59 protein-coding genes (2 of these 59 cut by a window edge) are annotated in these 56,588 nt (G+C 59.6%); 34 read left to right on the top strand and 25 right to left on the bottom strand.

The annotated features are described in order from the left end of the window. Both DUT91_RS15840 and DUT91_RS15835 read left to right on the top strand, forming a co-directional pair. Positions 1-212 carry the 3' end of a carboxymuconolactone decarboxylase family protein gene (locus DUT91_RS15840; RefSeq protein WP_114441492.1) on the top strand. It extends 247 nt beyond the left edge of the window, so only the last 212 of its 459 coding nucleotides appear in the window; its start codon lies off the left edge, out of view; it ends in the stop codon at positions 210-212. Next, positions 212-1,069, top strand: a complete 858-nt coding sequence (locus DUT91_RS15835; RefSeq protein WP_114441491.1) for a sigma-70 family RNA polymerase sigma factor — start codon at positions 212-214, stop codon at positions 1,067-1,069. The genes DUT91_RS15840 and DUT91_RS15835 overlap by 1 nt, the downstream gene beginning before the upstream one ends. A gap of 38 nt (positions 1,070-1,107) precedes the next feature. On the opposite strand, the gene DUT91_RS15830 is transcribed toward DUT91_RS15835, so the two are convergent. The 6 genes from DUT91_RS15830 to DUT91_RS15805 all read right to left on the bottom strand — a co-directional run bounded on the left by DUT91_RS15830 (position 1,108) and on the right by DUT91_RS15805 (position 7,251). Next, on the bottom strand, positions 1,108-2,187 hold the full coding sequence (locus DUT91_RS15830; RefSeq protein ID WP_114441490.1) for an ABC transporter ATP-binding protein: 1,080 nt from the start codon (positions 2,185-2,187) through the stop codon (positions 1,108-1,110). Positions 2,188-2,192: 5 nt separating this feature from the next. Beyond that, positions 2,193-3,005: a carbohydrate ABC transporter permease gene (locus DUT91_RS15825; RefSeq protein WP_245419750.1), complete on the bottom strand. Its 813-nt coding sequence runs from the start codon at positions 3,003-3,005 to the stop codon at positions 2,193-2,195. Positions 3,006-3,016: 11 nt separating this feature from the next. After that, positions 3,017-3,919: a carbohydrate ABC transporter permease gene (locus DUT91_RS15820; RefSeq protein ID WP_114441489.1), complete on the bottom strand. Its 903-nt coding sequence runs from the start codon at positions 3,917-3,919 to the stop codon at positions 3,017-3,019. 70 nt (positions 3,920-3,989) lie between these two features. Next, on the bottom strand, positions 3,990-5,201 hold the full coding sequence (locus DUT91_RS15815) for an ABC transporter substrate-binding protein (protein ID WP_114441488.1): 1,212 nt from the start codon (positions 5,199-5,201) through the stop codon (positions 3,990-3,992). 119 nt (positions 5,202-5,320) lie between these two features. Further along, positions 5,321-6,217 carry a sugar phosphate isomerase/epimerase family protein gene (locus DUT91_RS15810; RefSeq protein ID WP_114441487.1) on the bottom strand — a complete coding sequence of 299 codons (897 nt, stop codon included), beginning with the start codon at positions 6,215-6,217 and terminating at the stop codon, positions 5,321-5,323. A gap of 11 nt (positions 6,218-6,228) precedes the next feature. After that, on the bottom strand, positions 6,229-7,251 hold the full coding sequence (locus tag DUT91_RS15805) for a Gfo/Idh/MocA family protein (protein ID WP_114441486.1): 1,023 nt from the start codon (positions 7,249-7,251) through the stop codon (positions 6,229-6,231). A 164-nt stretch (positions 7,252-7,415) separates the two neighbouring features. On the opposite strand from DUT91_RS15805, the gene DUT91_RS15800 reads away from it, so the two are divergent. Continuing rightward, positions 7,416-8,486 (top strand): LacI family DNA-binding transcriptional regulator, encoded by a 1,071-nt coding sequence (locus DUT91_RS15800; protein ID WP_114441485.1) that lies wholly within the window; start codon positions 7,416-7,418, stop codon positions 8,484-8,486. A gap of 8 nt (positions 8,487-8,494) precedes the next feature. Here DUT91_RS15800 and DUT91_RS15795 read toward each other — a convergent pair whose 3' ends face one another. Then, positions 8,495-9,763, bottom strand: a complete 1,269-nt coding sequence (locus DUT91_RS15795; protein WP_114441484.1) for an MFS transporter — start codon at positions 9,761-9,763, stop codon at positions 8,495-8,497. 110 nt (positions 9,764-9,873) lie between these two features. Here DUT91_RS15795 and DUT91_RS15790 point away from each other — a divergent pair, with 110 nt between their 5' ends. From DUT91_RS15790 to DUT91_RS15775, 4 genes are all read left to right on the top strand, one after another. Beyond that, the gene (locus DUT91_RS15790) at positions 9,874-10,329 is read left to right on the top strand and encodes a winged helix-turn-helix transcriptional regulator (RefSeq protein ID WP_114441483.1); all 456 of its coding nucleotides are present in this window, start codon (positions 9,874-9,876) and stop codon (positions 10,327-10,329) included. 54 nt (positions 10,330-10,383) lie between these two features. Further along, a complete protein-coding gene (locus tag DUT91_RS15785) occupies positions 10,384-10,683 on the top strand; it encodes a putative quinol monooxygenase (protein ID WP_114441482.1) in 300 nt (99 codons plus the stop codon). Further along, positions 10,631-11,563 (top strand): TylF/MycF/NovP-related O-methyltransferase, encoded by a 933-nt coding sequence (locus tag DUT91_RS15780; RefSeq protein ID WP_147272193.1) that lies wholly within the window; start codon positions 10,631-10,633, stop codon positions 11,561-11,563. Before DUT91_RS15785 ends, DUT91_RS15780 begins: the two co-directional genes overlap by 53 nt. 65 nt (positions 11,564-11,628) lie before the next feature. After that, positions 11,629-12,531: a dihydrodipicolinate synthase family protein gene (locus tag DUT91_RS15775; protein WP_245419749.1), complete on the top strand. Its 903-nt coding sequence runs from the start codon at positions 11,629-11,631 to the stop codon at positions 12,529-12,531. 113 nt (positions 12,532-12,644) lie between these two features. Here the strand turns inward: DUT91_RS15775 and phnF are convergent, their stop codons facing one another. Beyond that, positions 12,645-13,418, bottom strand: coding sequence for a phosphonate metabolism transcriptional regulator PhnF (gene phnF, locus DUT91_RS15770; protein WP_245419748.1), 774 nt, complete (start codon positions 13,416-13,418; stop codon positions 12,645-12,647). A 104-nt stretch (positions 13,419-13,522) separates the two neighbouring features. Here phnF and phnG point away from each other — a divergent pair, with 104 nt between their 5' ends. From phnG to arsK, 13 genes are all read left to right on the top strand, one after another. Then, positions 13,523-13,978 carry a phosphonate C-P lyase system protein PhnG gene (gene phnG / locus DUT91_RS15765; RefSeq protein ID WP_114441478.1) on the top strand — a complete coding sequence of 152 codons (456 nt, stop codon included), beginning with the start codon at positions 13,523-13,525 and terminating at the stop codon, positions 13,976-13,978. Next, entirely contained in the window at positions 13,978-14,589 is a 612-nt protein-coding gene (phnH, locus tag DUT91_RS15760; RefSeq protein ID WP_114441477.1) for a phosphonate C-P lyase system protein PhnH, read from the top strand. The genes phnG and phnH overlap by 1 nt, the downstream gene beginning before the upstream one ends. Before the next feature lie 3 nt (positions 14,590-14,592). Continuing rightward, entirely contained in the window at positions 14,593-15,720 is a 1,128-nt protein-coding gene (locus tag DUT91_RS15755) for a carbon-phosphorus lyase complex subunit (RefSeq protein ID WP_114441476.1), read from the top strand. Continuing rightward, entirely contained in the window at positions 15,720-16,601 is an 882-nt protein-coding gene (locus DUT91_RS15750) for an alpha-D-ribose 1-methylphosphonate 5-phosphate C-P-lyase PhnJ (protein ID WP_114441475.1), read from the top strand. The genes DUT91_RS15755 and DUT91_RS15750 overlap by 1 nt, the downstream gene beginning before the upstream one ends. Beyond that, a complete protein-coding gene (gene phnK / locus DUT91_RS15745) occupies positions 16,598-17,416 on the top strand; it encodes a phosphonate C-P lyase system protein PhnK (protein WP_114441474.1) in 819 nt (272 codons plus the stop codon). Before DUT91_RS15750 ends, phnK begins: the two co-directional genes overlap by 4 nt. Before the next feature lie 12 nt (positions 17,417-17,428). Further along, positions 17,429-18,136 carry a phosphonate C-P lyase system protein PhnL gene (gene phnL / locus DUT91_RS15740; protein WP_114441473.1) on the top strand — a complete coding sequence of 236 codons (708 nt, stop codon included), beginning with the start codon at positions 17,429-17,431 and terminating at the stop codon, positions 18,134-18,136. A gap of 2 nt (positions 18,137-18,138) precedes the next feature. Beyond that, positions 18,139-18,837: a DapH/DapD/GlmU-related protein gene (locus DUT91_RS15735; RefSeq protein WP_114441472.1), complete on the top strand. Its 699-nt coding sequence runs from the start codon at positions 18,139-18,141 to the stop codon at positions 18,835-18,837. Between the two features lie 100 nt (positions 18,838-18,937). Next, on the top strand, positions 18,938-19,777 hold the full coding sequence (gene phnC / locus DUT91_RS15730) for a phosphonate ABC transporter ATP-binding protein (RefSeq protein ID WP_114441471.1): 840 nt from the start codon (positions 18,938-18,940) through the stop codon (positions 19,775-19,777). Positions 19,778-19,864: 87 nt separating this feature from the next. After that, positions 19,865-20,854 carry a phosphonate ABC transporter substrate-binding protein gene (phnD, locus tag DUT91_RS15725; protein ID WP_114441470.1) on the top strand — a complete coding sequence of 330 codons (990 nt, stop codon included), beginning with the start codon at positions 19,865-19,867 and terminating at the stop codon, positions 20,852-20,854. 106 nt (positions 20,855-20,960) lie between these two features. Next, positions 20,961-21,779, top strand: a complete 819-nt coding sequence (phnE, locus tag DUT91_RS15720) for a phosphonate ABC transporter, permease protein PhnE (RefSeq protein ID WP_245419747.1) — start codon at positions 20,961-20,963, stop codon at positions 21,777-21,779. Between the two features lie 46 nt (positions 21,780-21,825). Further along, positions 21,826-22,962, top strand: coding sequence for an alpha-D-ribose 1-methylphosphonate 5-triphosphate diphosphatase (locus DUT91_RS15715; protein ID WP_114441468.1), 1,137 nt, complete (start codon positions 21,826-21,828; stop codon positions 22,960-22,962). Continuing rightward, complete coding sequence (gene phnN, locus DUT91_RS15710) at positions 22,955-23,590, top strand: phosphonate metabolism protein/1,5-bisphosphokinase (PRPP-forming) PhnN (protein WP_114441618.1); 636 nt, start codon at positions 22,955-22,957, stop codon at positions 23,588-23,590. The genes DUT91_RS15715 and phnN overlap by 8 nt, the downstream gene beginning before the upstream one ends. Further along, positions 23,587-24,822 carry an arsenite efflux MFS transporter ArsK gene (arsK, locus tag DUT91_RS15705; protein ID WP_114441467.1) on the top strand — a complete coding sequence of 412 codons (1,236 nt, stop codon included), beginning with the start codon at positions 23,587-23,589 and terminating at the stop codon, positions 24,820-24,822. Before phnN ends, arsK begins: the two co-directional genes overlap by 4 nt. A 15-nt stretch (positions 24,823-24,837) precedes the next feature. On the opposite strand, the gene DUT91_RS15700 is transcribed toward arsK, so the two are convergent. The 5 genes from DUT91_RS15700 to DUT91_RS15680 all read right to left on the bottom strand — a co-directional run bounded on the left by DUT91_RS15700 (position 24,838) and on the right by DUT91_RS15680 (position 30,258). Continuing rightward, the gene (locus DUT91_RS15700; protein WP_114441466.1) at positions 24,838-25,686 is read right to left on the bottom strand and encodes a sugar phosphate isomerase/epimerase family protein; all 849 of its coding nucleotides are present in this window, start codon (positions 25,684-25,686) and stop codon (positions 24,838-24,840) included. A gap of 4 nt (positions 25,687-25,690) precedes the next feature. After that, the gene (locus DUT91_RS15695; protein ID WP_114441465.1) at positions 25,691-26,686 is read right to left on the bottom strand and encodes an ABC transporter permease; all 996 of its coding nucleotides are present in this window, start codon (positions 26,684-26,686) and stop codon (positions 25,691-25,693) included. Beyond that, positions 26,683-27,684, bottom strand: a complete 1,002-nt coding sequence (locus DUT91_RS15690; protein ID WP_114441464.1) for an ABC transporter permease — start codon at positions 27,682-27,684, stop codon at positions 26,683-26,685. Before DUT91_RS15690 ends, DUT91_RS15695 begins: the two co-directional genes overlap by 4 nt. Continuing rightward, positions 27,677-29,191: a sugar ABC transporter ATP-binding protein gene (locus DUT91_RS15685; RefSeq protein WP_114441463.1), complete on the bottom strand. Its 1,515-nt coding sequence runs from the start codon at positions 29,189-29,191 to the stop codon at positions 27,677-27,679. The genes DUT91_RS15690 and DUT91_RS15685 overlap by 8 nt, the downstream gene beginning before the upstream one ends. 77 nt (positions 29,192-29,268) lie before the next feature. Then, on the bottom strand, positions 29,269-30,258 hold the full coding sequence (locus DUT91_RS15680) for an autoinducer 2 ABC transporter substrate-binding protein (protein WP_114441462.1): 990 nt from the start codon (positions 30,256-30,258) through the stop codon (positions 29,269-29,271). A gap of 239 nt (positions 30,259-30,497) precedes the next feature. Between DUT91_RS15680 and DUT91_RS15675 the strand changes: the two genes are divergently transcribed. Continuing rightward, complete coding sequence (locus DUT91_RS15675) at positions 30,498-31,568, top strand: LacI family DNA-binding transcriptional regulator (protein WP_114441461.1); 1,071 nt, start codon at positions 30,498-30,500, stop codon at positions 31,566-31,568. A 7-nt stretch (positions 31,569-31,575) separates the two neighbouring features. Here the strand turns inward: DUT91_RS15675 and DUT91_RS15670 are convergent, their stop codons facing one another. The 6 genes from DUT91_RS15670 to DUT91_RS15645 form a co-directional block, all read right to left on the bottom strand. After that, complete coding sequence (locus DUT91_RS15670; protein WP_114441460.1) at positions 31,576-31,962, bottom strand: ester cyclase; 387 nt, start codon at positions 31,960-31,962, stop codon at positions 31,576-31,578. Positions 31,963-32,212: 250 nt separating this feature from the next. Then, entirely contained in the window at positions 32,213-32,761 is a 549-nt protein-coding gene (locus DUT91_RS15665) for a glyoxalase superfamily protein (protein WP_114441617.1), read from the bottom strand. A gap of 225 nt (positions 32,762-32,986) precedes the next feature. Then, entirely contained in the window at positions 32,987-33,322 is a 336-nt protein-coding gene (locus DUT91_RS15660; protein ID WP_114441459.1) for a DUF779 domain-containing protein, read from the bottom strand. Positions 33,323-33,382: 60 nt separating this feature from the next. Continuing rightward, positions 33,383-34,900 carry an aldehyde dehydrogenase gene (gene adh, locus DUT91_RS15655; RefSeq protein WP_114441458.1) on the bottom strand — a complete coding sequence of 506 codons (1,518 nt, stop codon included), beginning with the start codon at positions 34,898-34,900 and terminating at the stop codon, positions 33,383-33,385. 142 nt (positions 34,901-35,042) lie between these two features. After that, positions 35,043-36,008 carry a GAF domain-containing protein gene (locus tag DUT91_RS15650; RefSeq protein ID WP_114441457.1) on the bottom strand — a complete coding sequence of 322 codons (966 nt, stop codon included), beginning with the start codon at positions 36,006-36,008 and terminating at the stop codon, positions 35,043-35,045. A 102-nt stretch (positions 36,009-36,110) separates the two neighbouring features. Then, positions 36,111-37,625 (bottom strand): S10 family peptidase, encoded by a 1,515-nt coding sequence (locus tag DUT91_RS15645; protein WP_114441616.1) that lies wholly within the window; start codon positions 37,623-37,625, stop codon positions 36,111-36,113. Between the two features lie 464 nt (positions 37,626-38,089). Between DUT91_RS15645 and DUT91_RS15640 the strand changes: the two genes are divergently transcribed. Beyond that, positions 38,090-39,892 (top strand): ABC transporter ATP-binding protein, encoded by a 1,803-nt coding sequence (locus DUT91_RS15640; RefSeq protein ID WP_114441615.1) that lies wholly within the window; start codon positions 38,090-38,092, stop codon positions 39,890-39,892. A gap of 235 nt (positions 39,893-40,127) precedes the next feature. Here DUT91_RS15640 and DUT91_RS15635 read toward each other — a convergent pair whose 3' ends face one another. Together DUT91_RS15635 and DUT91_RS15630 are read right to left on the bottom strand one after the other, a co-directional pair. Next, positions 40,128-40,712, bottom strand: coding sequence for a membrane-anchored protein (locus DUT91_RS15635; protein ID WP_245419746.1), 585 nt, complete (start codon positions 40,710-40,712; stop codon positions 40,128-40,130). Positions 40,713-40,948: 236 nt separating this feature from the next. After that, positions 40,949-41,998, bottom strand: coding sequence for a glycosyltransferase family 2 protein (locus DUT91_RS15630; protein ID WP_281032617.1), 1,050 nt, complete (start codon positions 41,996-41,998; stop codon positions 40,949-40,951). A gap of 989 nt (positions 41,999-42,987) precedes the next feature. On the opposite strand from DUT91_RS15630, the gene DUT91_RS15620 reads away from it, so the two are divergent. Continuing rightward, a complete protein-coding gene (locus DUT91_RS15620; RefSeq protein WP_147272192.1) occupies positions 42,988-44,328 on the top strand; it encodes an O-antigen ligase family protein in 1,341 nt (446 codons plus the stop codon). A 69-nt stretch (positions 44,329-44,397) separates the two neighbouring features. Here the strand turns inward: DUT91_RS15620 and DUT91_RS15615 are convergent, their stop codons facing one another. Continuing rightward, complete coding sequence (locus DUT91_RS15615; protein WP_114441452.1) at positions 44,398-44,994, bottom strand: TetR/AcrR family transcriptional regulator; 597 nt, start codon at positions 44,992-44,994, stop codon at positions 44,398-44,400. A gap of 70 nt (positions 44,995-45,064) precedes the next feature. Here DUT91_RS15615 and DUT91_RS15610 point away from each other — a divergent pair, with 70 nt between their 5' ends. Both DUT91_RS15610 and DUT91_RS15605 read left to right on the top strand, forming a co-directional pair. Further along, positions 45,065-45,490, top strand: a complete 426-nt coding sequence (locus DUT91_RS15610) for a VOC family protein (RefSeq protein ID WP_114441451.1) — start codon at positions 45,065-45,067, stop codon at positions 45,488-45,490. 69 nt (positions 45,491-45,559) lie between these two features. Continuing rightward, positions 45,560-46,015 (top strand): GNAT family N-acetyltransferase, encoded by a 456-nt coding sequence (locus tag DUT91_RS15605; protein ID WP_245419745.1) that lies wholly within the window; start codon positions 45,560-45,562, stop codon positions 46,013-46,015. Between the two features lie 86 nt (positions 46,016-46,101). Here DUT91_RS15605 and DUT91_RS15600 read toward each other — a convergent pair whose 3' ends face one another. Then, positions 46,102-46,467: a winged helix-turn-helix transcriptional regulator gene (locus tag DUT91_RS15600; RefSeq protein WP_114441449.1), complete on the bottom strand. Its 366-nt coding sequence runs from the start codon at positions 46,465-46,467 to the stop codon at positions 46,102-46,104. Positions 46,468-46,606: 139 nt separating this feature from the next. Between DUT91_RS15600 and DUT91_RS15595 the strand changes: the two genes are divergently transcribed. The 5 genes from DUT91_RS15595 (at position 46,607) to DUT91_RS15575 (ending at position 51,031) form a co-directional block, all read left to right on the top strand. Continuing rightward, entirely contained in the window at positions 46,607-47,044 is a 438-nt protein-coding gene (locus DUT91_RS15595; RefSeq protein WP_114441448.1) for a GFA family protein, read from the top strand. Positions 47,045-47,137: 93 nt separating this feature from the next. After that, a complete protein-coding gene (locus DUT91_RS15590; protein WP_114441447.1) occupies positions 47,138-47,827 on the top strand; it encodes a DUF2161 domain-containing phosphodiesterase in 690 nt (229 codons plus the stop codon). A 123-nt stretch (positions 47,828-47,950) separates the two neighbouring features. Then, complete coding sequence (locus tag DUT91_RS15585) at positions 47,951-48,928, top strand: Bug family tripartite tricarboxylate transporter substrate binding protein (RefSeq protein ID WP_114441446.1); 978 nt, start codon at positions 47,951-47,953, stop codon at positions 48,926-48,928. Between the two features lie 90 nt (positions 48,929-49,018). Next, the gene (locus tag DUT91_RS15580; protein WP_114441445.1) at positions 49,019-49,486 is read left to right on the top strand and encodes a tripartite tricarboxylate transporter TctB family protein; all 468 of its coding nucleotides are present in this window, start codon (positions 49,019-49,021) and stop codon (positions 49,484-49,486) included. Between the two features lie 3 nt (positions 49,487-49,489). Continuing rightward, positions 49,490-51,031: a tripartite tricarboxylate transporter permease gene (locus DUT91_RS15575; protein ID WP_114441444.1), complete on the top strand. Its 1,542-nt coding sequence runs from the start codon at positions 49,490-49,492 to the stop codon at positions 51,029-51,031. 43 nt (positions 51,032-51,074) lie between these two features. Here DUT91_RS15575 and DUT91_RS15570 read toward each other — a convergent pair whose 3' ends face one another. Then, a complete protein-coding gene (locus tag DUT91_RS15570) occupies positions 51,075-51,941 on the bottom strand; it encodes an alpha/beta fold hydrolase (protein WP_114441443.1) in 867 nt (288 codons plus the stop codon). A 311-nt stretch (positions 51,942-52,252) separates the two neighbouring features. Between DUT91_RS15570 and DUT91_RS15565 the strand changes: the two genes are divergently transcribed. From DUT91_RS15565 to DUT91_RS15550, 4 genes are all read left to right on the top strand, one after another. Further along, on the top strand, positions 52,253-53,599 hold the full coding sequence (locus DUT91_RS15565; RefSeq protein WP_114441442.1) for a hemolysin family protein: 1,347 nt from the start codon (positions 52,253-52,255) through the stop codon (positions 53,597-53,599). Between the two features lie 156 nt (positions 53,600-53,755). Next, on the top strand, positions 53,756-54,106 hold the full coding sequence (locus tag DUT91_RS15560) for a hypothetical protein (RefSeq protein ID WP_114441441.1): 351 nt from the start codon (positions 53,756-53,758) through the stop codon (positions 54,104-54,106). Positions 54,107-54,222: 116 nt separating this feature from the next. Beyond that, positions 54,223-54,918 carry a GntR family transcriptional regulator gene (locus DUT91_RS15555; protein WP_114441614.1) on the top strand — a complete coding sequence of 232 codons (696 nt, stop codon included), beginning with the start codon at positions 54,223-54,225 and terminating at the stop codon, positions 54,916-54,918. Between the two features lie 133 nt (positions 54,919-55,051). Further along, a complete protein-coding gene (locus DUT91_RS15550) occupies positions 55,052-56,026 on the top strand; it encodes a dihydrodipicolinate synthase family protein (RefSeq protein ID WP_114441613.1) in 975 nt (324 codons plus the stop codon). A 97-nt stretch (positions 56,027-56,123) separates the two neighbouring features. Here the strand turns inward: DUT91_RS15550 and DUT91_RS15545 are convergent, their stop codons facing one another. Further along, positions 56,124-56,588, bottom strand: partial view of a TRAP transporter substrate-binding protein gene (locus tag DUT91_RS15545; RefSeq protein WP_114441440.1) — the 3' end only. Its footprint extends 525 nt past the window's final position; only the last 465 of its 990 coding nucleotides appear in the window; its start codon lies beyond the right edge, outside the window; it ends in the stop codon at positions 56,124-56,126.

The raw sequence follows: 56,588 nt of genomic DNA, 5'->3' as shown, positions 1-56,588 counted from the left end.
GAGAGCGCGCTGCTCTCGGCTGGACAGAGGCCCTGACGCGTCTTTCCGAAGGCCATACGCATGAAGCCGCCTACGAGGCCCTGAAGGCGCAGTTCACAGAGGAGGAGCAGGTCAATCTCACATTGATGATCAATGTCATCAATGGTTGGAACCGCATCGCCATCGGCTTTGGCTTGTGGTTCGAACCGGCGACCGCAAAGGCCGCCGCCTGATGGTGGACGCGCAATCCGAGGACGCAGCGGCGGGTTTCAATCCGCTGCGTCCAAAACTCATGCGCGTCGCCTATCGTATGCTGGGCTGCGTAGCCGATGCAGAGGATATCGTGCAGGAGGCTTTCATCCGCTGGATAAGGACTGAGCGTGGCCAGGTGCGCGAGCCGGAGGCCTTCCTGCGCAGCATCGTCACGCGGCTCTGCCTCGATCAACTCAAGTCGGCGCGCCGCCAGCGTGAGACTTATATCGGTCCATGGCTTCCAGACCCTGTCGTGGAAGAGGAGGAAGACGAAGACGTCACCTTGCCGCTGATGCTCGCACTGGAACGCCTTTCTCCGCTCGAGCGGGCAGCCTTCCTGCTGCACGATGTGTTCGGCCTAAGCTTCGAGGAAGTGGCGGCGACTGTCCAGCGCGACCCGGCTGCGTGCCGCCAGCTCGCCAGCCGCGCCCGCACCCATGTGCGCGAGGCGAGACCCCGCTTCCAGGTGGACAAGCAATTTGGCCTCGAATTTTCAAAGGCATTCTTCGCCGCCTCGCGCAGCGGCGACATGAAGGCGCTTGGCGCGATGCTGGCGGCTGAAGTTAGCATTCATGCAGATGGCGGCGGCAAGCGCTCGGCAGCCATGGAGCCCGTCATCGGCTACGATGCCGTTATGAAAGTGCACGAATATCTGGCGGCCCTGTTCATCAAGGGCGGCTCGACCCTTGTTCGCGCCGGTTTCGTCAATGGCTTGCCCGGCTTCGTCACGCGGGAAGCCGATGGGGAACTCCAGACGACCGCGCTGGAAATCGAAGACGGAAAGATATCGGCGATCTATATAATGCGGAACCCCGACAAGCTGAGGCATCTGCATTAGATTGCTGACAAATGGATGGCCGGGGACAGCGTTTCCGGTCAGGTGAAAACGGCAAGCTCCGTTTCACGATCGAACAGATGGACATTTTCCGGAGAAATGTGGAGGCGGATGGCAGCGCCCTTTTCCACTTCGGGTCGGCCACTATGCGCTACAACCAATTGCTGTGATGCCACAGCGGCGGTGACGAATGTCATGCTGCCTGTGGATTCCACGCTTTCCACGACTGCATCCAGGGCAAGACCGTCTTTCACCTCGGTGAACGACAAATGCTCGGGCCGCAGGCCTGCCCACAAACGCGATCGGGGGACGAGCTTGCGATCGAGAATGAGATGCTGCGCCTGATCCTGCTCGATCGCAAGCGTGTGCCCATCGGGACCTGTCACAACGGGAATGAAGTTCATGGCCGGCGATCCGATAAAACCGGCGACGAATTTGTTGGCGGGCTTGTCATAGAGGTCGAGGGGGCTTCCCTGCTGCTCGACCACGCCCAGGCGCATGACCACGATATGATCGGCCATGGTCATGGCTTCGACCTGATCGTGGGTGACGTAGACCGAAGTCGCCCCCAGCCGCTCATGCAGTTTGCGGATCTCGCTGCGCATATGGACGCGCAGCGCCGCATCCAGGTTGGACAGTGGCTCGTCGAACAGGAATACCTTGGGATTGCGCACGATGGCGCGGCCCATGGCGACACGCTGCCGCTGCCCGCCCGAAAGCGCCTTCGGCAGCCGATCGAGAAGCCCGCCGAGCCCCAGCGTTTCCGCCGCGACGCGGGTGCGCTCGGCGATCTCGGGCTTGGGGCGGCGTTTCAGCCGCATCGAATAGTTCATGTTGTGCTCGACATCCATGTGCGGATAGAGCGCATAGGACTGGAACACCATGGCGACATCACGCTCGCGCGGCGGCTTGCCGATGACGCTTGTCCCCGCGATGCGGATATCGCCCGAACTCGTCTTTTCCAGCCCCGCCAGAGTGCGCAGCAAGGTCGACTTGCCGCAGCCCGAAGGGCCGACAAGCGCCACGAACGAGCCTTTCTCAATGGCTATGTTGATGTTCTTCAGCGCGTGGAACCCGGCATAGTGCTTGTTGAGACTGTCGATCTCGATCTGGAGCATGATTTACCTCATTTCAGCGCGCCCGCGGTGAGACCGCTGACGATGCGCCGCTGCAGCAGCATGAAAATCACAAGAATGGGCGTCACATAGATCGCGGCATAGGTCATGATGCCGTTCCAGTCATTGGCATTGGGGCCCATGAAGGTCTGGAGGCCGACGGTCGCCGTCTGCAGCTCGTTCTTGGCGATGAGCGAACGCGCATAGACATATTCGCCGAAGGACTGCAGGAAGATCAGAACGGAAGTGATGAGAATACCGTTCCTCGCAAGCGGCAGCATGATGTTGAAGAAGGCCCCGATGCGCGACGACCCATCGACGAGCGCCGCATCCTCCAGTTCGCGCGGCACCTGAACGAAGGTGGCGCGGCAGAGAACGATATAGAGCGGCAGCATCTTGGCGGCTTGCGCCAAAATAACCGCAAAACGGGGGCTCGCCAGAAGGCCCAACTGGTTGAACGCAACGAAGATCGGCGTCACCATCAGCGACGACGGCAGCACCTGCATCATCAAGATGGCGAACAGCGCCATATCCATCCAGATATTGCGGACCCGCGCCAGTACATAGGCGCAGCCCGTTCCCAGTATGGTGACGAGGAAGGTGACGCCAATGGCGATGATGAGCGAATTCCAGATATACCGGCCCATGTCCCGGCCCTTCCAGACCTCCAGGAAATTCCATTGCGGATTGCGGGGCCAGAAACTTGGCGGATATTGGAAGATTTCCGTGCCGTCCTTGAAGGCCGTCAGATACATCCAGTAGAGCGGGAAGAGATAGACCGTCGTGATAGCGAGGCCGATAATGAGAAGGATGTAGCGTTTCACCGGCTCTCTCCTCAATAGCTGTGTTCGTGGCGGGTGGAGCGAACATAGACAGCGGCGACCACGATGACGAACAGGATCATCAGCACCGAAACGGCGCTGCCGAGCGAGATTTCGTAAGTCTGGAACGAAAGCTGCCAAGACCAGTATTGCGCCACATTGGAACTATCCGCCGGTCCCCCTTGAGTCAGCGCTGCGATCAGGTCGAATTGCTGCAACGTGAAGATAACGCCCAGCGAAATGACCGCGCCAAGCTGCGCCCGCATCAGCGGGAGCGTGATCGAGCGGAACCGCTCGAACGCGCCCGCCCCATCCAGTTCCGCCGCCTCATAGACATCGCGCGGGATGCTGGCGAGCCCCACCGACAGGAGGAGCATATTGAACGGGATGCCGAGCCAAACATTGGCGATGATGACGGCATAAAGCGCGACATCAGGGTTCGAAAGCCAGAAGATGCGGTCTTCAGTGACGCCTGATGACATCAAGATATAATTGATCACGCCGAAATCGCCGGCGAGCAGCCATTTCCAGATGGCGCCGACGACAAGCGCGGGCATGATCCATCCGGCGAGGAACAGCCCGCGCAGATAGGAGGCGCCGGGAAAATCCTGCTGAAAGAAGAGCGCCAGCCCGAAGCCTATCGATAGCTGGAATACGATGGAGAGCACGACGAACTTCACCGTGTTCCAGAAGACGGCAGAGGCGATCGGCTGCGACAGGATATCGTAATAATTCTGCAAACCGACGAAGGGCCGGTTGAACGAAGCAATCGTGAACATGTCGACCGTCTGAAGCGACATGATGATGTTGTAGATGATGGGAAACGCTGAAAACGTCACGAGATAGATAAGGGCGAGCGATAGCAGAAGGATATCGAACCCGCTACCGTCCCGGATCGTCCTGATGATGCCTTGCACGGATTCTCCTCCCCGCCTCCTGCTCCACCCCCTCCCCGCCATTTTACGGAGAGGGAAAGCCATATCGGCTTTATTTACTCAGCACCGCATCGATCTGCTTTTGCGCCGCGGCGAGCGCGGTCTTCGGATCGCTTTGATGCGTCAGGGACGACTGGATGGCAGTGTAGATCGCCTTGGAGATTTTCGGCCACTCCGGATGCGGGCCGCGGTTGCGCGCATATTTCATGCTCTCTTCGAAGACTGCATAGATCTTCGGCGCCTGCGGATTGTCGATCTGCACCTTGGAAGCAGGCAGAAAGCCGAAGCGGTTCCAGACTTCCGGCATTTTCGAATGGAGCCATTCGAGCAGGATGAAGGCCTCTTTCGGATGCTTCGAGTTGGCCAGGATCACATTGTCGCCTTCGCCCAACGCCGATGCGCGCGGCGCGCCATCATAGGGAACGGGGAGCAATGTCGCGCGATAATCGAACTTCGCGTCCTTCGACATGCGGGGCAATTCCCACGGACCGGAAATGGCCATGGCAGCATTGCCCGCATTGAAGGTGGCGAAGGAATCGTACTGACCGCGGATCAGCGTGTCGGGAGAAGCGAGCTTCTCGTCAAGCAGCTTGCCCCAGAATTCCAGGACTTTGGCGCCGCCTTCGGTATCGACCTTGTTATAGTCGCCGCCAGTCATCTGCAGCCAGGGCAGGAACTGGAATGTCCCCTCCTCCGTGGCAACGGCGGAAAAAGCGAGGCCATAGACGTTCTTGGCCGGATCGTTGAGTTTTTTCGCCGCGTCGTAGAGTTCGTCCCATGTCCGTGGCGGCTTGTCCGGATCGAGGCCCTTCGCCTTGAACATATCGGCATTGTAATAAAGGGCGATTGTATTGGCGCCGCGCGGAAGGCCGTAGATCTTGCCGTCCCAGGTCACCGACGCGAGCGGTCCGGGGAAAATATCCTCCTTCTTGACGATTTTCGAATTCTCGATCATCGGCGTCAGGTCGAGCAGCAGTCCGCGCGAGGCGAAAAGCGCCACCTCCGGATTATCGATATAGGTGACATCGGGCCCTTCACCCGTTGCCGTGGCGCGCGCCAGATCGTTGACCATGTCGCGGAACTGGACCGTCTTGAGATTGAGCTTGATATCGGGATGCGCCTGCTCGAACTCGTCCTTCAACAGATAGATATACTGGTCCGGCCGGTCGATCGTCCAGATTTCCAGCGTTACCGGCTCGGCCTGCGCGGTAGCGGCTGAAAACAGCGCCACGGCGCCTGCCATCCATTTTACGATGCGTCTCATCTGCCTTCTCCTCCTCTTGTTGCTTATACTGTCTGCGCACTTCTCGGCGGCGCGCTGGACCGGTGGTTGCCTCCATCAATGCCGGAAATCCCGTCCGGCAGCGGGTCCTTGACGGGAAATCAGGGAGTGGCGACGAAATCGCCGCCACGGCATTGCTTGAGATAGTTGAGCGAATGGACCTGACCGGTCATTTCGAGATCGCCGCGATAGACCGGATCATGCCAGCCTTCGATGTCGATCGAGCCCGACCAGCCCGCCAGACGCAGTTCGGAGATGACGTCCGTCCAGTTGGTATCGCCAAAGCCCGGCGAGCGCATGAAGACGAACGCCTCCTTGCCGAATATCCCATGTTCACGGATGACATCCCAGCGAATGGTCGCGTCCTTGCCATGGACATGGAAAAACTTATGCGCCCATTTGCGGATCTGCGGCAAGGGATCGATCAGATAGACCATCTGGTGGCAGGGCTCCCATTCGAGGCCGAGATTGTCGGCGGGAACCTCGTTGAACATCATCTCCCAGGCGTCCGGATTATGCGCGATATTCCAGTCGCCGCTCGCCCAATTGCCGTCCATGGCGCAGTTCTCGAATGCCAGCCTGATGCCCTTGTCGGCTGCGCGTTTCGAAAGCTCCGTCCAGACTTGGCGGAAACGCGGCAGGCTTTCCTCGATCGGTTTGCCGCGCACCCGTCCGGTGAATCCCGCGATCGTGGTTGCGCCGAAAAGATGCGCGTGGTCGATCAGCGCCTCCCATCCCTTCAGCGTTTCCCTGTCGATCTCGGTCTCTTCAAGAGGGTTGCCGAACATGCCGAGCGTGGAGATGGTCACATCCTTGTCGCCGATCGCCTCTTTCAGTTGCGACGCGAGCGTCGGCAGATCCTTGTTCATCACCTGCCAGAAGAAGGGTTCGATGCTTTCGAAACCGTGCGGCAGGATGCTCTTCACATAGGCCGCGGGATCGGGCGCATTGGCCTTGATCATCGTGCCGATGCGGATGGATTTTGCCGGATCGCTCAATTCGAAACTCCTTAGATCGTGATTTCGATGCGCCGCCCGGTTTCCGCGCTGTCGATCGCGCCGAACACCATTGCGAGGCTCTTGATATTTTCGCTGCCCACCGTCTCAGGCGTGGAACCACCGCGTGTCGCGGCGATAAAATCCTGCAACACTCCGAGGTGGCCGCCCACGCGGTCGGATGCATCGAGGGGAGGGATCTCGATGGCGACCACCTCGGAGAACAGGCCGTCTTTGCCGGAGGTGACGGCTTCGGCCTGTATGTCGTCATACCCGTCCCATAGGAGCGTCCCCTTGCTTCCCACGATGCGCCAGGCGCTTTCCCAGCTCGTTGGCAGGCCGTCGGCGCACCAGCTGCCGCGGTAGGTAAAGACGGTACCGTTGGAAAACTCGAAGATCGCCGCCGCAGAGGATCCCTGGCGGTACCAGGAGTTGGTTGGCTCCCACTCCCTGGCATAGACGGCGCTCGCCGTCTCATTGGCGAAGAGGCGAGCGGCATCGAATGTATGGATCGCCATATCGTGGAAAAGCACATGCCGCATCTCTTCACGAAACCCGCCGAAATGCGGTGCGAGGAAAAAATCGCAATGCAGGCTGGTCACCTCGCCAATCGCGCCCGAACGGATCAACCGGGCGATACGCCGGATCTGCGGGATATAGCGGCGGTTCTGGACAACAGCGTGGATACGGCCAGCTTCCTGTGCCCGCCGGATGAGATCGCGCGCCTCATTGAGCGTTTCGGCCATCGGTTTTTCCGACAGCACATGGCAACCGGCATCGAGCCCGGCGGCAACGGTGGCATGACGGGCGCCCGGAACGACGACATCGAAGAGAAGATCCGGCGCGGTCTTTGCCAGTACTGTTGCTAGATCGTGGGAAACAACGGCCGTGGCGAGATCGAATTCCCCAGCGCGCGCCCTGGCTCTTTCGACGTCAAGATCGACGATCCCCACGATGTCGATATCGCCAATGGTCCTGATAGCTTCGAACCATGCTTTACTCATGGCTCCGCAGCCGACTAAGACGGCACGCTGCATTTTCCTCTCCTCCCAAGGAAGCCATTGTTAAACCGTTTTAAGTGGTTGCAAATGCCTTCCGTAAACGTTTACGATAACAGTATATCGATTTGTTTTTGTCAATCCCTCTTTTCAGTGCTTTATGACCGGAGGCCTTTCTTGCCCTACCTCTATTGGAGAAAACCGTGAGCATTCGGGATCTTGCCCGCCATCTCGACATCTCTATCGGAACCGTCTCACGCGCCTTGAACGGCAAGGCGGACGTCAATGCGGAGACGCGCGAACGTGTGCTGGAGGCGGCCAAACGGCTTGGCTATGTGCCCAATCAGTCCGGGCGCAGCCTTCGCCAGGGAACGACAAACACGATCGGCTTCATGATCGAATCGACCATAGAAACCGTCGATGGTGGTGGCAGCTTCTTCATGCCGGTGTTCGAAGGTGTCCAATCGGTCTTTCGCCGTCATCATCTCGATCTGGTCGCCCTGCTCTGCGGAACGGATGAAGACCCTGCTTCCTATCTCAACCGCGTGGTCGCCCGGCGCTTCGTCGATGGACTGATTATTTCGGCAACAGCGCGGAACGACCCCCGCATCGATTTTCTCCTTGAACGCAATATCCCCTTCGTCGCACTCGGACGCAGCGCGACGAAGGGCGACTATCCTTGGATCGACCTTGATTTCGAAGGCGTGGCCGCCACCGCCGTCGAGCGCCTGGTCGGATTCGGGCACCGGCGGATCGCGATCGGTACACCGGCGAGCGATCTCAACCTCGGCTATCTTTTTCTTGACGGCTATAAACGCGCGCTGGCGGCCAGCGGCATCGATTTCGATCCCGGGCTTGTGCTGCCCGCCAATGGCCATGAAGAAGGCGGTTATCAGGTTGCATCCGCGCTCCTTGCGCAAAAACCCATGCCGACAGCGATCATTCTCGTCAACGAGAACATGGCCATCGGCCTTTACCGGCGTCTCTACGAGGCCGGAATTCATCCGGGGCGCGATATTGCGGTGATCGGCTTTCGCGAAAGCACCCAAAGCCGGTTCCTGTCGCCCACGTTGACCTGCTTCCGGATTTCGCTGCGCGATCTCGGCATCAAACTGGCCGAAGCCCTGCTTTCGACACTGCCGGCCTTTGCTGGTCAGTATCCCCCCGAAAGGGTCGCGCTGATCTGGCCGATGGAACTGGTGCCCGGTGAAAGTGACCGGACGGTACCGGGCGCCGGCACTGCGCACGCGTCGACGTCGATTCCCGGGAGCTGACAATGCTCCTACCGGCGGAGTGTCGCCGACCAGAACAGCAGCGCGGAAGCCGCGAAGAAAGCGCCCAGCAGGCACACGCCCGTCCAGCCCGCATGGGCATAGACCCATGTGGAGCATGAAGCGCCCAGCGCACTGCCGATCGAGTAGAACACCATATAGGCGGCGGTAAGCCGGCTTTGCGCCTCCGGCCTCGCCCGGTAGATCAGCCCCTGGTTGGTCACATGTACGGCCTGCAGACCGAAGTCGAGGATAACCACGCCCAGTATGAGCCATAGGATCGAGTGCGCAAGCAGCGCGATCGGCAGCCAAGAGACGAGCATTAACGCAAGCGCGATGCCGGTAACGCGCTCGCCGAGACCCTGATCGGCCCAGCGTCCCGCCCGCGCAGCACCGAGTGCGCCTGCAACACCGGCAAGGCCGAAGAGTCCGATGGCCGTATGGGAGAGCGAATAAGGCGGTGCGCTGAGCGGCAGAACCAGCGGCGTCAGCAATGTCGTGACGTCGGCAAAGATCAACATCGCCAGAATGGCGCGGATGCGCAGCACTCGCTCCTGCAGGAAGAGCGTGAAGAGCGAACCGATAAGCCTGGGATAGGGCATGGGGTCGCCACGCTTCTCCTGCGCAGGCAGCATCCGGAAGAGAAGCCCGGCAATGACAAGGGTGAGCGCGGCGGACAGGAAATAGACTGTGCGCCAACCCGAGACATCGACGAGAAACCCGGCAACGGTACGGGCAAGCAGAATGCCGATAACAATGCCGCTCGTCACCGTCCCGACGACCTCCCCGCGCTCCGCCGGCCGCGCCAGGCTCGCCGCGTAGGCGACAAAAGCCTGCGTGACGACGGCGAAGAATCCCATCGCGGCCATCGCGGCGAGGAGCGCGGCGCCTGTCGGGGCGAAGCCGACGCAGACGAGCGCCAGGACCGACAACAGGGACTGGACAATCACCAGCTTGCGCCGATCAACAAGATCGCCGACAGGCACGAGGAATATGAGGCCAAGACCGTAGCCGACCTGCGTGGCGCCGACCACGAGACCGACCGTCGCGGGCGACAGATCCAGGTCTTCAGCCATCACATCGAGCAGCGGATGGGCGAAATACGCATTGGCAACGGCGAGCCCGCTCGCAATGGCGAAGAGCAATGTGACAGAGCGGGAGAGCGACGCATCGGCATTGCCGGATGTGATGGTGCCATCCCCCTGCTCCGTGGTATTCACATCAGGGCGCGCATGTGCATTCGCGGCGCCGGTGGGCGCCGTGTCCAGATCCATTTGCATGACCAACTCCGTGCAAGTTTGGTTTCATGTTAAAACCAATTGATTGCTAGCAGGATTGGTTTTATTATGCAACTGCTGAAACAGCCCCGAGGAGCGGGCAGGAAGACGCCATGGTCAAGCGAAAAAGCCACAAGGGAAATTATTGTCCAAGCGCCCGTTCACTTGACGTGATCGGCGATTGGTGGTCGCTACTGATCGTCCGCGATGCGTTCGACGGGCTGACCCGCTTTGGTGAATTTCAGAAAAGCCTCGGCATCGCCAAGAACATTCTTGCAAGCCGGCTACGCACCCTCACCGAGCGCGGCATTCTCGAAGCCGTTCCCGCCGATGGTGGCGCTCGCCAGGAATATAGGCTCACTCCAATGGGCCGCGATCTCTTCCCGGTGATGGTGGCGCTCAGGCAGTTCGGCGAACGCCATCTCTTCGCTCCGGGAGAGAAGCACTCGCGTCTCGTTGAGCGAGCCACGGGAAAAGATGTGCGCATCGGTATCCACACCGAGGACGGGCGCCCCATAGGGCCAGATGAAGCGCTCATCATCAAGATAGCCGATACCGACAGTCCCTGAATTTGTCGTCTGGGCGCCATGAAACCGCGTTACATTGAATGAGAAGATGACCAGATGTTGTTGATCGTCGGTACAGTGCGTTTGCCACCGGAAAATCTCGTCAAAGCCCGGCCGGCCATGGCACATATGGTTTTGGCAAGCCGTGCCGAAGACGGTTGCGAAGAATATAGCTATGCGGAAGATGTGCTTGAGCCCGGCCTGATCCACGTGAAGGAAATCTGGCGCGATCAGCAAGCGCTTGATCGCCACTTTGCATCCGATCACATTGCCGCATGGCGCTCGGCGTGGCCGGGGCTTGGGATTGGCGATCGCAATTTGCGCGTCTACGAGGTGGGAGATCCACGCCAGACGTGAGGAATGTCCTGCGTGGATTTTCGAGCCGCCGGAAGCGATAACGTTCTGCCCTGCGTTGCGGCAAATTGTGAATGCCGTGCTCGGTTGGACGGTTGCGCCTCTTGGCGCGCCGGTCGATAAAGAAGAGGGTGGAGGTTCAGGAGGAAAAATGGCCTATCTGAGTTCCTTTGTCTGGCGTACGCGCCACATGGTTGAAACGTCCCGATTGAGCGCTACGGCGCGCTCGGTGCGGCGTGACCGCCTTACATATCTTTCGCCCTGGAAATTAAGACGTCTAGAAACAACCCTGAAGCAGGTTCTGCAAAACAACGTGCCCGGTGACATAGCCGAATTTGGCATTGCGCTGGGCGGAAGCGCAATCATCCTTTCCCAGGAAGCAACCCGCCATGGACGCGGCTTTCACGGCTTCGATGTTTTCGGAATGATCCCTCCACCAACCTCCGCCAAGGACGGCGAGAAAGCAAAGGATCGTTACAAAACCATCGCGAGCAGGGAATCCCGAGGTATCGGCGGCGATCTCTATTATGGCTATCGCGACAATCTCTACGATGAAGTCTGCAGTTCCTTCGGGAAATATGGCCTTGCCGTGGACGGGTCGATGGTCACCTTGCACAAGGGCTTGTTCGAGGACACGCTGCCGGTGGCGGAGATCAAAAAATTCGCCTTCGCCCACATCGACTGCGACTGGTATGATCCGGTCAGATTCTGCCTGAACAGCCTGGCAGACCGGATAAGCCCAGGAGGCGTCATTTTGATCGATGATTATCATGATTACGGAGGATGCCGAACGGCTACGGACGAGTTCCTGCAGGTGCGTTCCGACTTCGCATTCGAAGACGGAGAAAACGTCATCCTGCGCCGAACCGGACTGAATGGCTGAACGCAGGACGGCTCCTTCACCAGGCTGGCGTAGCGCAAGCCCGGCAACCGAACACGGGATATGTATTGGACCTTTTTCGCGGCCTTTCAGCCTTTGCGCCAACTCCCACGGATGCGGACGGGCATGTTCAGACAGACGCTCTCGGCCGCATTCTTGATCGTATTCATGCGGCCGGACCACATTCGATAGGCCTGCTCGGCAGCACGGGGGGATATGCCTTTCTCAGCCGGGCGGAGCGGCGGCGCGCGGTGGAAGCGGCCGCAAGCTTTGGAGAAGGCCGGACGCCGGTCATTGTCGGGGTCGGAGCGCTGAGGACGGACGAGGCGCAACAATTGGCGCGGGACGCGGCAGTTGCCGGGGCGAATGGTCTGCTGCTTGCGCCGATGACCTATACGCCATTGACGGAAGAAGAGGTCTTCCGGCACTTTGTCGCGGTGGCGTCTGCCACGGATCTGCCTCTGTGCATCTACAACAATCCGGGCACCACCAAATTCACCTTCAGCCATGAATTGATTGCCCGGCTGGCGAACGTGCCGAACATTGCCGCCGTAAAAATGCCGCTGCCGGCAAACGGCGATTTCAAAGGCGAACTGGCAGGGCTACGTGCAATAGCGCCAAAAGATTTCGCAATCGGCTACAGCGGTGATTGGGGCGCTGCCGATGCCCTGCTGGCAGGTTGCGATGCCTGGTTTAGCGTAGCGGCCGGACTGCTGCCCGGTCCTGCGCTGAAGCTCACCCGCGCAGCCCATACCGGCGACACGGCCGAGGTTCAGCGCATGAACGACGCCTTCAAGCCGCTGTGGGATCTGTTCAGGACATACGGCAGTTTCCGTGTGGTGTATGTCATCATGGACCTCATCGGCGTGAGCAACGCCGCACCGCCGCTCCCAATCCTGCCGCTTTCCGCTGAAGCCCGTCAGCGTGTGGATCTGGCACTACAAGCTATATATATCACAAACGCTGATTGACCGTTTCAACGACAGAAGCTACGCGCTGTAACTAACGGCGTTCAGCATGGTGAACGCCCGTGCGGATCAGCGGAGCCTTTGGCGGCCTCGCCGCCCATGCCGCCCGTCCCCGGTCAGGCTGGTCTCGTCTGATCCCCTGTTGCGGCAGATCGAGAACTCTCTACGACGAGTTCCACCCGGTCGGCCGCAAATCGCGTCATGGAATACTGGATCGGTTGGCCATCAAGGTCCGTGTTCAAGGCATGGGTGATAAGAATGATGGCGCCGGGTGCGAGTTTGAGTTCCCGCGTGTCCACTTCATCCGCATGGCGTGCTTCCACGCGCGTCGAGGCGCGACGGTAATCTTCAACGCCACATTCGATCAGGGCCTCGGTGATCGAGCCCGTCCGGGCGTAGGCTTCAGGAATCGCTGGAAATCGCTCGGCGCTGAACCACGACGTAGACCGGGAGACGGGCATACCGTCCGCCGTTCCCCGATTTTCGATGCGTATCAGCGTCTCGCCGGGCTGAAGCCCGAGCGCGGAGGCAACCGGTTCGCTTGCCGGCTCGCGTGCGTGACTGGTCATTTCACTGCGTGTCTCGCGTGCCTGTCCGCCAAGCCCGGCTGAAAAACGCGTGCGCTCGCCGATGGGATAGACGAGCCGCTTCTGGCGCCTGACATAGGTGCCCCGCCCCTGCTCCGATTGCAGCACGCCTTCATGGGCGAGCGCCGAGATGGCTGCGCGCACCGTATGGCGGTTGACACCGAAGCGCTCCGCAAGCTGGTTTTCAGGCGGCAGGCGACCATCCTGGTCAGCCAGCCCGCTCGCGATGCCCTGACGGATTCCGTCAGCTATCTGCCGCCACAGCGCCACCCCAACCCCACGCTGCAACCCTGCTCTTTTCACGATCGGCATCCTTTCGCGCTGCTGTCATTCGTCCGTCATCGAGACGCGTTATGTAGAAGTTAACCTATCTACTTGTCTAGATCAATATACAACTTGGAAGAACAATGAGCATTGAAACTGAGAGAGCTGCGCGAAGAAACCGGATGTCCGTCCTGGCGCGTTGCGAAACCAGCCGTTTGCAGGGACTTTGGTCCAAGCTTGGGCTTGACCCGACCTACAAGCTTCTGCGTGGACCGGAATACGGGCTCGTGATGTTGCGTGGCCGGACTGGCGGGACGGGCGAGCCCTTCAATATCGGCGAAGCAACCGTCACGCGCGCCAGCGTGAAGCTGGATGACGGTTCTGTCGGCCATGCGATGGCGCTTGGACGTGACGACATGAAAGCGCGGCTCTGCGCGATTGTCGATGCGCTCTGCCAGGATACCCGGACCGCTGTCCTGATCGATGCCGAAATGATTGCCCCCATCAAAAGCGAGCTCGATGGCGCCGACGAAAGACGCCGGCAGGAAACCGCCGCCACCCGGGTGGATTTCTTCACGATGGTACGCGGAGAAGACTGATGCAGACTGAAACAAGCACGCTCGAGGGTGGCTTCGCCCTGCCGGTTTTCGATGCGCAGGTAATTTTTCGTGCGATCATGGATGCGATGGCCCGCCCGGCGGTTGTCACGGGGGTGGTCCCACGAGCAGCACCGCCTGCACCCCTTCATCCTTTGGCGGGAGCAGTCGCCTGCACGCTGATCGACGCTGACACCCCGGTCTGGCTCGATCAGACCTTAAGCGACCGCGAAGCCTTGAAGGCCTGGCTGGCCTTCCACACCAATGCCCGCTTTACAGATGCTCCGGCGGGCGCAGCCTTTGCGCTCGTGGCCGACCCCGCCGCGATGCCGCCGCTGGACCAATTTGCGCAGGGCACGCAGGAATATCCGGACCGATCGGCAACCCTCGTCCTGCAGATCGGGAGCTTCGAGGGCGGCACGCCATTCACCTTCCACGGCCCCGGCATCAAGGGAACGGCATCAATGGCGCCGCTTGGGTTGCCGGGCGATTTTGCCGGCCAGTGGAACGAGAACACCCGCCGCTTTCCTCGTGGCGTCGACCTGATCCTGATCGCCGGTGAAGCGATCGCATGCCTGCCCCGCTCGGCGCGGCTCGTCAAGGGGAAGGAATAGACGATGTATGTTTCAGTCAAGGGCGGCGAAGCCGCAATCGACAATGCGCACCGTCTGCTGGCCGACCGCCGTCGCGGCGACCGCTCAGTGCCGGCGCTGACGCTCGACCAGATAACCGAACAGTTGGCCCTCGGCGTCGACCGGGTGATGAGCGAGGGTTCGCTTTATGACCGACGGCTTGCAGCACTTGCCATCAAGCAGGCGCGTGGCGATCTGATCGAGGCCATATTCCTCGTGCGCGCCTATCGCACCACATTGCCCCGCTTCGGCTTTGCCGAGCCGGTCGATACCGGGGCCATGCTGGTCGAGCGCCGCATATCGGCCTGCTACAAGGATCTGCCTGGCGGTCAACTGCTTGGGCCGACTTTCGATTACACGCACCGGCTGCTCGATGAAGAACTGGAAGTTGACGCTCGGATCGAGCCCGGCAGGATGCGGGAAGGCGCGAGCGAACCGGTCACGCGGATCGTCGATATTCTCGGCGGCGAAGGCCTGATCGAGGAGGAACCCGGCACGAACGGCGAAGAGCCAGGCGACATCAACCAGACCCCCCTGGAATTCCCCCTGTCTCGCGCCATGCGGCTGCAAAGCCTCGCGCGCGGGGACGAAGGCTTCCTGCTTGCGCTCGGCTATTCGACACAGCGCGGCTACGCCCGGTCCCACCCCTTTGCCGGCGAGATCCGCATCGGCGAGGTCGAGATCGAGGTCTATCTGCCGGAGCTTGGCTTTGCCGTGCCGGTCGGTCGCGTGCAGCTCACCGAGTGCCAGATGGTCAACCAGTTCAAGGGGTCGGCCAAGCTGCCGCCGCAGTTCACCCGCGGCTATGGTCTCGTCTTCGGTCAGTCGGAGCGCAAGGCGATGGCGATGGCATTGTGCGACCGCGCGCTGCGCGCCGAGGAACTGGGCGAGGACATCGTCGCCCCGGCGCAGGACCAGGAATTTGTGATCTCCCATTGCGACAACGTTCAGGCGACGGGCTTTGTCGAGCACCTGAAGCTGCCGCATTACGTCGATTTCCAGGCCGAACTCGGCCTCGTGCGCACCATGCGCGCGGAATTCGAACGGGCCAATGGTGTCTTCCAGCAGGCGCAAGCCGAAAGCGCCATCGAAAAGAAGGAGGCTGCCGAGTAATGACCGCGCACCCGCAGACATCAGGTTATAATTTCGCTTATCTCGACGAGCAGACCAAGCGCATGATCCGGCGCGCCATCCTGAAGGCCATCGCCATTCCCGGCTATCAGGTGCCTTTTGCCAGCCGTGAAATGCCGATGCCCTATGGCTGGGGAACGGGCGGCGTTCAGGTCACCGCGGCGATCCTCGGGCCACGGGACGTTCTGAAGGTCATCGACCAGGGCGCCGACGACACGACCAACGCCGTCTCGATCCGCAAGTTCTTCGAACGCGTTGCCGGCGTCGAGACGACGACCCGCACAGCGGACGCCACCATCATCCAGACGCGCCATCGCATTCCGGAGGCCCCGCTCAGGGAAGGTCAGGTGCTGGTTTATCAGGTGCCCATCCCCGAGCCGTTGCGTTTCCTCGAGCCGCGCGAGACAGAAACCCGAAAGATGCATGCGCTTGAGGAATATGGCCTGATGCATGTGAAGCTCTATGAGGACATCGCGCGCAACGGCCATATCGCCACCACTTACGCCTATCCGGTGAAAATCGAGGGCCGCTACGTAATGGACCCCTCGCCTACGCCGAAGTTCGACAATCCCAAGATGCATATGTCCGAAGCGCTGCAGCTTTTCGGCGCTGGTCGCGAGAAGCGCATCTACGCCCTGCCGCCCTATACCGACGTGGTCAGCCTCGATTTCGAGGATCATCCCTTCGAGGTGCAGCGCTTCGACAGACCATGCGCCCTGTGCGGGGCCGAGCAGGTCTATCTAGACGAGGTCGTGCTGGACGATCGCGGCGGGCGCATGTTCGTCTGCTCCGACACCGATCATTGCGAGAGCCGACAGGCGCAAGGCCTGCGCGGCGAGCTTTCGGGCGAGGCAGCACAATGAACGCCGCCGCTGCACAGATCGAAAACCTGGATCGCTCAAGCGAAGCACTGCCGCTGCTGTCGGTCCGCTCGGTGAGCAAAGCCTACGGCGCCCGCATCGGCTGCACGGAAGTCAATTTCGACATATGGCCGGGCGAAGTGCTGGCGATAGTTGGCGAATCCGGTTCCGGCAAGACCACGCTTTTGAACTGCATCTCGACCCGGCTGGAGCCAACATCAGGCACAATCGCCTACCGTATGCGCGACGGGGAAATGCGGGATCTTTATCAGCTCGGCGAAGCCGAAAGGCGTTTCCTCCTGCGTACCGACTGGGGATTCGTTCATCAGAATCCGGCGGACGGGCTACGTATGACCGTGTCCGCGGGGGCCAATGTGGGCGAACGCCTGATGGCGGTCGGTCACCGCCATTATGGCGAACTTCGCGCGACTGCGACCGACTGGCTCGGTCGCGTCGAGATCGGCGCCGACCGCATCGACGACCAGCCCCGCGCCTTCTCCGGCGGCATGCGCCAGCGCCTTCAGATCGCACGCAATCTCGTCACCGCGCCGCGGCTCGTCTTCATGGATGAGCCGACAGGCGGCCTTGATGTTTCGGTCCAGGCAAGGTTGCTCGACCTTGTGCGCGGGCTGGTCAATGAGCTTGGCCTCTCCGTCATCATCGTGACCCATGATCTCGCCGTGGCGCGCCTTCTCTCGCACCGCATGCTCGTGATGAAGGACGGCCGCGTGGTGGAGCATGGGCTGACGGATCGCCTGCTCGACGATCCGCAGGCCCCCTACACCCAGCTTCTCGTCTCCTCCATCCTGCAAGTCTGAGGTCGCTTCGCCATGAATCCAGCCCTTATCGTCTCCGATCTCGCCAAGACCTTCACAATGCATTTGCGCGGCGGGATCGAGCTGCCGGTGATGACCGGCGCCGCCTTTCTGCTGCAGCCCGGACAATGCGCCGTGCTGGGCGGTCCCTCGGGCGCCGGCAAGAGCTCCATCCTCAAGATGCTCTATGGAAACTATGCCGCCAATGCAGGGCAGATCCTGGTGCAACATCGCGGCAGGGAAATCGATCTCGCCCGCGCCGAGCCCCGGACGATTCTCGAATTGCGCCGGGAGACGATCGGCTATGTCAGCCAGTTCCTGCGTGTCGTGCCGCGCGTCAGCGCACTCGACATCGTGGCGGAACCGCTGGTCGAACGCGGCATCGACCGCCCGCAGGCAACGCGGCGCGCCGGCGACCTCCTTTCCCGCCTCAACCTTCCCGAGCGGCTGTGGAGCCTGCCTCCCGCCACCTTCTCGGGCGGCGAGCAGCAGCGTGTGAACATTGCGCGCGGCTTCATCACCGATCATCCGATCCTCCTGCTCGATGAACCAACCGCTTCGCTCGACGCGGTGAACCGGACGGTCGTCGTCGACATGATCGCCGAGAAGAAAGTGGCCGGCGTGGCCCTTCTCGGCATCTTTCACGACGCCGATGTGCGGGGCGCCGTCGCCGACACGATCATCGACGTCACCGGCTTCGCGCCGCGTGGAAAGGACGTCTGACCATGGCCCGCCTGTCCGAAACGCCTGTTATCCACCCGACCGCGCGGCTCGAAAACTGCAGTCTCGGCCGCTATACCGAAGTGGCGGAGGGCGGACGCCTCACCGAGACGGAACTCGGCGACTATTCCTACGTGATGGAGAACTGCCAGAGCTGGTGTGTCACCATCGGCAAGTTCGCCAATATCGCCGCATCGGTGCGCATCAACGCGACGCATCATCCGATGTCGCGCGCCACGCTGCACCATTTCACCTATCGCGCATCGGACTATTTCGACGATGCCGAACATGAGGCGGACTTCTTCGCGGCGCGCCGCGCCAAACGCGTCTTCATCGGTCACGATACCTGGATCGGACATGGCGTCACCATCCTGCCTGGTGTGACGGTCGGCGACGGCGCGATCGTCGGCGCGGGGGCGGTCGTGACGAAAGACGTTGCACCCTACACGATCGTAGGCGGCGTTCCGGCAAGATTCATGCGCCAGCGCTTTCCCGACGCCATCGCACAGCGGATGCAGGCGTTGGCCTGGTGGGACTGGCCCCACGAGCGGCTGCGGCATGCGCTCGACGACTTCCGTCATCTTGACGCCGAGGCATTCCTGGAACGGCACGAAAGCGCCGGCTGGCCTTTTACTCCTGTGGATCGTCATGAAACTGCAATCCCGGCGACAACGGCGCTTCATGTGACGAGGCTAAGGACATGATCCTGCATGGCCCCGCTACAGCCTGGAATGGCCGCGCGGCGGCGCAGAACTCTCATCGCCACAACATCCCCGGCACAGGCCGTGCGGAAGGAGGAACTCGATGACCGCGATCTCCATTCAAAATCTGTCCAAGAGCTTCGGCAAAAAGCGTGCGCTGGACAATATCAGCCTCGATATTCAATGCGGCGAGATGGTCGCGCTGATCGGTGCATCCGGCTCGGGCAAGAGCACGCTCATCCGCCACATCTGCGGACTGGAAATCGGCCATGCGGGTGAAAGCAGGATCGAGGTGCTCGGCAGCCCCATGCAGGACGGCGGCCGGCTCTCTGCGGGTGCCCGCCAAATGCGCCGGAACATCGGCGTGGTCTTCCAGCAGTTCAACCTTGTCGGGCGATTGACGGTTTTGTCCAACGTGTTGCTCGGCAATCTCGGTCGGATACCCGCGTGGCGGGGCACGCTTGGCCTGTTCACAAGCCAGGAAAAGCAAGCCGCACGCGAAGCGCTCGCCCGGGTCGGCATCCCGGAAGTCGCCTGGCAGCGCGCCTCCACGCTCTCCGGCGGACAGCAGCAGCGCGCGGCGATCGCCCGCACGCTCGTGCAGCGCTCCAGCATCCTGCTTGCCGATGAGCCGATCGCCTCGCTCGACCCTTCATCTGCGCGGCGCATCATGGAGATCCTCGCCGCCGTCAACCGCGACGAGCAGATCACCTGCGTCGTGTCCCTGCATCAGGTCGAATATGCGCGCCGCTACTGCCCGCGTATCGTTGCGCTGCGCGACGGGCGCATCGTCTTCGACGGCCCCTCATCCGAACTGACGAACCAGATGCTGGTCGAGCTTTACGGCGCAAGCTCGGAAGAACTGATTTTGCCGGACGCACCATCGCAGCCGGCCAAACCGAAGCGCGTCACAAAACCCGGGCGCGTTGCGGCATTCGCCTAGAGCATGTCCAGGAAAGGCGCGAAGCGGTTTTCCGTCCGGACTTGCGTAAAAACAACTCTAGCCATCACATCAACACGGAGGCCTATTATGAACGTATTTCTGAAGGGCGCGGCAGCCACTGCCTTTGCCATCGCACTGTCGGGCGCAGCCATCGCCGAAGAGATCAATTTCGGCATCATCTCCACGGAATCGCAACAGAACCTGAAGCCGAAATGGGAGCCGTTGCTGGCGGACCTCTCCAAACAAACCGGTCTCGATGTGAAGCCTTTCTTCGCGACCGATTATTCCGGCGTCATCGAAGGCATGCGCTTCGGCAAGGTGCACCTGGCATGGTACGGCAACAAGTCAGCGATGGAAGCCGTCGACCGCGCCGATGGCGAAGTGTTCGCCCAGACGGTCAACGTCGAGGGTAATCCCGGCTATTGGTCGGTCATCCTCGCGCCCAAGAACAGCAAGCTCACGTCGGTTGAAGACCTGCTGAAATGCGACAAATCGCTGAATTTCGGCCTTGGCGATCCGAATTCGACATCCGGCTTCCTGGTGCCGACCACGTTTGTGTTCGCCGCCAACAATGTGGACCCCAAGACCTGCTTCAAGAACGTGACCAATGCCAACCACGAGACCAACGCCATGGCTGTCGCCAATGGCCAGCTGGACGCGGCGGCAAACAATACCGAGAACCTGACGCTGATGGAAAAGAACGCGCCCGAGGCGTTTGCCAAGGTGAAGGTGATCTGGAAATCGCCGCTTATTCCGTCCGACCCGCTGGTCTGGCGCAAGGACCTGCCGGAAGAAACCAAGGCCAAGCTCAAGGAATTCTTCCTGACCTACGGTACCGACAAGTCGAAGGGCGACATAGCACATGAGAAGGCCGTGCTCGCCGGTCTCGAATGGGCTCCGTTCAGGCCCTCGACCGATGACCAGCTTCTGCCGATCCGCATCATGGAACTCTCGAAGAACATCGCCAAGATCCAGGGCGATGCCAAACTGTCAGACACCGAGAAGAAGATGCAGATCGAGAAGCTGGAAGCTGCGAAGGCCGAATTCGAGAAAAAGCTCAAGACGACACAGGGGTAACCTCCCCTTTTTCCGGGGGCTAGCCCCCGGTTATCGGGTCTTCGCCCCCTCCAACCGGTCGCTTCCCCAAGACGCGACCGGTCCCACCACCAGGTCGAGATCACAAATGGAACATACCGCAAAGACTATGGGCCCCGAGCAGGTCCGTCCAGACGTAGAGCGGAACTGGACGCGCAGCGCGTGGACGGCCGGCAACTGGATCATCCTTGCCCTGCTCCTCGTCTGGAGCTGGGCTCCGGCGGAAATGTCTCGCTGGACATATCTGTTCACCGATGCCGGCAATATGGCCGAGTATGCCAGTGGCTTCGCACGCCCGGATTTCTCTGAATGGCGCTATTACATGCAGGAGATGCTGGTCACCATCCAGATTGCCCTGTGGGGCACGTTTCTGGCCGGCGTCTTCGCGGTCCCCTTCGGCATATTGTCGGCCCGCAACATCGCGCCCTGGTACATCGTTCAGCCGGTGCGCCGCCTGATGGATGCCTGCCGCTCGATCCACGAACTGGTCTTCGCCGTACTTTTCGTCGTTGCCGTCGGGCTTGGGCCGTTTGCCGGCGTGATGGCGCTTTTCATCCACACAACGGGCATTCTTGCGAAGCTCTTCTCGGAGGCCGTAGAAGCGATCGACGCCCGCCCGGTCGAAGCGATCCGGGCGACGGGTGCAACGCGGCTTCAGGAAGTGGTGTTTGGCGTGGTGCCGCAGGTGATGCCTCTCTGGATGTCCTATGCGCTTTACCGCTTCGAATCCAACGTGCGGGCCGCGACCGTCCTCGGCGTGATCGGGGCCGGCGGCATTGGTCAGGTGCTCTTTGAATCCGTCCGCGGCTTCTACTATCCGCAGGCCGCGGCCATGCTCATCATCATGCTTTTGGCCGTGTCGCTCATCGACCTCCTGTCGCAGCAGATGCGCAAGCTGTTTCTCTGAGGTCCCGAGGACCTGTCTCATATCAAAATCCGGAAAGCCTGCCTGAATGCCGCAAGAAACTATCCTCTCCAATGCACAAATCGTTCTCGAGGACGAGATCGTCACCGGCTCCATTCTCATTCGCGACGGACTTATCGCCGGCATGGACAGCGACAGGTCCAGCCGCGGCGAAGACATGGCGGGCGATTATGTCATTCCGGGTCTCGTCGAACTTCACACCGATCATCTGGAATCTCACTATAGCCCGCGTCCCGGCGTCGTGTGGGACAGTCTCGCGGCTTTGCAGGCGCATGATGGACAGGTGGCCTCCTCCGGCATTACCACGGTATTCGACTGCCTGCGTATAGGATCTGACGAGGATTCGGGTTTCAAACAAGGCGAAATGCGCGCCATTGCCGACGCAATCCGGTACGCAACCTCGGAAGATCGCCTGCGCGCCAGCCATTTCGTCCATCTGCGCTGCGAAGTCTCGGCAGCCGATGTGCTTGAGCATTTCGCAGATTTTCACGGCGATCCGCAGATAAAGCTTGCCTCTCTAATGGACCATGCTCCGGGCCAGCGCCAGTTCCAGACACTCGATCAGTACTCGCTCTACTACAAAAAGAAGCGCAGGCTGAACGATGCCGATTTCGAGCGCTTCGTCGCCAGGCGCATCGAGGAGTCGAAGCGCTATGCCGACCCCCACCGCAGGGCGATTGTCGAAGCGTGCGACGAGCAGGGTATCGCCCTTGCCAGCCACGACGACGCAACTGTCGAGCACGTGGAGGAATCCAAAAATTTCGGGGTGCGGGTGGCAGAGTTTCCAACCAGCATGGAAGCCGCAAAAGCTTCGCACCAGGCCGGCATGGCCGTGCTGATGGGCGCGCCCAATGTGGTGCGCGGCAAATCGCATTCAGGCAACATCTCGGCCAAGGAGCTGGCTTCAGCAGGCGTGCTGGATGTGCTTTCGTCGGACTACGTGCCGTTCAGCCTGATCCACGCGCCGTTCGTGCTCGCCGATGAGGGCCGCATGAGCCTGTCGCAAAGCATTCGTCTCGTGACGGCAACGCCTGCGCGCACCGTTGGTCTTACCGATCGCGGCAGCATCGCCAGCGGCCTTCGCGCCGATCTGGTGCGCGTGCGTCGCAAGGCCGGCGTACCGGTTGTCCGGTCGGTTTGGCGCGAGGGCCGCCGCGTTGCCTGAAGCAAAGCCCCGTGTCGGCACGCTCCTGGTGGTCGTCGGTCCGAGCGGGGTCGGCAAGGACAGTCTGATCGCCTATGCAAGACAACGCCTGGCGTCGAATTTATCGATCCTGTTCGTGCGCCGCGTCATCACGCGCCCGGCGCTCGCATATGCCGAGGATCATGATACCTGCTCGCCCGAAGCCTTTGCGGCTGCTCGCGCCGCGGGAACCTTCGCCGTGACCTGGGAAGCGCATGGTCTCAATTACGGCGTGCCGCGCGAAACCTGCGCACATCTTGAGCGCGGCGGCGTGGCGGTTCTCAACGGTTCGCGAGCGGCTCTGCGTAAAATCCGGTCGGCGTTCGGCGGATCGACGACGGTCGTTCGTATCACTTGCGATCCGGATATATTGGCAGCGCGGCTGGCCGCCCGCCGGCGCGAAAGCCCCGCCGAGATCGAGCAGCGCCTCCGACGCGCCGCGATGGTGGCCGACGATATCGGAGACGCAATCGAGATAGACAACAGTGGCGAGCTTGTCCTTGCGGGTGATATCCTGGTGTCGACGATCCGCGGGATTGCAAAATCCATCGGAGGCTATGGCGATTTTGTACCCGCTTCGACAGGACAGGCGGTGAAAGCAGACACATGAGCGAGGGCAAAGTTCCCGCGGCGGCGATCTGGGCGCTCGGCGCGACCCAGATCATCGGCTATGGCACACTCTATTACAGCTACAGCATGCTTGCGCCTGCCGTGGCGACGGAACTGGCCTGGTCCCAGCAATGGGTGCTTGCCGTCTTTTCCCTGGCGCTGTTCGCCAGCGCCCTGGTCGCCCCTGTGGCGGGACATCTGGCTGACAGGTTCGGCGCCGGTAAAATGATGGTTCCCGGATCGGCGGCAGCTGCCGCGGCCCTGCTTCTATGCGCGCTCGCGCCGGGGCGCCTGGGTTTTACCGTCGGCGTGCTGGCGATGGAACTTGCCGCCTGCTTCGTGCTTTACAGCACCGCCTTCGTGGCGCTCGTTCAACTGGGCGGCAGCAATGCCCAGCGAAGCATCACCCACCTGACCCTGATCGCCGGGTTTGCCTCGACATTGTTCTGGCCGCTCACTGCGATGCTGCAAGACCATCTGAGCTGGCGGGAGATCTTTGCCGTATTTGCAGTGCTCCATCTGGCCGTGTGCCTGCCGATCCACGCCTGGCTTGCACGGCTCTCGCGCCATGTTCGGGAAAACCGCGACAACAGGACAGAGCCTCCCGAAAGCAAGGAGCCGGCAAGCCGGCAACGTAGTGGGATGTCGCCCCTGTTCCTTCTCATGCTCGCGGCATTCGCGATCGAGGGCTTTGTCCTCTCCGCCGTCCTCGTTCAGATGGTCCCTCTGCTCGCCGCCATAGGCCTTGGCGCCAGCAGTGTGTTCGTCGCAACCCTTTTCGGTCCCTCGCAGGTCGCCAGCCGCCTCATCAACATGCTGTTTGGCAATGCCTTGCGGCAGACTTGGCTGGCGCTCGGCGCGACGGGTGCACTTTGCGCCGGGCTGATGGTCCTGCTCCTCAGCGCTCCTGCATTGTCCGGTGCGATCCTCTTTGCGATCCTCTTCGGCCTGGGTTCCGGGCTGATGAGTATCGTCGGCGGCACATTGCCGCTCGAGGTGTTCGGCCGCGACGGCTATGGAGCGCGTGTCGGCTGGATCACCGCCGCCCGCCAGTTCAGCTCCGCCTTCGCGCCCTTCGGGTTCGCGCTGATGACCACAGGGCTCGGCGTGTTTCCCGCTTTATGGATCAATGCGTCGATCGGCATAGCGGGCATTGCAGCCTTTGCCGGTATCGTCATCATGCAGGCACGCTCACGCAAGATCGAACCCCGGCTCGGGATGGAAATTGCGTAGTGTGCCAGGGGCGGCTTAAATCAGGCCGTATTGCCGCGCCTTGTTGCGCAGGAATGGCAGACCATTGCCCATCACCTCGGCTTCGTCTTTTGCAACAGGCCGCCAGACGGCCAGACCGTAGGATACTTCGGGCGGCATGTTGATGAAGCTCTCCATGGCGAGCCCGCCCTTGAAGCCGATGGCCGCGAGCGCGGCATAAATCGCGTCCCACGGGCAATTTCCATCGCCAGGCGTGCCACGGTCGCTTTCCGAAAGATGGATATATTTGAGATGGTCGCGCGCATCGAGAATGCCGTTGGCGGCGCCTTTTTCCTCGATATTCATGTGATAGGTGTCGAGATGGACAAAGATGTTGTCGGCGCCGACGCGTTCGATCATCTCCACAGCCTGGCGGCCGGTGTTGATCAGGTGGTTTTCATAGCGGTTGACCGCCTCTATGCCGAGTTCGATGCCAAGCGGCTTGGCATATTTCGCGGCGGCCTGTAGCGCGCGGGCGATGTTGTCGTATTCGCCTTCGGTCGGCGGAACGCCTGTGCGTTCGCCGATGCCGCCGAAGATGACGCCCGACAGCGCCTCGGCGCCCATTTCCGCCGTCTTGTCGATGGCGACCTTCAGATATTCGACCGCCGCGTCCGGCCGCACCGACGCCCATGCGCGCTCCGGCAGGCCAAGCGAACAGACGGCGCGCAGCTCATGTTTTTGAAGAAGCGCATGTGTGTGCGCAGCATCGACGGCAGATGCGTTGAGCAGAGCGATCTCGATGAAGTCCATCTTGTATTTGACCGCCGCGGCCACCGCTTTTTCGGCGCCGGCACGATCCCAGTTCATGGTCCACATGCTGGTGTGAACGCCAAAGCCTTGCATGGATCTATCCCTTTATCCGTTGGAGAAATTTGAGGCGTCCTGCCGAAAAGCGCAGGACCATCACGGCGATGAGGAGAATGCCCCAGACTGCTGTTGCCAGATGCTGGTTGGCACCGATCAGGTTTAGACCGGAGGACAGCAATTGCAGGACGACAAGCGCGACGAAAACCGGGATCACCCTGCCGAACCCGCCGAACGGATTGACGCCTCCCAGGAAGCAGGCGAGCACGGTGATCAGCAGATAGGATTCACCGTGGCCGACGCGGACCGAGTTGAACCGCGCCATCATGATGATGCCTGCAATCGCGCACATGGCGCCGGAAAGCGTATAGACCAGGACCTGAACCCGGCGCGTGTTGATGCCGGAATATCGGGTCGCCTCGATATTCGAGCCGATCATATAGGTGTTGAATCCAAGCTTCGTCCGCGTCAGCAGCAAGTGCCAGATCAACACGCAGATGATGAAGATCAAAAGCGGGATCGGAAGGCCCAGGATGCTGCCGTGGCCCAGGGGCTGGATGAAGGCGGGAAAACCCGAGATATCCCCGCCCCTCGTCAGGAATTCACCTAGCCCGCGCAGGAAAATCATCATCGACAGCGATACAAGTATCGGATGGGCGCGCGTATAGGCAATGACGAGCCCCATCACCAGACCGCTTGCCGCGCCAACCCCGATCGCGAGCAGGCAAGCCATGAAAAAGGCGAATGGCCCCGCATCCACGCCGCCATTGCTCTTGAGCACCCAGGCCGCCGTCAGCCCGGCGATATTGGCCGTGAAGGTGATGGCGAGGTTCAGACCGCCGGTCAGAACAGGCAGCAGCATGGCAAGCGTGAGCAGCCCCAGCTCCGGCAGTTGAAAGGCAACCGAGCCGAAGGTGGCGCGGCTGAGGAATTGCGGCGAAGCCAGGCTGAAGAACACGATGACGGCGAGGAGTGCGAAGCCTGGTCCGGCCATCTCCGGGCCGAGAAATGCCCTTGTGCGATTGAAAAGCGCGTTCATCCGCGACCTTTCGCCTGACGCATGAAGGGCAGGCGTTTCTCCAGATTGCTATTCGACAATGTGATGGCGGCGAGGATGATGGCACCGATAATCATCTTGAAGGCGAAGGGTGAAACGCCGGCAAGATTGAGCCCGTTCTGGGTGATCGATATCAGGAGCACGCCCAGCACGCAGCCCAATACAGTACCCTTCCCGCCGCCAAGCCGCGCCCCGCCAAGGACCACGGCGGCAAGCACATCGAGCTCGCGGCCATAAAGTGCGTTCGGCACCACTTCCTGGGCATAATGCGCCTGGACCAGTCCCCCGATGCCCGCCATCAGCCCGAGCCAGCCGAAAGCGATGAACTGCATGGCGGCTATATTGACGCCAAAGCGCCGTGCCCCGTCCGGATTATCGCCAAAGGCATAGAGCTGGCGGCCGGTCGTGGTCCTCGTGATGAATATCCAGGTGGCGATGACGCAGATGGTCATGACCAGCACCGGCAGGGTGATCTCGATCCAGCTCCCGTCGGCCATCTCACGCTCGTAAAGGATCACCCGTTCGGTGAGCCAATCCGGCAAATTGTAGATCGAGACGCCACGCGTGAAGAACATCAGCAAGCCGAAATAGATATTAAAGGTGGCGATGGTCGCAACGATGGAAATGATCCGAAATTTGTGGATCAGGAAGGCATTGAAGGCGCCGAGAAGTACGCCCACCCCACCGGCGATCAGGAGGCCGCTGATCCACCCGCCGCCGCCGATCCAGCCGAGCAGGATGGCCGTGACATATTGCGCAACCGATGCAGCGACCGCGAACGAAATATCGATGCCGCCAGCGATCAGTACCACCAACAGGCCGACGGCGAAGATGATGTTGACGGAGCTCGAATTGAGCAGGTCGAACGCGTTTCCGGGCGTGAGAAAGCTGTCGGTCGAGAGTGACAGGACCACGCTGATGACGGCTATCACCACAAGCAGCGCGAATTCCGTTGCGTGAGACTGGATGATGCTACGCATAGACGGCCGCCTCGATATCGCGCAGCGTACAGTCGCGCGGTGCGAAACGATTGACGATCCGCCCCTCGGCCATATGCAGCACGCGGTCCGCGTGGAAATAAACCTCCGGCACTTCGTCGGAGATCAGGATGATCGCCAGGCCGCTATCGGCCAGTTTGGCGATGATCTCGAAGATGCCGGCGCGCGCGCCGACATCGACGCCGACCGTTGGTGCATCGAGGATGAGCAGTTTCGGATCGGTCGCCAGCCACTTGGCGATGGCAATGCGTTGCTGGTTGCCGCCGGAAAGCGTCGAGACCGCATCGCCCTGGCGTCCGATCCTTATACCCAGATTGGTGATCCATCCGGCGACCAGTTCGCGTTTCCGGTCATCGGAAAGGAAGCCGCCAGAGGTGATCCTGCCCAGCGACGCGACCACCAGATTGTCGGCAATCGATTGTGGCTGAACAAGGCCAAGCGATAGCCGGTCCTCCGAGAGGTAAGCCACGCCTGCCGCTATGGCATCACGGTTGGAGGAAAAACGCACCGGCTTTCCCTCAAGCCTGATTGTGCCCGAGCGTGGTTTGAGCATGCCGAACAGCGAAAGCGCCAGCTCCGTGCGCCCGGCGCCGAGCAGGCCGGTGATCCCCAGCGTCTCGCCACGCCTCACGGTGAAGGAGATATCCTCGAACAATCCCGGTCGTGAAAGGTTCTGGACCTCCAGCACGACCGGATTTGCGCTGACATCACGCGCGCGCAGCTTATGGTCGAAGGTTTTGCCCGTCATCAGTTCGGTGATCCGCGACTGGATCATGCCGGCGGCCGGATAAACGCCGACCAACGCGCCATCGCGCAGCACGGTCAGCCGGTTCGAGATGTCGAGTACTTCGGCCAGCCGATGGCTGACGAACACCACTGCGACACCAGCTGCAGATAAATTCCGGACGATATCGAGGAGATGGTCGGTCTCCGATTGCGTCAGCGATGCGGTCGGCTCGTCCATGAAGACCAGCTTGGCTTCGCCAACAAGTGCGCGGGCGATTGCCACAATCTGACGCTGGGCGATGGCATATTCCTTCAGGGGCAGATCGACATCGAGGCTCACACCCAGCCGCGCCAGCGCCTTGACGGCTATGTCGCGCATGTGGCCATAATGAACAAAACGCGGCCGACTGCCAAGCACGGTCTGGAAGGCAATGTTCTCCGCCACAGTCATTTCCGGAAACAGCGCAAGATCCTGCCAGATGACCTGGATACCGGCGGCCTGCGCCGTCATGGGCGACATATGCGGATATGTCTGCCCATCATAGTCGATGATGGTGCCGGGTTCCGGCCGATAGACGCCGGTGACGATCTTGATCAGGGTGCTTTTGCCGGATCCGTTCTCGCCCGCAAGGCAATGCACTTCGCCGGGCAGGACATCAAAGCTGACGTTTTTCAGCGCGCTGATGCCGCCGAAGCTCATGTTGATATTGCGCAGGGAAAGCAAGGGTTTTGGACTGCTCTCCATACTCGTCATTTCTGCCATTATCGACAACCTGCGAAGATATGGGCACCGCCGGACCAGCCGAAACCAGCCCGGCGGCGGGGAGGATGCTCTGCTGGTCAGAGCCCCATGGCTGCGAGATCGGCGACCGTGTCCTTGTTGATCGGCACGAGCTGATCGACAATAATGTTGCGGTTCTCGAAATCGGGCTTGATCTTGCCGAGGCCCTCGATCTCATCGTCGTCCTTCGGCTCTTCGCCTTTCATCAATTTGTCGGCAAGCGTTACGAAAACTTCACCGGCCTGCTTTGGATTCCACATGAAACCGCCGGAAATGGCGTCTTTCATCAGCAATTTCTGGCCCTGTCCGGGAGAAAAGGGGCCGAGAACGAAGATCTTGCCGATCTTGCGCCGTTCTTCGATTGCGCGGCCCGCCCCGATCGGGCCCTGGCTGCCAAAGGCGAGGAAGCCCTTGAGATCAGGATGGGCCGAGATGAGATCAAGCGCGGTACTGCGGCTCTTGTCGACATCTTCGGCTACGCCGTACCGGTCGCCGACCAGTTTCATATCAGGGTGGTTCTTCTTGAGATAGGCGATCGCCGCGTCAGCCCAGGCATTATGCAACGGCACGGTCAGCGAGCCGACGAAGACCGCATATTCTCCCTTGCCACCGGTTTTCTCGGCCAGGAGCTTGGCGTGGGCTTCGCCGAAACCGGTGGACGAAGCGAGCTCGAAATCCCAGTCGGCACCCTTCTGGCCCGGTGATTCATGGGTAATAACGATAATACCCTGTTGCTTGGCCTTGGTCAGCACCGGCTCGAGCACCTTGGCATCGTTCGGCACGACGCCGATCACCTTCACGCCCTGGGCAATGAGATCCTCGATCGCGCGAACCTGAAGCGCCGGATCGGCACTGGTCGGACCGACCATGAAAGCATCAATACCAAGCTTTTCGCCGCGCTCCTTGATGCCGGCGTCCATGGCATTGAACCAGGGAATGCCGCCTATCTTGACGACGACGCCGACTTTACCGGGATCTGCGGCAAAGGCCGCAAGCGAGGTGCTGAGCGATAGCGACGCGACAAACGCGCTGACCAAGAGCTTCTTCATGTCTTTTCCTCCTCCAAAACGTTTCCGCGTAGGAAACACCAGGGGCGCCAATGGCACTCCCAGGTCAGACCGATTTGACGCGGATTTCGCATCCTCCCATTCACCGCCTCCTCAAGCGGCACCACGCCATGCACAATCGATATTTCGTTTTGCACAATCGATGGTGCATTCAATATCTTTGAGAATTAAACTTTCGTCAAGAGCAGATCGGCACTAAGGGAGGGTCAGGAGGTACGGGCATGAATCATCAAAGCAAGAAGAAGGCGACGATCTACGATCTTTCCATTCTGTCCGGATGTTCCCCTTCCACGGTCAGCGCGGTTTTGAACGGCACCTGGCAAAAGCGCCGCATCAAGCAAAGCACGGCCGAACGCATCCAGAGCCTTGCCGAACAACACCGCTATACCGCCAACCTGCAGGCAAGAGGGCTTAGAAGCTCCCGCTCCGGTCTCGTCGGTCTGCTGCTGCCGGTACATGACAATCGCTATTTCTCCTCGATGGCCCAGACATTCGAAGCCGAAGTGCGCAGTCACGGAAAGTGCCCTGTCGTCGTCAGCGCCTGCCGCGATCCCGTGGAAGAACAGGCGACCGTCGAAACGCTGATTTCCTATTCGATCGATGAGTTGTTTATTGCCGGTGCGACCGACCCTGATGGGGTCCATGTGCTGTGCGAAGCCGCCGGCATCCGGCACATCAATATCGACCTTCCTGGAACGAAGGCGCCCTCCGTGATCAGCGACAATTATGAGGGTGCCCGCATGCTGACGCAGGCAATCATTCAGCGACTGGCGGCAACCGGCTCCCCGGAACCCGATGAGGTCTATCTGTTCGGCGGGCGCGATGATCATGCCACCCGCGAACGCATAAGGGGTTTTCGCGACGTCAAGAGGCAGATGCTTGGCGCGGATCCGGATGAGTGCATCCAGCCAACCGGCTATTCACCGGACATGACGCAAAAGGCATTCGAGACATATTATGCGCGCGAAAAGAAAGTGCCACGCGGTCTTTTCATCAATTCCTCGATCAATTTCGAGGGTTTTTTGCGCTTCCTCGCGCAGCATCCGCATGAAACTTTCGCGGATATCGTCGTGGGCTGCTACGATTATGACCCGTTCGGTTCGTTTCTCCCATTCCCCGTCCTCATGATCAGACAGGATGTCGCGGGAATGCTTGCCAAGGCATTCGAGATCATGGAGGAAAGCCGTCCGGCGGCCAAAATCCATCTGATCGCCCCTGAACTTGTCCAACCGCGAACAGCGCTGACCGGCCCGCTCGACCTGATCAGGGAAATCGATACGTTTACCCGCTGAATTTTCGCTAGAGCTGGGCTTCGATAGCGGCCTTGTCTATGACGGACCAAACCTTTTCGATCCGCCCGTGCCGGAACGCATAGAACACGTTCTCCGCAAACGAGATTCTCTTCCCGTTTACCCGAAGACCAAACAGGATTCCTTTCGGCGTGCAGTCGAAGCTCAGGCGGCTTGCTATATGAGGTGGCTGGGAGATCAGTAGTTGGATGCAAAAATAAAGGTCCGGAATCGCACGGAAATCCTCCACCAGCATTTCGCGATACCCTGACAAGCCAATCCGCTTACCATTGTAATGAACGTCCTCATGGACAAACTGCCCCAGGTTCGACCAGTCCTGTTGGTTCAAACAGGCAATATAGTCCCGGTAAATATCGGCAAGGTCGGCTCCCGTCATGCAGTTGCCCTTACTTTCTTCGCGATTTCCAACGCAAGTTAAAGTGGCCCAGAAGTTCTGGCTAGTCACTGCGGAAGACGAACGCAGCGACCTTGCGGTAATCCTCCCGCCGCCGCACGAGCGGTTCTTAATGAGAAACGGCGCGAAGAACGCCCGTTGCGGATCGCTCATTGGTCCTCGACTCAACGCTGCTCCCCTCAAAGAGCAGCGTTGAGTCATAGCTCCAGCGGATCGCCACAGACCATTGTTTTTATCGGCTTTTGATCTCCATGAACCGGATGCGGTTGTTGAAGGGGTCGATGACCTGCAGTTCCACCCGATCCCCGTCGTCCTGAAGCCCGGGCTTCATATAGCGATAGTCCTGGGCCTGAAGCTCTTTGTGAAGATCACGGATGCCCGTCATATAGACGCACATATTGCCGCCGGGTGTAGCGTCTCCGGCGTGTTCCGACAGGTGCAGCCTCAGCCCGGATCGCGAGATCTGCATATAAAGCGGAAAATTGTCTCCGTAGCGGTGTTCCCAATCAACGGCGAAGCCGAGAAATCCGAGATAGAACTCACTCGCCTTTGCAACATCGAAGATGCGAACAATCGGAACCGCCTGCTCAAGGGCGATCCCCTGGGCGGACCGAGCCGCCTCGTCCTTGTCGATCTTCGCCGACATAATGTTCCAGTTTATCAACCCGAACTGGCGGGCAACGATCTCAAGCGCCTCGCTGTGGGTGATTGTTATGTCGCGCTCGGCAAGTGCTTCCCGCATGGCTTTCGCCATGGCCTTTGAATCGCGATAGTCGCGCATGTCCGTTTCCTTCGTCACGGCGAAGTCTTCGTCAGCGCCCGCATTACCAACGCCTTCGCCCGACGGTTGAACGGTCAGGAAGGATTGAGTGGAAGGCGTTCGCCATGCCCCTTGAAGGGGCGCGGGCTGCTGGCCGCCTCCGGCCATAAAGCCACATTAGCGATGGGGGCCGCTGTTGTCAGCCAGAAATTGCACGCTGCGATGGATCAGGCTTGTCCACACCACCTAGCGAACAGCACAAATCTTCGAGCGGGTCAGGAACCGCTTCTCGCGGCCATTGTCGAGCGAGAACATACCCCCGCGGCCGGGCACCACGTCGATGATGAGGTCTGTATGCTTCCAAGCCTCGAACTGCGAAGCGCTGATATAGAACGGGGCGTCGCCGATATGCCCGAGCAGCACGTCGTTATCACCCACGATGAAATCGCCTTGCGGAAAGCACATCGGCGATGAGCCATCGCAACAGCCGCCGGACTGGTGGAACAGCACAGGACCGTGTTCTTCGATGATTTCACGAAGCAGCTCCAATGCGGCAGGCGTGGCTGACACCTTATCGTTCATGCGATCCTCCCTGAAATGGGCGGCGCGGCCCGCCAGAGCCGCGCCGCCGATATTGCCGGTTCAGAAGAAGCCGAGCTTCTTCGGGCTGTAGCTGACAAGCATGTTCTTGGTATTTTGATAATGGTCGAGCATCATCTTGTGATTTTCGCGCCCGATGCCGGACTGCTTGTAGCCGCCGAATGCCGCATGCGCCGGATAGGCGTGGTAACAGTTTGTCCAGACCCGACCGGCCTGAATGGCACGACCGAAGCGATAGCAGCGGTTTGCATCACGGCTCCAGATGCCGGCTCCCAGACCGTAAAGCGTGTCGTTGGCAATCGACAGCGCCTCGTCATCATCCCTGAAGGTCGTGACCGAAACGACCGGCCCAAAAATCTCCTCCTGGAAGACACGCATCTTGTTGTGTCCCTTGAAGACGGTCGGCTTGACGTAATAGCCGCCGGCGAGATCGCCTGGCAATTCGTTGCGCTCGCCGCCCGTCAGGACTTCGGCGCCTTCCTGCCGGCCGATGTCGAAATAGGAGAGGATCTTCTCCAACTGTTCGGACGACGCCTGCGCGCCGATCATCGTGGCGGGGTCGAGCGGATCGCCCTGGACGATTGCCTCGACGCGTTTCAGCGCCCGCTCCATGAATTCATCGTAGATGTCTTCCTGGATAAGCGCCCGGCTCGGGCATGTGCAGACCTCGCCCTGATTGAGGGCGAACATAACGAAGCCTTCGATCGCCTTGTCGAAAAAGTCATCATCCGCCGCGGTCACGTCCTTGAAGAAGATGTTGGGCGATTTGCCGCCCAGTTCGAGTGTGACGGGGATCAGATTCTGGCTGGCATATTGCATGATCAGCCGCCCGGTCGTCGTTTCGCCGGTAAACGCGATCTTGGCGATGCGCGGCGACGAGGCAAGCGGCTTGCCCGCTTCGAGGCCGAAACCGTTGACGATGTTGAGCACGCCTGCAGGCAACAGATCGCCAATGAGATCCGCCCACAGCATGATCGTCGCCGGCGTCTGCTCGGCAGGCTTGAGGACGACGCAATTGCCGGCGGCGAGCGCCGGGGCGAGCTTCCAACAGGCCATCAGCAGAGGAAAATTCCACGGGATAATCTGGCCGACGACGCCCAGCGGCTCATGGAAGTGATAGGCGACCGTATCATGGTCGATTTCGGAAATCCCGCCCTCCTGGGCGCGGATAGCGCCGGCGAAATAGCGGAAATGGTCGATGGCGAGCGGCAGGTCGGCGGCGGTCGTCTCGCGGATCGGCTTGCCATTGTCCCATGTTTCGGCAAGCGCCAGAAGATCGAGATTTTCTTCCATGCGGTCGGCGATCCGGTTGAGCATCACGGCGCGCTCGGCAGCGCTCGTGCGCCCCCATGCCTCCTTGGCCGTATGCGCGGCATCGAGCGCTGCTTCGATATCTGCGGCATCAGAACGGGCGATCTCGCCGAGCGGTCTGCCTGTCACGGGTGAAATGTTTTCGAAATACCTTCCTGATTTTGGCGCGACCCACTGGCCGGCGATGAAGTTGTCATAGCGCTTGGCGAAGGGAACCTTTGCCGTGCGGGAAAACTCAATTTTGTTCATGACTTCCTCCCGAGAAGCGACGCCGCAGGATGCGGCGTTCCGGAGGAAAGCATCGCCATTGGTGCTTCTGCTGTCAGCCCGCTCAAAGACGATCACATGCCACAACTGTCGCAATCCTGCGACAGTTGGCCGGTCTGGAAAATCAATGCGGTCGAGAAACCCCGAAACGCTTCAGCTTGCGGTGCAATGTGGCGCGGCTGACGCCGAGAAGCGTGGCGGCGGCCGAGACATTGCCGTCTGCGCGGGCCAGCGCCCGTTGCAGGACGCCGCGCTCCGCTTGGTCAAAATTCTCCGCCTCGATCGTCGAGCCGAACAGGCTGCTCACTGGAACGGGTTTCTCCAAACAATCGGGTGTGATCCCCAATGCCAGCCGGGCGGCACGCGTCGCACCGATCACAAGATCATCGGCATCGACCGCGACCAGGGCTCTGCCACTCTTGTCGGCGACCGGCGCCAGTAAAATGCGCGCCTTGGGAAAAGACATACGGAAATGATCGATTTCGATGCGCCGCGCCGCGTCGATCACCGCCATCGAAATCAGATTGACGAACCCCTCCGTCAGATCGGCGCGGCAGGACGATACATCCAGGGCCGCGACCAGATTTCCCTCATGATCATAAATGGGTGCGGTCGTGCAGCTCAAAGCCGTATTGCGCGTCAGGAAATGCTGATCACGGTGGATGGTGAGCGCCCGCTGTTCCACCAGGCAGGTGCCGATGCCGTTGGTGCCCTCGCTATCTTCGCTCCAGACTGATCCGGTCCACAGGCCCCATTCCCGAAAAGTCTCGTCATCGGCAACTGCCCCGCGCCGCTCGACAGGCACGCCGTCGCGATCCGCCAGCAGAACGCAGCACCCCACCCCGCCCACCGCCAGATAAAGTCTGTCCAGGCTGGACTTGGCTGCGGCAAGAAGCGGCTCGATTTTTTGCCGGGCCTCACCGAGTTCGATATCCGTCAGACGCTTTGGAGATTTTCTATGAGCCGGATCGAGCCTGTGGAGATTGCAGGACCTGCGCCAGGACGCTATCAGCGCGGATTTGGCGGCGGCATCAGACGCGATCGCGGCCTGAACCCGATCTGCATGACGATCAAAAGAATGTTCGTCCATGCGCTCCTCCCGAGGCGTGAACACATATGCCGATCAGGCACCGCTCCCATTTCGCAAGCATAGAATGAGCCCGGAGCAGCGGCGGGTCAAGGACAACCGGATCTATTCCACCGTATCGGCATAAAGCTCGGCGGCATGTTCCTTCAGCGCCCGCCGCCCATCCGCCCTAAAATACATCATGTGCCCTCCCTCCACGACCGTAAGGCGCATGGGCTTTGCTCCGGCAAGGGAGGGAACCTGGTCCACCAGATAACGCGACGTCATGTAAGGCGTCACGAGATCCGTATAGCCATTGACGATCAGGACACCCAGAGCGGGGTTCAGCGAGCGCGCCCGCTGGAGATCGTTCATGACGCCAGCATAGCCTTGACGCGCAGGCGTCGTTCCGTAATCCCAGACGCGGCTGATCTCGCCGTTCAAGAGCCGATAGCTGATATCGGTGCGGAAATTCAGTTCGTCGCGTGCATAGGCCACAAACGCCGAGGTCAGCGCCGGCACACTGCGATCGAGCACAGGGTCAGGGCCGGCATTTCTACCGCTGGCGGGATCGATATCCGCCGTCGCGATCGCGCCGTCATAAGCGCTCAGGACATCACGCCTGGCTCGTGCGAACTCCTTTGCGAAGAGCGCTGTCGGAATACGCGCGAAATTCCGTTGGACGAGGTCGAGCGGCAGGCCGGTGATCTCCGCCACACGCGGGCTTGCTCGCTGCCCGCCTTCCTCCAGCCCGCCGGCAATGGCGGTGAGATAGTCGCCGAGCGCATAGCGTTCGACTTCGGCCAGTTGCGCCCGCAGCGCATCGCCCGTGATCCCTTCACTTTGCAAACGCACTGCGGCAAGGGATGGAAGTTCGAGCGCCCAATGCAGAGGGTCGAATTCGTCAGGCCGCACCAGCATGAATTCGAGCGCTGGTGAGATCAGCACGACTCCGTTCACATTCACCCCGGCGTCGTCTTGAAGCGTTTTGGCAAGAAGCGCGGCCCGAAACCCGCCATAGCTTTCGCCCGCAAGAAAGACCGGCGATCCGATGCGGCCGGTCTGGGTGAGATATAGGCGGATGAACGATCCCATCGCGGTCGCATCCTGATTGACACCCCAGAAACTGCGCGCCTCCTGACCGGGAGCCTCGCGGCTATACCCTGTCCCCACAGGATCAACAAAAACGAGATCTGTCATGTCGAGCCAGCTATCCGGATTATCCACAAGCGCTTGCGGCGGCGGCAGAAACGCACCATTGGGCGCAGTGGGTATGACGCGGGGGCCGATAGCGCCGAGATGCAGATAGGCGGATGCCGCTCCCGGACCCCCATTGAAAACGAAGGTGACAGGGCGTTTCGCATTGCCGGAGGCTTCGCCTGAGCGCGTGTAAGAAACGTAGAATATCTCTGCGGTAACGTCGCCCTTGGCGGACAGAAGCGACACGGTGCCGGCTTTTGCTTGATAGTGCAGCATGCGCCCGGCAAGGGAGATCGAATGGTCGGTCGTCTGTGGCGGCGGGAGAAGCGACAGCACGCCGCCTGAAGGTGCGGGCCGCTCGGCAAGCGCTCCCTCCCCTGGAAAAGGACTGACAGCAAGCAGAAACAAGATAACGGCCACCGCTTTTTTCTTGATACGCATGGTGCCTCCAGGTCCGGAAAATGTCTTCATAGTACGGCCGATCATGCATCAGTAGTGCTTGAAGTCAAAGGGCCAGCGATCCTCCTCAGTGCAACGGCCCTAACATTGCTGTTATAATGGCCTGTTGCACCTTGATCACACATAACAATGAAAGAATTAGCGAGGACTTGGCGAATCCGGATTGACCGTCTATGAAGATCGTCCCGTTCAGTCCTTCAAAGGAGGCTACGAATGCCAGCATTCGATTCTTCTCAGCAAGGCAGCGGCTTGAGGATCATGCGCGACTAGGTCACCACCGACCACTCCTCGCGTCGGAACGTCAAGGCAGCTGCCGCCCGAGCCCCTCCCGCATGGGACGCGCTCGGTAGTATCCCGGCACCGCCTGAAAGACGTATTTTCCGTCACGGCGACGTTTTCACGAATTTCCGATTTGGGACCGGATGCGTCTGCATCCGGCTGATATCATGGTTTCTTTCCGCAATGCCTTGCGGGGCAACGCTTTTCGCAGTGTGTTCCGTTTCCTGAGCGCCCATTGGCGTCGTCAGCCGGTGAGGCTCGCCGTCATTATTGTTGCCGTGCTCATCTCGACGATGGCCGACGTGCTGACCCCGCTTTATTCCGGCCATCTGGTCGATGCCGTGGCGCGAGGTGCGGCCACAGACGAAGTCGCCTGGAATGCGGCAATGGCGGCCTTCTTCATGCTGCTTGCCCTTTCGGGCGGCGCCACGATCCTGCGCTATGTCACCTTTATCGGCATCACCGACCTGACGCTGAAGATGATGTCGGAAATCGCCGCCGACGCGTTCCACCGGGTGCAGCGCTTTTCGACCGACTGGCACGCCAACAGCTTCGCCGGCTCGACCGTGCGCAAGATCACGCGCGGCATGTGGTCGCTCGACCTCCTGAACGACACGATCCTGGTGGCGCTGCTTCCGTCTGCCGTCATGCTGGTGGGCACGACTCTCCTGCTTGGCTGGTATTGGCCGATGATGGGGCTGATCGTGGCTGTCGGCTCGGTTCTCTATGTCGCCCTTACGGTCGCGCTTTCGCTGGGTTATGTCGCGCCGGCGGCGAGCCTCGCCAATGCGTGGGATACGCGTCTCGGCGGGGCACTGGCCGATGCCGTCTCGTGCAACGCGGTCGTCAAGGCCTTCGGTGCGGAAGCACGCGAGGATACGCGCCTTGGAGCGGTAATCGCAAAGTGGCGGAGCCGCACGCGCCGCACCTGGGTGCGTGGCACGATCAACGGCACCGCGCAAGGTGTGACATTGCTCATTCTGCGCGCGGCGGTCATCGGCTTCGCGATCGTCCTTTGGAGCCAAGGCCGCGCAAGCGCCGGCGATATCACCTTCGTACTCACCTCCTTCTTCGTGCTGCAGGGATATCTGCGCGATGTCGGCATGCATGTGCGCAACGTACAGCGCTCGGTCAACGAGATGGAAGAACTGGTCGATATCCATGACCAGCCGCTCGGCGTCGAGGACCGTCCCGGCGCTGTGCCGATCCGCATCGAAAACGGGCGTATCGATTTCGAGAATGTCACCTTCCATTATGGCGGACATGCCAAGCCGCTCTACCGGGACTTCTCTCTGTCGATCCCTGCGGGCCAGCGCGTCGGCCTCGTCGGGCACTCCGGCTCAGGCAAGACCACATTCGTCAAGCTGATCCAGAGGCTGCATGACGTCACCGATGGCCGCATCCTGATCGACGGCGAGGATATCGCGCAGGTTCAGCAAGCGTCGCTGCGGTCGGCGCTCGCCATCGTGCAACAGGAGCCGATCCTGTTCCACCGGTCGCTGGCCGAGAACATCGCCTATGCCCGGCCTGGCGCGTCGATGGCCGAGGTGGAGCGCGCCGCAAGGCTTGCAAGTGCCCACGAATTCATCACGGGCCTGCCCAAGGGCTATGCGACGCTGGTGGGTGAGCGCGGTGTAAAGCTTTCCGGCGGCGAGCGCCAGCGTGTCGCGATCGCCCGGGCCTTTCTGGCCGACGCGCCCATCCTGATCTTCGATGAGGCGACATCAAGCCTCGATTCGGAATCGGAGGTGCTGATCCAGGAGGCGATGGAACGGCTGATGGTCGGCCGCACGACGCTGGTCATCGCGCACCGGCTCTCCACCGTCCGCTCCCTCGACCGGCTATTGGTTTTCGACCGGGGCCGTGTGATTGAGGAAGGCGACCATGCCCAACTCATCCGGCGCGAGAACGGCGTCTATCGCAGGCTCTTCGAACGCCAGGCGCTGGAACTGACCAAGGGCTTCGTTTGATCTCGGAAGGGCCGCCCCCCGGCCCTTCCCGCCACGCCGACGGTATCCTCCGCGTTCAAGTCCGATAAGCATCACGCATGTGCCCGTCTACCGACGGCGCAACCGCATCAAGCGGTGCTTCAATCGATAAAAACACTTGCGTCGCTGCGCAACGCGCCAAGGCTGAAGTACCCGGCATCTCTCAAGCTTCGTCTATCGCCGCTTCAATGATCTGATGCGGTGAATGCCGATCCCCCTAGCGCTGTCTCTGCGCCTTCGTCGTGAGGGTTTCATCTGTCCAAAGCGGCAGACCCGATACGCTGGCGACATGCGGATCGGCCGTGAACAATGGATGCCCCTCATCGATCAGTGCCTGCAGTATCTGCTTGTCGGTTCCGGCATGCAGACGTTTCATATTGGCGTCGTTATAGATGTGCCCCGAGGAATCGGGATCGATCCCGGTGATGATCACAGCCTTTGCACCGTTCAGCAGCGCATAGAATACGGCAGTGATGCCGTTCGAAAACTTCATGTCGTCGTTGATCTCGACATTGAGCTTTCCCATCACGCCTTCATACATCGCCATGCGCGTGAAACGATTGACCAACCTCAACTCATCATAGACGTAATTGAAGGCAGCAAGCCCAGACTTGAGCCGGCCAAGACTTTGCGGCCAGCGAACGACATAGAGGAGCTTCGTCCGCTTACCCTCCAATACCTTGCGAACATGGATGGCATTTGTCGTCTGGCCCTCAACCTGGTTGAACTGCATGAAGGTTGCATCCGGCACATCGACACCCCATTCGCCGATAACGCTTTGGGAGCCGTTCACCGTGATCACGTGAAAACGATCATCAAACCCTGCGGGAATGGTTGAAACCGGCGCGGAGCCAACGACGACGACCGGTCCGCTGAATCTGGACGGATGCTGCGGTGGTCGGGGCCTTGAGATTCTATACAGCAGAGATCGCCGCATCCTGGTGACAAACTCAAAACGACGCAGTTTCAATGATTCCGACCTTTCGACTCCCTGGAGCGCCTATCCGTCTGCACGGACAAGCGCGGAAGGATCATGTTTTAAAACACGGTTTTGAAGAAGCCGAGTTCCGCCAATTGCTGTGAATTGCGAAATTCGTTGGAAATCTCCGAGCGGAGATAATCGAGCTGTCCCTTTTTGATGGCTTCGAGCATGTTCTTATATGATCTGGACCCCCGATAATACTGGTTGTCCGCTATGGCTTCTCTAACGAGCTTCTCTGTCTGATCGAAGAACTTGAAATGCAGCAATGATCCCATGATTGGCGAGAAATTCCGGGTGAACGGCCATGGCTTGTGTATGCTTACACCGAAGGTGATTTCACCTTCCACATAAACGAGAGGATATTTCATCAGCTCGTCATGGATATCCGGGTTGTTCAGGACTCGGGCTCTTGGGCCGCCTGACATGATCATGCCCGATCCCGTGCGAAGCAGGCGATAACCCTCCACGTCGAACATATTGGCTATCTCCCACGGCATCACATCGCTCGATCCATCAAAAACAGCGGATGTGATAGCGTCCCCCGGATAGCAATCGATCATCGGCGCAGGACAATGCGTTATGCCCGCGGCCTCCAGACCCGCGATGAATTGGGGGAGCCTCTTTGTCTCATACTGATGATAGATGAAATATTCATCGCAATCGACATTCAGATACCAGCGATTCGTACCGTAGAGCTGGACGATCGCTTCCCGCCATGACCTGCCCCCATTGGCCTCCCGATAGCGGATGTCGGATCCGAACAGATCGACGTCACTCTCTTCGAGAAGGAATTCGCGTGTTCCGTCTGTCGAACGGTCGTCTATACAGAGGAAGCGTGTCACCCCTAATGTACGATAATGCAGCAAGAACGACCGCAAAAATCGCAAACTGTTGCGAGTCAGGAAAATCAGCGGGATATCTTCTGGCCCGAGTGGGCGGATATCGGGCGATTTAAGTGGAGATATGCAAATTTCGCCCGGATTTCTCTTCACCTTGAAGCTACGCCATTTGCTGAGAAGCGCGTGGCCGAGCGTTCTTGCAAAGTGGTCGTGATAATCGTTGGCATGAGACCGGTATGGAAACGGAATCTCCGCTCCCCCACGCATCATTTTTTTCGTTCTAAGAGCTATCCTATTATCTCCACCACCTGAAAGTCATCCGTATGAGAAGGCTCAGGACTAGCGCCCTAACACGCGTCAAGCTTTCTGTCGAGATTGGACCTAACGCGTACAGCGGACCTCGCTGACGACGATCACAGGGCGCTCCACCTCGGCCTCAACGATGCGGACGGTTCCGGTGCAGTTTCGGCGATCAGGTGCAGGAAGCGGTGCAGGGTTGAGAACCAGCGGATCGTTCTGCGACAGCACAATCGCCCGATCAGAAGGCGCGGCAGCGGCGCCGATGAGCGAGAGTACAGCGATAAATAAAAAAAGAGAGCGCCTACACACGGCAATGTTCCACTGTTAAATATCCATTGACTTTCATTTTATCCTACAAATAGAAGATGTACTTTCTCGTTACAAATAATAGTTAACAAAACTTTCTTCTCCATCAATTGAAGATTACATAAATAAGTTTTCTTGCGCATTTTGGTTGTTATTGTCTTCAGAAGTTATTATTTTTAATAGAGAATGTTTTTAATGCGCAAAACGAACCATTCCTATTGAAACTATTAGGGTATATTCGGCATTAAATCCTGTGTAGCATTTACTGGAGAACAAAAATGTCTACTCTCGAAATCACGATGATTGGAATCACCGCCGGAATGCTGGCGCTGATACTCGCTCTCGCGATTGCTGGTGTATTATAGCCTTCACACAGTATACTTATTCCGGCAAGTACTGCACCGCGTACTGCAGAATCTCTGTCGCATTTTTCTGCTTTCAACACCATCCCGATACATCCGCTGCGCCCCGTGCTTGCTGAAAAGCACTGCGCCAGATTTGAAGCCTCTGCTCCTGTCTCGTCTCCCTGGTTTCGCGCAGATGTTGAAATTCCCGCGGGTTCCATTTAGGTCAAGTAACATTCTGTGCTCTTGCGAGCATTTTTGCGGCCTACGCCTTCTGTCAGGGCGACTTAAACTGGACGTGTGGATTTGGGACGATTTGGCCGCGACTTCATCTTTCTGGGGATTTTCGCGCTATTCTGGATCACGACCACGCCGTTCACGGATCTGAGGTCCGGAGATGTGTTGCTGGCGCAGGAGACCGGAAACGCAGCCCATCAGATCGCTGTCCTGCTCATGCTCGCCATGTCATTCCTGTTGCTTTGGCCGCAGCGAAAGGTCGCGATGTCCGCCATTTCCGCGGCGCTCATCTGCGTTCTCCTCTGGCAGTTGGTCACTGTCATCATTTCGGCGCATCCGGATCTCTCGATCCGCCGGTACATTCTCAATGTATCGGTGATTGTCGTGACACTTGCCTGGGTCCTGGCACCAGAAGATACAACCCATTTCCGGCGCTTGCTGCGCGGCGGGTCGGCCTTCGTCCTGGGGCTGGCCTATTTCGGCGTCCTCGTGTGGCCTCAAGTATCAATCCACAATTTGAACGAGGTCACTGAGCTGATAAACGCCGGATCCTGGAGAGGCCATTTCTCGCACAAGAACGTGGCGGGGCCGGCAATGGTCGTTTTGACGCTGTATTGGCTTTACCTGGCTGAGACCACACAAAAGGGGACAGCAAAGGCAATCTACTGGATATTGGCACTGCTTTCGCTGAACTTCCTCTACCACACGAACAACAAGACCTCGATCGGTCTTCTCATGATCATGTTCGGGCTCGCGGCCATTATCAGGCGGAGCCGATCTCTCTGGCTTCAGATGATCGTGGCTTATACTCCGGCCGGGTTGATGGCGCTTTTGACTCTCGGATCCGTTATTTTCGAGCCCATGAAACAATTGGTGACGGCACTGGTTTCCGATCCGACCTTCACCAACAGAACCGAAATCTGGAACTTCGCCCTCAGCCAGTTACAACACCGGCTCTTGACCGGCTTCGGCTTCGAAGCATTTTGGGCCACGTCCGACTTGCGAAGTGGATTTCATGAGACATGGGCCGCCACGGCGGGTCACGCACATAATGGTTATTTGAACGTCGCCATGTCGAGCGGCCTCATTGGGGTGTTCCTCACAATCTGGCTGATCGTCATCAATCCTCTGCGAGACTTCAACAGGAGCCAGAAAACGGATAATGACCCTTTTCTGGGGCTGCTTTTCCTACGGATATGGCTTTTCATGCTGCTTTACGCAAATCTGGAATCTCCGTTTTTCGTGGGTCGGGGTCAGGTTTGGTTCAGCCTCTTGGGCGCCATGTTCGGACTGAGGCTTCATGCCAGAATGCAGCAACTCGCCGCCCCAGCGCCATCGGGCAATGAACGCCTTCCCGACAGGCCTGCAAACCGCGTTCCAGGGCTCCCGGAAAGGGCGGCAGCAAAATAGGTGCGGAAGAGCAGTATCATGACGAAGACCAGAGGGAGCGTTGTACACTATGTGTAGCCCCGCTCCCGGCTAAGGGCGTCGCGCCAAACCGCCGATCAATCCCGCCAGCGCCGCGCGAAAACTTTGTGCATCGGCGCCCGTCTCTGTGACAAGGGCCGCGCGGTCAAAGGCAGCACCGATAAGCGCGGTAAGCGCATCGAGCGGCAGGGAGCGAATGGCGCCCGCTTCCATGGCCGCCTGCAGGCCTTCCCGCAAGGTGCGGTTGCCATGCAGGCTGTCAATCTCGTCCATCACCGCGTGACCCAGCACAGCCGGCCCGTCGAGCAGGATAAGGCGTGTGCGGCCGGGCACGGTCATGGCAGCGAGGAAGGCATGGCCGCCTTCGATCAGCGCGTCTATGGGCGGAAGCTCAGGACCGGCCATCGCCTCGATCTCCTCGGCTACCCTTTCGGCTTCCCGCTCCACCACGGCCCGAAACAGCGCCTGCTTGTCGGCGAAATGGTGGTAGAGAGCGCCGCGCGTCACGCCTGCGACCTCAACGATTTCTGGCGTACTGGTTTCGGCATAGGATTTTTCCACAAAAAGACGCCGGGCCGCGTCGATGAGCTTTTCGCGCGTTTGCCCGGATCGCTCCCGATTGGAGCGGCGTGTGCTAATCTCTTGCATACATGCAGCCTGTATGTTATCTACGGATACATGCAGACTGTATGTTAAATTTCTTGGAAAAGGAAGTCACATGAAATCCACCAGCTACTATCCCGTGCTCCTGACCAGCGATGTGGCTAGGACCACCGCCTTTTACCGCGACCATTTCCGCTTCGAGCCAAAATTCCAAAGTGAGTGGTATGTGCATCTGCAATCACGGGAAGACCAAGGCATAAACCTCGCCGTCCTCGACGCAAGCCATGAAACCATTCCACAGGTCGGCCGCGGACAAGTCTCGGGGCTGATCCTCAATTTTGAAGTGGAAGACGTCGACGGGGAGTATGAGCGGGCGAAAAACGCCGGACTGCCGATCCTTCAGGAACTGCGCGATGAAGCTTTCGGCCAGCGTCATTTCATAACCGCCGATCCCAATGGCGTGCTGATCGACGTGATCAAGCCGATCCCGCCCTCGGCAGAGTTCGCCACGCAGTACAGTGCTGACGCGCTGCCGCAGTAAGCGACCGTTGACGGCGGCATTTGGGTCTGCATGAGTGAATGGGCAGGAAATACATCATGGAAACATGCCGTGTCCTATGAATTGAGATCCGTATCTTCTCCCGAAGACTGGCTGCATCTGCATGCCATCAGACGCAGTGCTCTGTTCACGCCCGGGCGTCATTCATTTGCCTATGATGAGAACCATCCGGACGATAGGGCACCCGGAAACCTGCCTTTCCTGCTCCTCGCCGATTCCAGACCCGTTGGCGTGGTGCGCCTCGATTTGCGTGGAGAGATAGCGATCGTTCGACTTGTTGCGATTGCCGACGAGGAGCAGGGCAAGGGCCACGGGAGGAAACTAGATCGGCTGATCGAAGCGGAAGCCAGACGCCGGCACGTCAGACAATTACGGCTCAACGCCGCTCCGGCAGCGCTTGGATACTATGAGAAGATGGGCTGGCGGCGCGCCAACTGGGACCCGGATGAACTGGTCGGGTTGGCAGAGAACTGCATCCAGATGAGCAAGGAACTGGAAAGCGATTAGCTGATCTTCTGCCGCCGACAAACCCTGAAACGAACGGATTTGCGCGGTGCGGCCCCTACGGCGCCCGACGCGAGGGTTCTGACCCGCTACGGACCGACAGGATGCGCTTCGTCATCGGCGCCGCTTTTCAGCGCCCTTCGGATTTCATGGTTTTTGCCCCATTGCGACATGACGGTGACGGCAGAGTTCAGGGTTTTTCCGATCTCCGTCACCGAATATTCGACCTTTTTTACGGCGCCCGGAAAAACCTCCCGATGAACCAGGCCATCGCCTTCCATCTCGCGCAGCTGCTGGGTCAGGATCTTTTCGCTAACTCCTGGCAGGAGCCGCTTCAATTCACCAAATCGGCGCGGCTGTATATTGATTTCCCATAGGATGTGCGTTTTCCATTTGCCGCCTATCGCGTTGAGGGCCGTCGCAAAGCCGCAATCATCATGCTGCAACCGTTTCATCCCGGATGCTCCTTACCTCTGAGTTACCGCTTACCTTATAGTGCGTAATTTACAGATCCCGAAATACTAACCTATCAACCGGCAATCTGGATCGAACGCATGACGAGCACTGCTTGCATGCCAAACGGAGTGGCCGTTCATGACTGGAATACCCTCGGATGTAATATCCGCCGAAAACGCTGGCAGAAGAACCGCAAGCTGTGCCTGCGGAAATCTGAAGATAACCGTAACCGGCGACCCCGCACGCGTCTATGCCTGCGCCTGCCTGGAATGCCAGCGTGCGACGGGATCAGCCTTTGCGTACCGCGCCCGTTTTCAAAAAGCGGCGATCGTTCATATCGAAGGTGAGCGCCGGGCGTGGCGGCGCGGCAGCAACGCGGGACGCTGGATCGAGCAGACATTTTGCCCGACATGCGGAACATTGGTCTATATGGAGGGCGAAGCCTTGCCGGACGCGGTCGTCGTCTCGGTCGGATGCTTCGCCGATCCGGCATTTCCACCGCCTGCCGCGCTTTTCTGGGCCTCGCGGCGACATGATTGGTATGATCTCATGGAGGGCGTCCAATCCGTGGATTGAGACGATCGGCGCATTTCGTCTTCCCAACCGGCGCCCGGCTCATCTATGGAAGCATCATAGTAAATTCCATGGATAACCGGCAAAGGCTGCGATTTGGAAACGGCGCTCTATCTTCCGATCAAACGCTTTCTCGAAACAGCGGGCTACAGCGTCAAGGGCGAGATCCAGGGCTGCGATATCGTTGCGCTCAGTGACGGCGAACCGCCGCTCGTCGTCATCTGCGAACTCAAACTCAGCTTCAATCTGGAACTGGTCCTGCAGGCGGTCGACAGGGCCGCGGCCAGCGATGAAGTCTGGCTTGCGGCCCGCGTTTCCGCAAAGGGCAAGGACCGTGAAAGCGACCGCCGGTTCCGCGATCTGTGCCGCAGGCTGGGCTTCGGCATGCTCAGTGTCTCTGACAACGACCATGTCGATATCATCGTCAGTCCGGCCTCGCCGATGCCGCGAAGAAATCTGCGGAAAAGGTCGCGCCTCGTCGCCGAACATAAACGGCGCAAGGGCGACCCCACTTCGGGGGGCGGATCACGCATGCCGATCATGACGGCCTATCGCCAGCAGGCGCTTGCCTGCGCGCAAGCCCTGCAACACGGTCAGTTGCGCCCACGCGACCTGCGCCCCATCGCGCCCGACGCCGCCAAAATCCTGTTAAACAATGTTTACGGCTGGTTCGAACGCATCGACCGCGGCCTCTATGCCTTGACCGCGTCAGGTGCCGAAGCGCTCAAGCGCTGGCCGCCTCACCCAACGGGCCAAAACGGCAAGGAACCCTCCGATCCGGGATAGAATTTACAGTGATCGGCTCTCCCCGCAAATTCCCCTCCTCTATTGACGACAATAACAACGCCAGCTTACGCTGACGACAATAATGATATTCGACAAGAATACGAACGAGGAGGAGACTAACCCATGATTTGCAGACGTATTGTGTGCAGCTTCGCCATCGGCGCCGTTGCCGCCATTTTTTTGCCGGCAACGGCGGCGCTCGCGGACTACCCCGACCGGCCGATTACGCTGATCGTCCCATGGGGCGCCGGTGGCGGAACGGATTCCACGGCGCGCATCATCGGCTCCCTTCTCCAGAAGGAACTGGGCCAGCCCGTCAATGTCGTCAATCGCACCGGCGGGTCAGGAGTCGTCGGTCATAGTGCGATCGCCGGCGCGGATCCCGATGGTTACACGCTCGGCATCGCGACCGTAGAGATCGGCATGATGCATTGGCAGGGCCTGACGGAACTCACCTATGCCGACTACACGCCGCTCACCTTGATGAATGAAGATCCGGGTGCGGTTCAGGTCGCTGCGGATGCGCCCTGGAAGGATCTTCCGGCGCTTATCGAGGACATCAAGGCCAATCCTGGCAAGTATAAAGCCTCGGGAACAGGCCAGGGCGGCATCTGGCATCTTGCCATCGTCGGGCTTCTTTCCGAGCTCGGCGTCGATCCCTCCGCCGTACCGTGGGTTCCGAGCAATGGCGCTGCGCAAGGCCTGCAGGATCTGGTGGCCGGCGGTGTCTCGATCGTCCCCTGCTCAATTCCCGAAGCACGCTCTTTGCTCAGCGCGGGCCGTGTGAAATCACTTGCCGTCATGTCGGAAGATCGCAATTCAGCCTTCCCGGATGTCCCCACCACCAAGGAGGCTATGGGCGTCAGCTGGACGCTTGGCGCCTGGCGCGGCATCGTTGCGCCAAAGGGCTTGCCTGAGGCCGAAAGCAAAACGCTGATTACAGCCCTCAAGAAAGTCTATGACAGCGAGGACTACAAATCCTTCATGGCGAAGCAGGGCTTCGGCGTGCGCTGGGCTTCGGGAGAGGATTTCGCCAGCTTTATGAAGGCGAGCAACCAGAAGCTCGGCGATGTCATGAAGAATGTAGGCATGGCCAAATAACCTTTCCGCCTTTTTTCCGAACTTCGCCGGCCGCCACGCTATTCAAAAGCAAGGCGGCCGCAACGGCCCTTCGAGCGCGGAGAAGAGCAGATGCGTTTCAACGATGCGGTATCAGGCGCGGTCCTGCTTGTATTTTCAATCATGATCGGGCTCTGGTCGCGAAGCTTTCCAGCCATTCCGGGACAGGAATATGGCGCAGCCGTCTTCCCGACGCTGGTCGCAACCGCCCTTGGAGCTTGTTCCCTGCTGTTGATCATATCGGGGCTGCGTCGGGGCGGTGGGGCGCTCCTGTTCGAGGGATGGGCTCGCGCGCCGGGCGGCTATATCCGCATCCTGTGCACCATTGCGCTCGTCGTCTTCTATATTGTGGCCGCCAAGCCGCTCGGTTTCATTCCGACCATGATTGTGGTCCTGCTTTTCACGCTACGGATGCTCAAAGTCAGATGGCTGCCGGCACTTGCCGTTGCCATCATCGCAGCCATCGTGCTGCAATGGTCGTTCGGCAAATTTCTCCAGGTACCCCTGCCCTGGGGCGTGTTGTCGGCGTGGAGGTTCTGAGCGATGGGCACCATCGAAGCCGCCTTCGGACTCGTCCTCAACTGGAATGTGCTCTTCACGATCACCATTGCCGCCATATTCGGCCTTTTCGTTGGCGCCATCCCCGGGCTGACCGCGACCATGGCGATCGCCCTGCTTGTTCCTGTGACGTTCTTCATGGACCCGGTTCCGGCGGTCGGAGCGATGGTGACCTGTTCCGCCATGGCCATATTCGCCGGCGACATTCCCGGCACGCTGCTGCGCATACCGGGCACGCCGGCCTCCGCCGCCTATACCGACGAGGCTTTCCGGATGACGCAGAAGGGCGAGGCGGAACGCGCACTCAGTGCAAACCTTCTGTTTTCGGCCGTCGGCGGCCTCTTCGGCACTTTGATACTGATGTTCAGCGCCCCCTGGCTCGCCGAGATCGCCCTTAAATTCTCCTCCTTCGAATATTTCTGGATGGCGCTCCTGGGATTGACCTGCGCCGTCTTCATAGGGGCGAACCAGCCTCTGAAAGGCCTTGTCAGCCTGCTGATCGGTCTCTTCGTTTCGACGATAGGCCTGAACAATCCCGCTGGCGTCCCACGCTTTTCCTTCGGCAATGCCAATCTCATGGGCGGCATCGATTTCATTTCAGCCATGATCGGTCTTTTCGCCGTTTCGGAGGTTTTAAGGACAGTCGCAGGCGGGGCGCGCCAAACCCCGATGGTGCAGGCTTCCATAGGCAATCTGTTCAAGGGATGGGGTCAGCTGTTCAAAACCTACTGGCGCCAGCAACTGCGCGGCAACGTGCTCGGCACGGCAATCGGCGTGTTACCGGGAGCCGGCGCCGATATTGCCGCCTGGGTCGCCTATGCGCTCAGCCGCCGTTTTTCGAAGACACCTGAAAAATTCGGAACCGGCCATCTTGAAGGCGTGGTGGAATCGACCTCGGCCAACAATGCCGCGCTCGCCGGAGCATGGGTCCCGGCACTGGTTTTCGGCATTCCAGGCGATTCCATCACAGCAGTCGTAATCGGCGTCCTCTATGTGAAAGGACTCAATCCGGGGCCGACGCTATTTCTGACCGACCCACAGACGATCTATGCCGTCTTTCTCATCTTCATCCTGGCCAATCTGATCATGATCCCGTTTGGATGGGGCGCCATCAAGCTCGCCAAACATATTCTCCGCGTTCCCTCGAAGGTGCTGATGCCGATCATCCTGGCCTTCTGCATTGTCGGCGCGTTCGCCACCAACAATACGGTGTTCAATGTCTCAGTCATGCTGGTGTTCGGCGTTCTCGGCTTCATCATGGAAGAAAATGACATACCCATCGCTCCCTGCATTCTGGGCATCGTCCTCGGCCCCATGCTGGAGCAGAATTTCGTGACATCCATGATCAAGGCCGACGGCAGTTTCCTTGGCTTCTTCGAACGGCCGATCGCCGCTTCGCTGGGCGTCGTGACACTGCTGATCTGGGGGGCATCTTTCGTGTCCTATCTCATCGCTCGACAGCGCGACCCTTATAACCCCGGTGCAGCGGGCCACGACATTACCCCAAGCAAGCGCGCCCCGGACTAAAAGCGATCGCTTTAGCGCGACCATGTTCCTGGCAAGCGGTTCTCTACTCGATGCGCAGAAGGAAATCCCGCGAGAGCGCGACAACTTCGAAGAGGTTCGTCTCAAGCAGCCAATGGCCTCCATCGAGCAAATGTAACTCGGCGCGCGGTAAGTCACGGAAATAGGCGCGTGCCGAACCCTCGGGCATGTAACCGTCCTGTGGGCCCCAAACGATCAGGGTTGGCGGCAGGTGTTCGTGCAGATAGGCCTGATAACGGGGAAACCAGGCAAGATTGTCCTTGAGGCCGGCAATCACGTCGATCGCAATCTCCCGTCGTCGTGGTGTCATCAGTGACCAGTGCAACTTCCACAGATCCGGCGGAATCCGCCTGGCAAGTTCCGGTCGAACATCATTCAGGAACTCGTCACGAAACCCCTCCTCGCTGACGGCTTCGCCCAGGCTCGCGCGACCTTCTGGCGTAGGATTGCGGAAATACTTCTGGAGCGAGGCATATTTCGGGCCGAGCTGATCCGCGTAGATGTCGCCGTTCTGGATGATCAGCGCTGTAATCCGCTCCGGCCGCCTGATCGCCAGCCGCAGACCGATCTGCGACCCGAAATCGTGGAGATATAGCGCGAAGCGGTTAATCCCCAGGCGATCGGCGAACCGCTCAAGGAAATCGGCATAACCGTCGAAATTATAGGTAAAATCGTGCGGAGTATCACTATACCCACACCCGGGAAAATCGGGGGCCAGAAGCCGCCAGCGATCGGCCATCAGCGGCATGAAACCACGAAACTCGTAAGATGAACAAGGGTAACCATGCGGAAGCAGGATCGCCGGTGCATCCTGCGGACCTGCCTCCCTGTAGAAGACCTTGACGCCGTCAAGATCGACCAACTGGTGCCTTACAATATTGTCGCAAGCCATTGCCGTGAACCTCGCCTGTGTTGATCGAAGGCCGAACGCGGTTATACAGCAATTGTTTCATCATCGAATCGCGAGCCTGCGTCGAAAGCGCCATTCCTGCTGCGGACTCGACCGCACATATATTCGCGCTACATCAATATACGACCGGCCTTTTGCCTGTGTGCATCTATACGCATGCGGGGGAAAACGTCTAACTTGATATCGCCGTTGCGGTTGGCCCCCAACGGCGAAATGACTGCGGGGGGATCCATATACCCCCGTTTCGATTTGCCGGACGCGCTTGTCCGCGTCATAAATCTTGTGAGGAAACCATGCCCAGCGGCGATGGCAGTAGTCTGTCCGATATTCTTGGAATTGTTGCGGTTCTTGTTCTCGTAGCTGCGAACGGGTTCTTCGTTGCGGCCGAATTTTCCCTCGTCGCCGTGCGGCGAAGCCGGGTGGCGGAGCTTGTCACATCAGGACGATGGAACGCCGCCGCGCTGCAGCGTGCGGTCAGTAATCTCGACGCCAATCTTGCTGCAACGCAGCTTGGCATTACGATTTCATCACTGGCGCTTGGGTGGGTCGGCGAGCCGGCCCTGGCGCATTTGATCGAGCCGCTGTTGACCCCGCTTCTGCCGGGAACGCTTGCCGTTGCGACATCGCACGCAATTGCGGTCGCCATCTCCTTCATCATTATCACCGCGCTGCATATTGTGCTCGGCGAGCTCGCGCCAAAGAGCCTCGCACTTCAACGCAGCGAGGACACGGCACTTTGGGTGGTGCGGCCGCTGCAATTATTCCTGTTCCTGCTGCGGCCGGCGATCATCTCACTCAATGGTCTCGGCAATCTCGTGCTCCGGCTATGTGGCTTGCGGCCGGGCACAGGGGAGGAATCCCTGCATTCACCGGAGGAACTGAAGCTTCTCATCGCCGCCAGCCAGGAGGCAGGTCTTCTGCAGCAGGCCCAGAAGGACGTGGTCGAACGCGTCTTCAATATCGGTGATCGCCGCATCAGTGACATCATGACTCCGCGCATGGAGGTGGAGTGGATCGATGCCGATGACAGCCGGGAGGAAATCCTGCGCACCATCCGCGAATGCCGCCACGAGCAGCTTCTCGTCGGGCGCGGGGATGTCAATGAGCCGCTCGGCATGATCCTGAAGAAGGACTTGCTTGATCTGGTTCTGGACGGCAGGCCGCTGGACCCGATGGCCGTCATCCGTGAGCCGTTGATCGTTCACGAGGGAATGCCGGTCTTCAGGGTTCTCGAGCGGTTCAAGAGTGCGCCAGTCCGCATGGCAATCGTTATCGACGAATATGGCAGCCTCGAAGGAATCGTAACCCAGACCGACCTCCTCGAAGCTATCGCCGGCGACCTGCCGGACGTAGATGGTGAAGAACCTGACGTGGTCGAACGCGAGGACGGTTCGCTGCTGATCGATGGGATGATGCCGGCCTATGACGCTTTCCGCCGGCTTGGCGTACAGCGGCCGGAGGACGGAGATTACCATACGATAGCTGGTTTCGCGCTCTTCCAGCTCGGACATCTGCCCGATCCCGGCGAGCACTTTAACTATGGCGGGTGGCGTTTCGAGATCATGGATATGGACGGGCGACGGATCGATAAGCTGCTCACATCACGGATCGCGCCAGGAGCCCATATCGGACCGGAATAAAGCTCGGCCCCTCCCAACTGAGAGCCAGGCGAGGCGCAACAATCAACGCGTCCCCACAACCCACAATTATATCCGGCAATTATTAGCGCTCTAACGGAACCATTTGGTCTGACTTCAGTTGCTCTGCATCATCTTTCACAATGAAAGGATCAAACCATGAAATTGATGTCACAGCTTATGGCTGCTTCAATGATCATTCTGCTTTCCGGCGGCTTCGCCGCTGCAGAATGCGTCGACACGACCACGTCGGCCCCGTCCCGCGACACCCAAACGGCAGGTATTGCGAAGGACGGCAGCAAGGCTCCGCTGGAGGACCCGACCGGGCACGCCGCGCATCCAGGACCGGATGCAGTGAAAAAAGACGGGCAAACGATGCCTCTCGCTGACCAGCAAGGTGGTGGGAACAAGGATTTGGCTGCCTCGCAGCAGGATGTAGAAGCCCAGCAAAAAGGTGAGAAAACCGCAGCGGCTGAAGCGAAATCCGGGAAGGAAGGTTGCGCGCAATAATTTATTGCGGAAAGAACGGTCTCTCTGCACAGCATATCCACATGGATATAACATTTACGCGCGAACAGATGCTATGGAACCATAAGGGCCATCAGGCGCGCGGCAAAGGGAAGTCCATGGCAGAAAAACCGGCGAGGGAACGAAAACGCGGATCCGGCGCTCAGTACGTCTATGAGGTGTTGCGCGAAGAAATCCTCGATCTGATCCTGCCGCCCGGCAGTCCGATCGATGAAAATCAGTTGGCCGAGCGGCTATCTATGTCACGAACCCCCATTCGAGAAGCTCTGGTTCGACTGGCCGGAGAAGGGCTCGTGACACCCCTTCCCAACCGGTCCACCGTCGTCTCCAATATCGATTTCCTGAGCCTTCACACGTTTTTCGACGCGCTCACCCTGATGTACCGCGTAACAACGCGGCTTGCCGGCGAGTATCACACGCCGGCCGATCTCCAGATCATTCGCTCCAGGCAGGCGGATTTCGCTCGGTCGGTGGAACGCCAGGATGCCCTTGAGATGATCGCCACCAACCGCGAATTTCATGCGGCCATCGCGGAAGCGGGGCGAAACGTCTATTTCACAAATCTCTTCTGTCGCCTTCTGGACGAGGGCCAGCGCATTTTGAGGCTCTACTATTCCTCGTTTAACGACCAGCTTCCCCAGCGCTATGTGGTGGAGCACGAGCAGATGATCGCGGCCATAGAGGCGCGCGATATCAACATTTGTGACCGCCTTGCCAAGGCCCATGCAGATCAGATCGTCAGCCAGATTCAGAGCATGATCTCGCGCGGCGTTGCCCATACGATCCCCCTGTGACGATGAGACGTTCCCGTTCATGGCATTTTGCAAACTATTTTGTCGACAAAAATTATACATGATGTAATTTGAACAGGAACGGCGGAGGAAAACTTCAATCCCCCACCAAACCCTGCACTAGATGGAGATATCCATGGCTTCCCAAATTTTCTCCGGCTGTATTCCTGCGTTGATGACGCCCTGCAAAGAAGACCGCACGCCCGATTTCGACGCTCTCGTCCGCAAGGCGAAAGAGCTGCTGGCAGCGGGAATGTCCGCGGTGGTCTACTGCGGATCGATGGGCGACTGGCCGCTTCTGACGGACGAGCAACGCATGGAAGGCGTGGAGCGGCTGGCGAAAGCGGGGGTGCCGGTAATCGTCGGGACCGGGGCGGTCAACACCAGGCAGGCGGTTGCCCATGCCGCGCATGCCCGGAAGGTAGGCGCCAAGGGATTGATGGTCATCCCCCGCGTCCTGTCGCGCGGCTCGGTCATCTCCGCCCAGAAGGCCCATTTCAAGGCGATTCTCTCGGCGGCGCCCGACCTGCCGGCTGTCATCTACAATAGCCCCTATTACGGCTTTGCGACCCGCGCCGATCTGTTCTTTGCACTGCGCGCGGAACACCCGAACCTCGTTGGTTTCAAGGAATTCGGCGGTCCTGCGGACATGTTGTATGCTGCGGAGCACATCACCAGCCGCGACGACGACGTGACGCTGATGGTCGGCGTCGATACCGCCGTCTTCCATGGCTTTGTCAACTGCGGCGCAACGGGCGCGATCACCGGCATCGGCAATGTATTGCCGAAAGAGGTCCTGCATCTGTGCTCGCTCTCCTCGGCGGCGGCCAATGGAGATTTCGAGGCGCGCAGGCTTGCTCTCGAACTGGAAGCAGCGCTTGGCGTGCTGTCCTCCTTCGACGAGGGACCGGATTTGGTGCTTTACTTCAAGCACATGATGGTTCTGAAAGGCGATAGCGAATATAGGCTGCATTTCAACGAAACCGACGAGCTGAGCGCCAGCCAGCGCGGCTATGTCGAGCAGCAGTTCGCGCTGTTCAATGCCTGGTATGCCGCGTGGAGCAGAACGCTCGTCCCGGCCTACAAGACAAGCAGTTCGATCGTCGTCTGAGATCTGCCTGATCGAAAGAAAATGCGGCGGTCGATCGACCGCCGCATTTTCGTTTCAACTGAAACCCCGCTCCAGACGGAACGGGGTTTCTTTCGGGTTACAGTGTGGCGCCGATCTTCCTGAGATCCGCCAATACCGGAGCTTTTGGCAGCCAGATCTTGTCATAGGCGTCGATGATCTTGCCGGCGTCCGCCACTTCGACATCCTTGATCGTGATCACCTTGCCGAATTCCTCCAGCCGCTTGGGCTCGTTGGCGACGGTGGCGTCGATCTGCTCATCGAGCGCCGCCTTCGTCAGCCTTGTAACGAGTTCGCGATCGGCCTCCGGCAGTCCCTTCCAGACGCGCCCGGATGCAAGCGCGACACAGGGCATGAAAATCGCATTCATCTTCAGCATCGTCTTAGACACCTTGTCGAAACGCTGGTTCCAGGAGAAATCGAGATCGGCCTCAAGCCCGTCCACCTGCCCGTTTGACATGGCATCGAACACAGCCGGCGTCGGGATCGGCGTCGGCGCAGCGCCCAGAAGTTCATAGAAATCCTTGTAGGCCGGCGTCGTGTT

Origin of the sequence: Paramesorhizobium salinisoli (genome assembly GCF_003335045.1) — a bacterium.
Lineage (GTDB): Bacteria > Pseudomonadota > Alphaproteobacteria > Rhizobiales > Rhizobiaceae > Paramesorhizobium > Paramesorhizobium salinisoli.
The sequence above is the reverse complement of the archived record's forward strand: the minus strand, read 5'-3'. Positions and strand labels throughout refer to the sequence as shown.

Bases quoted from the DNA above. Each gene is read 5' to 3' on its own strand.
- DUT91_RS15835 (WP_114441491.1), top strand. From the start codon at position 212: ATGGTGGACGCGCAATCCGAGGACGCAGCGGCGGGTTTCAATCCGCTG.
- DUT91_RS15815 (WP_114441488.1), bottom strand. From the start codon at position 5,201: ATGAGACGCATCGTAAAATGGATGGCAGGCGCCGTGGCGCTGTTTTCA.
- DUT91_RS15805 (WP_114441486.1), bottom strand. From the start codon at position 7,251: ATGCAGCGTGCCGTCTTAGTCGGCTGCGGAGCCATGAGTAAAGCATGG.
- DUT91_RS15795 (WP_114441484.1), bottom strand. From the start codon at position 9,763: ATGCAAATGGATCTGGACACGGCGCCCACCGGCGCCGCGAATGCACAT.
- DUT91_RS15790 (WP_114441483.1), top strand. From the start codon at position 9,874: ATGGTCAAGCGAAAAAGCCACAAGGGAAATTATTGTCCAAGCGCCCGT.
- DUT91_RS15785 (WP_114441482.1), top strand. From the start codon at position 10,384: ATGTTGTTGATCGTCGGTACAGTGCGTTTGCCACCGGAAAATCTCGTC.
- phnG (WP_114441478.1), top strand. From the start codon at position 13,523: ATGAGCATTGAAACTGAGAGAGCTGCGCGAAGAAACCGGATGTCCGTC.
- phnH (WP_114441477.1), top strand. From the start codon at position 13,978: ATGCAGACTGAAACAAGCACGCTCGAGGGTGGCTTCGCCCTGCCGGTT.
- DUT91_RS15755 (WP_114441476.1), top strand. From the start codon at position 14,593: ATGTATGTTTCAGTCAAGGGCGGCGAAGCCGCAATCGACAATGCGCAC.
- DUT91_RS15750 (WP_114441475.1), top strand. From the start codon at position 15,720: ATGACCGCGCACCCGCAGACATCAGGTTATAATTTCGCTTATCTCGAC.
- phnK (WP_114441474.1), top strand. From the start codon at position 16,598: ATGAACGCCGCCGCTGCACAGATCGAAAACCTGGATCGCTCAAGCGAA.
- phnL (WP_114441473.1), top strand. From the start codon at position 17,429: ATGAATCCAGCCCTTATCGTCTCCGATCTCGCCAAGACCTTCACAATG.
- DUT91_RS15735 (WP_114441472.1), top strand. From the start codon at position 18,139: ATGGCCCGCCTGTCCGAAACGCCTGTTATCCACCCGACCGCGCGGCTC.
- phnC (WP_114441471.1), top strand. From the start codon at position 18,938: ATGACCGCGATCTCCATTCAAAATCTGTCCAAGAGCTTCGGCAAAAAG.
- phnD (WP_114441470.1), top strand. From the start codon at position 19,865: ATGAACGTATTTCTGAAGGGCGCGGCAGCCACTGCCTTTGCCATCGCA.
- phnE (WP_245419747.1), top strand. From the start codon at position 20,961: ATGGAACATACCGCAAAGACTATGGGCCCCGAGCAGGTCCGTCCAGAC.
- DUT91_RS15715 (WP_114441468.1), top strand. From the start codon at position 21,826: ATGCCGCAAGAAACTATCCTCTCCAATGCACAAATCGTTCTCGAGGAC.
- arsK (WP_114441467.1), top strand. From the start codon at position 23,587: ATGAGCGAGGGCAAAGTTCCCGCGGCGGCGATCTGGGCGCTCGGCGCG.
- DUT91_RS15700 (WP_114441466.1), bottom strand. From the start codon at position 25,686: ATGCAAGGCTTTGGCGTTCACACCAGCATGTGGACCATGAACTGGGAT.
- DUT91_RS15695 (WP_114441465.1), bottom strand. From the start codon at position 26,686: ATGAACGCGCTTTTCAATCGCACAAGGGCATTTCTCGGCCCGGAGATG.
- DUT91_RS15690 (WP_114441464.1), bottom strand. From the start codon at position 27,684: ATGCGTAGCATCATCCAGTCTCACGCAACGGAATTCGCGCTGCTTGTG.
- DUT91_RS15685 (WP_114441463.1), bottom strand. From the start codon at position 29,191: ATGGCAGAAATGACGAGTATGGAGAGCAGTCCAAAACCCTTGCTTTCC.
- DUT91_RS15680 (WP_114441462.1), bottom strand. From the start codon at position 30,258: ATGAAGAAGCTCTTGGTCAGCGCGTTTGTCGCGTCGCTATCGCTCAGC.
- DUT91_RS15675 (WP_114441461.1), top strand. From the start codon at position 30,498: ATGAATCATCAAAGCAAGAAGAAGGCGACGATCTACGATCTTTCCATT.
- DUT91_RS15670 (WP_114441460.1), bottom strand. From the start codon at position 31,962: ATGACGGGAGCCGACCTTGCCGATATTTACCGGGACTATATTGCCTGT.
- DUT91_RS15665 (WP_114441617.1), bottom strand. From the start codon at position 32,761: ATGCGCGACTATCGCGATTCAAAGGCCATGGCGAAAGCCATGCGGGAA.
- DUT91_RS15660 (WP_114441459.1), bottom strand. From the start codon at position 33,322: ATGAACGATAAGGTGTCAGCCACGCCTGCCGCATTGGAGCTGCTTCGT.
- adh (WP_114441458.1), bottom strand. From the start codon at position 34,900: ATGAACAAAATTGAGTTTTCCCGCACGGCAAAGGTTCCCTTCGCCAAG.
- DUT91_RS15650 (WP_114441457.1), bottom strand. From the start codon at position 36,008: ATGGACGAACATTCTTTTGATCGTCATGCAGATCGGGTTCAGGCCGCG.
- DUT91_RS15645 (WP_114441616.1), bottom strand. From the start codon at position 37,625: ATGCGTATCAAGAAAAAAGCGGTGGCCGTTATCTTGTTTCTGCTTGCT.
- DUT91_RS15640 (WP_114441615.1), top strand. From the start codon at position 38,090: ATGGTTTCTTTCCGCAATGCCTTGCGGGGCAACGCTTTTCGCAGTGTG.
- DUT91_RS15630 (WP_281032617.1), bottom strand. From the start codon at position 41,998: ATGCGTGGGGGAGCGGAGATTCCGTTTCCATACCGGTCTCATGCCAAC.
- DUT91_RS15615 (WP_114441452.1), bottom strand. From the start codon at position 44,994: ATGCAAGAGATTAGCACACGCCGCTCCAATCGGGAGCGATCCGGGCAA.
- DUT91_RS15610 (WP_114441451.1), top strand. From the start codon at position 45,065: ATGAAATCCACCAGCTACTATCCCGTGCTCCTGACCAGCGATGTGGCT.
- DUT91_RS15600 (WP_114441449.1), bottom strand. From the start codon at position 46,467: ATGAAACGGTTGCAGCATGATGATTGCGGCTTTGCGACGGCCCTCAAC.
- DUT91_RS15595 (WP_114441448.1), top strand. From the start codon at position 46,607: ATGACTGGAATACCCTCGGATGTAATATCCGCCGAAAACGCTGGCAGA.
- DUT91_RS15585 (WP_114441446.1), top strand. From the start codon at position 47,951: ATGATTTGCAGACGTATTGTGTGCAGCTTCGCCATCGGCGCCGTTGCC.
- DUT91_RS15580 (WP_114441445.1), top strand. From the start codon at position 49,019: ATGCGTTTCAACGATGCGGTATCAGGCGCGGTCCTGCTTGTATTTTCA.
- DUT91_RS15575 (WP_114441444.1), top strand. From the start codon at position 49,490: ATGGGCACCATCGAAGCCGCCTTCGGACTCGTCCTCAACTGGAATGTG.
- DUT91_RS15570 (WP_114441443.1), bottom strand. From the start codon at position 51,941: ATGGCTTGCGACAATATTGTAAGGCACCAGTTGGTCGATCTTGACGGC.
- DUT91_RS15565 (WP_114441442.1), top strand. From the start codon at position 52,253: ATGCCCAGCGGCGATGGCAGTAGTCTGTCCGATATTCTTGGAATTGTT.
- DUT91_RS15560 (WP_114441441.1), top strand. From the start codon at position 53,756: ATGAAATTGATGTCACAGCTTATGGCTGCTTCAATGATCATTCTGCTT.
- DUT91_RS15555 (WP_114441614.1), top strand. From the start codon at position 54,223: ATGGCAGAAAAACCGGCGAGGGAACGAAAACGCGGATCCGGCGCTCAG.
- DUT91_RS15550 (WP_114441613.1), top strand. From the start codon at position 55,052: ATGGCTTCCCAAATTTTCTCCGGCTGTATTCCTGCGTTGATGACGCCC.